The organism is Streptomyces sp. LBL (assembly GCF_029893585.1).
GTDB lineage: Bacteria > Actinomycetota > Actinomycetes > Streptomycetales > Streptomycetaceae > Streptomyces.
Window position 1 is genome coordinate 1 of sequence record NZ_JARXYX010000024.1, and the last position, 57671, is coordinate 57671.

General features: G+C 70.5%; 40 protein-coding genes, 3 tRNA genes and 3 pseudogenes (1 of these 46 running past the window's edge). 27 read left to right on the forward strand and 19 right to left on the reverse strand.

All coding sequences use genetic code 11. The features are described from left to right. The first annotated feature begins 523 nt into the window (after window positions 1-523). Window positions 524-2086: a site-specific integrase gene (locus M2271_RS26810; RefSeq protein ID WP_280889898.1), complete on the forward strand. Its 1563-nt coding sequence runs from the start codon at window positions 524-526 to the stop codon at window positions 2084-2086. Between the two features lie 121 nt (window positions 2087-2207). Here the strand turns inward: M2271_RS26810 and M2271_RS26815 are convergent. The 3 genes from M2271_RS26815 to M2271_RS26825 all read right to left on the reverse strand — a co-directional run bounded on the left by M2271_RS26815 (window position 2208) and on the right by M2271_RS26825 (window position 2614). Further along, window positions 2208-2284: transfer RNA gene (locus M2271_RS26815), tRNA-Ile, on the reverse strand. A 178-nt stretch (window positions 2285-2462) separates the two neighbouring features. Next, window positions 2463-2535 (reverse strand) — tRNA-Asn (locus M2271_RS26820). A 6-nt stretch (window positions 2536-2541) separates the two neighbouring features. Next, window positions 2542-2614 (reverse strand) — tRNA-Asn (locus M2271_RS26825). 157 nt (window positions 2615-2771) lie between these two features. On the opposite strand from M2271_RS26825, the gene M2271_RS26830 reads away from it, so the two are divergent. The 5 genes from M2271_RS26830 to M2271_RS26850 all read left to right on the forward strand — a co-directional run bounded on the left by M2271_RS26830 (window position 2772) and on the right by M2271_RS26850 (window position 9935). Beyond that, window positions 2772-3077, forward strand: coding sequence for a YtxH domain-containing protein (locus M2271_RS26830; protein ID WP_280889899.1), 306 nt, complete (start codon window positions 2772-2774; stop codon window positions 3075-3077). A 173-nt stretch (window positions 3078-3250) separates the two neighbouring features. After that, the gene (locus tag M2271_RS26835) at window positions 3251-4705 is read left to right on the forward strand and encodes an FGGY family carbohydrate kinase (protein WP_280889900.1); all 1455 of its coding nucleotides are present in this window, start codon (window positions 3251-3253) and stop codon (window positions 4703-4705) included. A 358-nt stretch (window positions 4706-5063) separates the two neighbouring features. Beyond that, window positions 5064-6797 carry an ABC transporter ATP-binding protein gene (locus tag M2271_RS26840; RefSeq protein ID WP_280889901.1) on the forward strand — a complete coding sequence of 578 codons (1734 nt, stop codon included), beginning with the start codon at window positions 5064-5066 and terminating at the stop codon, window positions 6795-6797. Further along, window positions 6797-8725: an ABC transporter ATP-binding protein gene (locus M2271_RS26845; protein WP_280889902.1), complete on the forward strand. Its 1929-nt coding sequence runs from the start codon at window positions 6797-6799 to the stop codon at window positions 8723-8725. Before M2271_RS26840 ends, M2271_RS26845 begins: the two co-directional genes overlap by 1 nt. A 379-nt stretch (window positions 8726-9104) precedes the next feature. After that, window positions 9105-9935, forward strand: a complete 831-nt coding sequence (locus tag M2271_RS26850) for an IS5 family transposase (RefSeq protein WP_280889903.1) — start codon at window positions 9105-9107, stop codon at window positions 9933-9935. A gap of 789 nt (window positions 9936-10724) precedes the next feature. Here the strand turns inward: M2271_RS26850 and M2271_RS26855 are convergent. Then, the gene (locus tag M2271_RS26855) at window positions 10725-11174 is read right to left on the reverse strand and encodes a spore-associated protein (RefSeq protein WP_280889904.1); all 450 of its coding nucleotides are present in this window, start codon (window positions 11172-11174) and stop codon (window positions 10725-10727) included. Window positions 11175-11329: 155 nt separating this feature from the next. Beyond that, window positions 11330-11500 (reverse strand): hypothetical protein, encoded by a 171-nt coding sequence (locus M2271_RS26860; protein ID WP_280889905.1) that lies wholly within the window; start codon window positions 11498-11500, stop codon window positions 11330-11332. 501 nt (window positions 11501-12001) lie between these two features. Between M2271_RS26860 and M2271_RS26865 the strand changes: the two genes are divergently transcribed. From M2271_RS26865 to M2271_RS26880, 4 genes and pseudogenes are all read left to right on the forward strand, one after another. Further along, entirely contained in the window at window positions 12002-12112 is a 111-nt protein-coding gene (locus M2271_RS26865; protein WP_280889906.1) for an H-X9-DG-CTERM domain-containing protein, read from the forward strand. Beyond that, entirely contained in the window at window positions 12109-12567 is a 459-nt protein-coding gene (locus M2271_RS26870; RefSeq protein ID WP_280889907.1) for a hypothetical protein, read from the forward strand. The genes M2271_RS26865 and M2271_RS26870 overlap by 4 nt, the downstream gene beginning before the upstream one ends. A 170-nt stretch (window positions 12568-12737) precedes the next feature. Continuing rightward, window positions 12738-13265: a hypothetical protein gene (locus tag M2271_RS26875; RefSeq protein WP_280889908.1), complete on the forward strand. Its 528-nt coding sequence runs from the start codon at window positions 12738-12740 to the stop codon at window positions 13263-13265. 307 nt (window positions 13266-13572) lie between these two features. Beyond that, window positions 13573-13785, forward strand: a pseudogene (locus M2271_RS26880) (relaxase domain-containing protein); the annotation flags it as partial. 83 nt (window positions 13786-13868) lie between these two features. Here M2271_RS26880 and M2271_RS26885 read toward each other — a convergent pair. The 5 genes from M2271_RS26885 to M2271_RS26905 form a co-directional block, all read right to left on the reverse strand. Beyond that, a complete protein-coding gene (locus M2271_RS26885; protein WP_280889909.1) occupies window positions 13869-15194 on the reverse strand; it encodes an RNA polymerase sigma factor in 1326 nt (441 codons plus the stop codon). 102 nt (window positions 15195-15296) lie between these two features. After that, complete coding sequence (gene dnaG, locus M2271_RS26890) at window positions 15297-17201, reverse strand: DNA primase (RefSeq protein WP_280889910.1); 1905 nt, start codon at window positions 17199-17201, stop codon at window positions 15297-15299. A gap of 148 nt (window positions 17202-17349) precedes the next feature. After that, complete coding sequence (locus M2271_RS26895; RefSeq protein WP_280889911.1) at window positions 17350-18615, reverse strand: FAD-dependent oxidoreductase; 1266 nt, start codon at window positions 18613-18615, stop codon at window positions 17350-17352. Between the two features lie 136 nt (window positions 18616-18751). Next, window positions 18752-20131: a deoxyguanosinetriphosphate triphosphohydrolase gene (locus M2271_RS26900; RefSeq protein ID WP_280889912.1), complete on the reverse strand. Its 1380-nt coding sequence runs from the start codon at window positions 20129-20131 to the stop codon at window positions 18752-18754. 195 nt (window positions 20132-20326) lie between these two features. Next, a complete protein-coding gene (locus tag M2271_RS26905) occupies window positions 20327-21133 on the reverse strand; it encodes a sirohydrochlorin chelatase (RefSeq protein WP_280890009.1) in 807 nt (268 codons plus the stop codon). A gap of 419 nt (window positions 21134-21552) precedes the next feature. Between M2271_RS26905 and M2271_RS26910 the strand changes: the two genes are divergently transcribed. Both M2271_RS26910 and M2271_RS26915 read left to right on the forward strand, forming a co-directional pair. Next, window positions 21553-22239, forward strand: coding sequence for an ElyC/SanA/YdcF family protein (locus M2271_RS26910; protein WP_280889913.1), 687 nt, complete (start codon window positions 21553-21555; stop codon window positions 22237-22239). 107 nt (window positions 22240-22346) lie between these two features. Next, complete coding sequence (locus M2271_RS26915; RefSeq protein WP_280889914.1) at window positions 22347-24488, forward strand: molybdopterin oxidoreductase family protein; 2142 nt, start codon at window positions 22347-22349, stop codon at window positions 24486-24488. Window positions 24489-24581: 93 nt separating this feature from the next. On the opposite strand, the gene M2271_RS26920 is transcribed toward M2271_RS26915, so the two are convergent. Next, window positions 24582-25019, reverse strand: a complete 438-nt coding sequence (locus M2271_RS26920; protein ID WP_280889915.1) for a gamma-glutamylcyclotransferase — start codon at window positions 25017-25019, stop codon at window positions 24582-24584. A 129-nt stretch (window positions 25020-25148) separates the two neighbouring features. Between M2271_RS26920 and M2271_RS26925 the strand changes: the two genes are divergently transcribed. The 3 genes from M2271_RS26925 (at window position 25149) to M2271_RS26935 (ending at window position 28643) form a co-directional block, all read left to right on the forward strand. Continuing rightward, a complete protein-coding gene (locus tag M2271_RS26925; RefSeq protein WP_280889916.1) occupies window positions 25149-26801 on the forward strand; it encodes a M4 family metallopeptidase in 1653 nt (550 codons plus the stop codon). A gap of 374 nt (window positions 26802-27175) precedes the next feature. Then, on the forward strand, window positions 27176-27697 hold the full coding sequence (locus M2271_RS26930; protein WP_280889917.1) for a hypothetical protein: 522 nt from the start codon (window positions 27176-27178) through the stop codon (window positions 27695-27697). A 184-nt stretch (window positions 27698-27881) separates the two neighbouring features. After that, window positions 27882-28643, forward strand: coding sequence for a class F sortase (locus M2271_RS26935; RefSeq protein ID WP_280889918.1), 762 nt, complete (start codon window positions 27882-27884; stop codon window positions 28641-28643). On the opposite strand, the gene M2271_RS26940 is transcribed toward M2271_RS26935, so the two are convergent. After that, the gene (locus tag M2271_RS26940; protein ID WP_280889919.1) at window positions 28581-28970 is read right to left on the reverse strand and encodes a helix-turn-helix domain-containing protein; all 390 of its coding nucleotides are present in this window, start codon (window positions 28968-28970) and stop codon (window positions 28581-28583) included. The genes M2271_RS26935 and M2271_RS26940 overlap by 63 nt on opposite strands. A 97-nt stretch (window positions 28971-29067) precedes the next feature. On the opposite strand from M2271_RS26940, the gene M2271_RS26945 reads away from it, so the two are divergent. From M2271_RS26945 to M2271_RS26965, 5 genes and pseudogenes are all read left to right on the forward strand, one after another. After that, window positions 29068-29979 (forward strand): NAD(P)-binding domain-containing protein, encoded by a 912-nt coding sequence (locus M2271_RS26945; protein ID WP_280889920.1) that lies wholly within the window; start codon window positions 29068-29070, stop codon window positions 29977-29979. Window positions 29980-30222: 243 nt separating this feature from the next. Beyond that, the gene (locus M2271_RS26950) at window positions 30223-31464 is read left to right on the forward strand and encodes an FAD-dependent oxidoreductase (protein ID WP_280889921.1); all 1242 of its coding nucleotides are present in this window, start codon (window positions 30223-30225) and stop codon (window positions 31462-31464) included. After that, window positions 31464-34091, forward strand: a complete 2628-nt coding sequence (gene nirB / locus M2271_RS26955; protein WP_280889922.1) for a nitrite reductase large subunit NirB — start codon at window positions 31464-31466, stop codon at window positions 34089-34091. Before M2271_RS26950 ends, nirB begins: the two co-directional genes overlap by 1 nt. Further along, window positions 34088-34447 carry a nitrite reductase small subunit NirD gene (gene nirD / locus M2271_RS26960; RefSeq protein ID WP_280889923.1) on the forward strand — a complete coding sequence of 120 codons (360 nt, stop codon included), beginning with the start codon at window positions 34088-34090 and terminating at the stop codon, window positions 34445-34447. The genes nirB and nirD overlap by 4 nt, the downstream gene beginning before the upstream one ends. Then, a pseudogene (locus M2271_RS26965) lies at window positions 34447-34743 on the forward strand (SDR family oxidoreductase); the annotation flags it as partial. The gene nirD and the pseudogene M2271_RS26965, both read left to right, overlap by 1 nt. A gap of 40 nt (window positions 34744-34783) precedes the next feature. Here the strand turns inward: M2271_RS26965 and M2271_RS26970 are convergent. Genes M2271_RS26970 through M2271_RS26980 form a run of 3 tightly spaced genes read right to left on the reverse strand, consistent with a single transcriptional unit; the run spans window position 34784 to window position 38535 of the window. After that, window positions 34784-35710, reverse strand: coding sequence for an oxidoreductase (locus M2271_RS26970; protein ID WP_280889924.1), 927 nt, complete (start codon window positions 35708-35710; stop codon window positions 34784-34786). Window positions 35711-35740: 30 nt separating this feature from the next. Further along, window positions 35741-37870, reverse strand: coding sequence for a SulP family inorganic anion transporter (locus tag M2271_RS26975; RefSeq protein ID WP_280889925.1), 2130 nt, complete (start codon window positions 37868-37870; stop codon window positions 35741-35743). Continuing rightward, window positions 37867-38535 (reverse strand): carbonic anhydrase, encoded by a 669-nt coding sequence (locus tag M2271_RS26980; RefSeq protein ID WP_280890010.1) that lies wholly within the window; start codon window positions 38533-38535, stop codon window positions 37867-37869. Before M2271_RS26980 ends, M2271_RS26975 begins: the two co-directional genes overlap by 4 nt. A gap of 266 nt (window positions 38536-38801) precedes the next feature. Between M2271_RS26980 and M2271_RS26985 the strand changes: the two genes are divergently transcribed. Together M2271_RS26985 and M2271_RS26990 are read left to right on the forward strand one after the other, a co-directional pair. Next, window positions 38802-39680, forward strand: coding sequence for a response regulator transcription factor (locus M2271_RS26985; protein ID WP_280889926.1), 879 nt, complete (start codon window positions 38802-38804; stop codon window positions 39678-39680). Continuing rightward, window positions 39677-41182: a HAMP domain-containing sensor histidine kinase gene (locus M2271_RS26990; protein ID WP_280889927.1), complete on the forward strand. Its 1506-nt coding sequence runs from the start codon at window positions 39677-39679 to the stop codon at window positions 41180-41182. Before M2271_RS26985 ends, M2271_RS26990 begins: the two co-directional genes overlap by 4 nt. 558 nt (window positions 41183-41740) lie before the next feature. Here the strand turns inward: M2271_RS26990 and ppdK are convergent. Together ppdK and M2271_RS27000 are read right to left on the reverse strand one after the other, a co-directional pair. Further along, on the reverse strand, window positions 41741-44434 hold the full coding sequence (gene ppdK, locus M2271_RS26995; protein ID WP_280890011.1) for a pyruvate, phosphate dikinase: 2694 nt from the start codon (window positions 44432-44434) through the stop codon (window positions 41741-41743). Window positions 44435-45004: 570 nt separating this feature from the next. Continuing rightward, complete coding sequence (locus M2271_RS27000) at window positions 45005-46423, reverse strand: glycosyl hydrolase family 28-related protein (protein WP_280889928.1); 1419 nt, start codon at window positions 46421-46423, stop codon at window positions 45005-45007. 531 nt (window positions 46424-46954) lie between these two features. On the opposite strand from M2271_RS27000, the gene M2271_RS27005 reads away from it, so the two are divergent. Further along, window positions 46955-48409 (forward strand): glycosyltransferase family 2 protein, encoded by a 1455-nt coding sequence (locus M2271_RS27005; protein WP_280889929.1) that lies wholly within the window; start codon window positions 46955-46957, stop codon window positions 48407-48409. 169 nt (window positions 48410-48578) lie between these two features. On the opposite strand, the gene M2271_RS27010 is transcribed toward M2271_RS27005, so the two are convergent. Next, window positions 48579-49781 (reverse strand): ROK family protein, encoded by a 1203-nt coding sequence (locus tag M2271_RS27010; protein WP_280890012.1) that lies wholly within the window; start codon window positions 49779-49781, stop codon window positions 48579-48581. A gap of 298 nt (window positions 49782-50079) precedes the next feature. Here M2271_RS27010 and M2271_RS27015 point away from each other — a divergent pair. From M2271_RS27015 to M2271_RS27025, 3 genes and pseudogenes are all read left to right on the forward strand, one after another. After that, window positions 50080-51420 (forward strand): annotated as a pseudogene (locus M2271_RS27015) (hypothetical protein); the annotation flags it as partial. A 189-nt stretch (window positions 51421-51609) separates the two neighbouring features. Beyond that, on the forward strand, window positions 51610-53547 hold the full coding sequence (locus M2271_RS27020) for a glycogen debranching N-terminal domain-containing protein (RefSeq protein ID WP_280889930.1): 1938 nt from the start codon (window positions 51610-51612) through the stop codon (window positions 53545-53547). Window positions 53548-54217: 670 nt separating this feature from the next. Then, the gene (locus M2271_RS27025; RefSeq protein ID WP_280890014.1) at window positions 54218-55885 is read left to right on the forward strand and encodes a CDP-alcohol phosphatidyltransferase; all 1668 of its coding nucleotides are present in this window, start codon (window positions 54218-54220) and stop codon (window positions 55883-55885) included. Window positions 55886-55968: 83 nt separating this feature from the next. Here the strand turns inward: M2271_RS27025 and dusB are convergent, their stop codons facing one another. Continuing rightward, on the reverse strand, window positions 55969-57123 hold the full coding sequence (dusB, locus tag M2271_RS27030; RefSeq protein WP_280889931.1) for a tRNA dihydrouridine synthase DusB: 1155 nt from the start codon (window positions 57121-57123) through the stop codon (window positions 55969-55971). 97 nt (window positions 57124-57220) lie between these two features. Between dusB and M2271_RS27035 the strand changes: the two genes are divergently transcribed. Next, window positions 57221-57671, forward strand: the 5' portion of a protein-coding gene (locus M2271_RS27035) for an MFS transporter (protein WP_280889932.1). It continues 995 nt past the right edge of the window; the window shows 451 of its 1446 coding nt (coding positions 1-451); it begins with the start codon at window positions 57221-57223; its stop codon lies off the right edge, out of view.

Consider the following 57671-nt stretch of genomic DNA (forward strand, 5'->3'; position numbering starts at 1 on the left):
TCTGCCACCGACACACCCTGACAGCCACACGCTGCCCGGTACAGCACCCGGACGGCGCGTCACGACAGGGCGAACGTTGCCTGATGCGGCACTAGCTGTGGTCCAGGAAGATCGGCGGCCTAAGGGCTACACAGATCACTGCGCTGGTGGCGCCACCCCAAGCACGCGCCAAAGCGCAGCGGTAGGGACTCTCACCGTGCTGCCCAGAGGGAGCGTCTGCACGGGGAAAGACCCCATCTTGATCAAGTTGTAAGCCTTGTGCGTGCCGATCCCAAGCGCCCGCGCAGCCGTCGTGACGTTCACTGTCGGCGGCAGCGCAAGTAGTTCTTCCAGGGTCATCTGGCCCACCCCGGAGTCCGTAGCTACAGAAGCGTCCTTCGTTGTCATTTCCGTTGTCGCGTTCTCCCCCGCGCCAACGTCTCATAAGGATACGCCAACACTGGAGTGTTGGGGCAGGATGGACATCGATTCGACAAGGACCGGCACAGAAGATGCACAAACGAAGGCCACGAAGGGGATAAACATGTTCGACCCCAAGTACTACCGGCGCTGCGCCTGCAAGGCACCGGCCGTCGACGCCGACGGGGCGCCGATACTCGACAACAACGGCTCGCCGAAGCTCCGCATGCTTGAGTCGAGTTGTCCGAAACTGTCACAGAAGGGGCACGGCTCCTGGTACTTCTACTTTGAGCTCGAAGCAGGCGAGGGCGGCAAGCGTCGGCGCCTACGGCGAGGCGGGTTCGCGACGAAGGACGAAGCGAAGGCCAAAGCAGGCGAGGCCTACCGCGACGCCATCGGCGGCACCGACGTACTCAGCAACGCCACGGTCGGTGAGGACCTGCGGTACTGGCTCAAGCGGAAGAAGAGCTTGGCACGCACCACCCGCCACGGCTACGAAGAGCACATCGACCTCTACCTCGAACCGCACCTCGGCCACATCAAGCGGCGCGACCTCAAGCTGCGCCACGTCGAGGCCATGTACGACGCCATCGAGCGTGAGAACGCCGAGCGGCTGCTCCACCACGTCAAGGTCGTCGAGTTACAGGAGGCCCGCGACGCCGCCTACACGGCCTGGGTGCGAGCGGCAGGCAAGAAGGAAGAGCGCCGCGCCACACGCCGGGCCTACCTTGACGCCAACGCCGCGCTGCGCGAGGGCCGCAAAGGCAAGCGCCAGATCACCAGCGCCGCGACGATGCACCGCATCAACGCCACCCTCAGCTCGTTCCTGGGAAGCGGCATCAAGCGGGGTGAGTACTCAACCAACTGGTCTCAACTCGTTGAGCTTCCGGCTGTCAAGCGGCCCAAGCCGCTCGTGTGGACTCCGGAACGGGTCGAGGAGTGGAAGCGGACGAGTGAGAAGCCTGGGCCCGTCATGGTCTGGACCCCAGAGCAAACGGGCCAGTTCCTCGACTTCGTGAGCGACGACCGGCTGTACGCCCTCTGGCACACCTTCATCTTCCTCGGCCAGCGGCGCGGTGAGCTGTGCGCACTGCCCTGGCCAGAAGTCAGCCTCACGGCCCTGTGGATGCGGATCTCCGCACAGATAGTCGAGGTCGCCTACCGGCTGTACGGCGAGCCCCCGAAGTCCGACAGCATCCGCACGATCTCCATGAGCTCCGAGTCAGCCACCGTTCTGCGGGCTTGGAAGATCAAGCAGGACCAGGAGCGCGGCAAGTGGTCCGGCGAGGAGGCCTGGGTGGAGACGAACCGCGTCTTCACGAAGGAGAACGGGGAGCCGTACCACCCGGACTGGATCAGCCGGAGGTTCAAACGCCTGGTGGAGCTGTCCGGACTCCCACCCGTCCGCCTCCATGATCTCCGCCACATCTCCGCCACGCTGTCGCTGCTCGCGAAGAACGACATCAAGGTGGTGCAGGAGCGGCTTGGGCACAGCTCACGCCAAATCACCTCGGACACGTACACCAGCGTGCTGCCTCAGATGATGACGGCCGAGGCGGAGTCGACGATCTCGATGGTGCCTCGCTCGGGCCAGGAGCGCCCTGCGAAGCCCGGGAAGAAGGCCTCGGGAGCGGAGCCGGAGGGCGATGAGGATGGTCCGGATGAGGGATTGTCTCCCGCTGCCTGACCTGCGTCCCCAATGTGTCCCCATGATCATGAAAACATGATCGGGACGGACCGCCAAGGTCCCCAAGTCACCCGGCCCTCCAGCAAAGTTGCTGGTCAAACGGTTCTGCCCGCGCAGCGAGTGGTGGGGCGGGTGGGACTCGAACCCACGGCCGGCGGATTATGAGTCCGCTGCTCTAACCGGCTGAGCTACCGCCCCATAGCGGCGTGTCGCGTACATGTGTGCGCGCCGTCTGCCGCAGCATAGCCGGTCATACGATCTCCCGCCTCGGATGGTCGACTTCGCACGACGTGCACGACGGTGAGGACTGCGTCCCGTCCCGCCCGGTTCCCCCGGACATGAAAAAGGACCCCGACGGGGGTCCTCGTTCAGCATGCTCTCCCGACTGGACTCGAACCAGTAACCTGCCGGTTAACAGCCGGCTGCTCTGCCAATTGAGCTACGGAAGACCGAAGCTCCCCCGACTGGACTCGAACCAGTAACCTGCCGGTTAACAGCCGGCTGCTCTGCCAATTGAGCTACAGGGGAATGCCTCGTTTGCATCGATCGTACCTACCTGGGTATTCGCCAGGGGGCGGACGCTCGCTGCGACACATACATTAGCGCAAGCAGGGGGGTGCTCCGCCAATCGGTTCCCTCCCGGCACCGATGCAGCGCAAGGACCTACGCAGGAAGGGTGGCCGCCATGCGTTACCGGCTCACGTTCGTTGTCGGGCTCGCTCTGGGTTACGTGCTGGGCACGAAGGCCGGCCGCGAGCGCTACGAGCAGTTGAAGAACTCCGCACGCCAGGTCGCACACAACCCCGCAGTCCGCAACACCGCCGAGACGGCCGCCCAGCAGGGCCGCCAGTTCGCGGGCAAGGCGTACCACGCGGTCAGTGACAAGGTCGGTGACCGCGTCCCCGACTCGGTCGCCCAACGAGTCCGCTCCCTCCGCGACCACAACGTGAACGGCGCGGGCGGCGACGACTGGGGCACGAGCAACACGTAGGAGTACCTGTCGACGCCGGGGACGGCGTGCTGCTCAGGCGGGCGGGGCCGTGACGGATGCGGCTCCGCCTCGTCGGCGCGACCAGCCACAACGCACCTGCGCCCCAAGGTCCACACACACCCCCACGTCGCCCACGGCCCGAGCAAGGGTGGCGATACGGCAGAATTTCGGCCATGGGGATAGTCGCCGGGCTGGACAGTTCGCCCGATTTCACTCGTATCGTCGTTTGCGACACGGACACGGGGGCCGTGCTCAGGCAGGGATACGCACCGCATCCGGTGGAGAACACCGACGGCGGTGCGCGGCCTGCCGATGTCGATCCGCAGGCCTGGCTGCTGTCCCTCGGTGAGGCCGCCGGCGGCGGGCTCCTCGAGGGCGTGCAGGCCATCGGGGTGTCCGCGCAGCAGAACGCGGTGGTGCCGCTCGACTCACAGGGCAACACCGTGCGTCCGGCGATGGTCGGCGGGGACAAGCGGGCGCAGGTCGCGGCGGCCGATCTGGTCGACGCGCTCGGCGGACGTGAGGCCTGGGCGCAGGCGGTGGGCTGTGTGCCGCAGGCCGCGCAGCCGGTGACGAAGCTGCGCTGGCTCGCGAAGACCGAACCCGAGGCCGCCCAGCGCACCGCCGTGCTGCTGCAGGCCCATGACTGGCTGGTCTGGCAGCTGCTGGGCCGGCCGGTGCGCAGGACCACCGACCGGGGCGGTGCCTCCGGGACCGGGTACTGGTCGGCGGCCACCGGCGGCTACCGGCCCGACCTGCTGGAGCTGGCGCTCGGTCACCAGGCGATGCTGCCCGAGGTGATCGGTCCCGCAGAAGCGGCGGGAACGACACCGGAGGGGCTGCTGATCTCCGCGGGGACCGGCGAGACGATGGCCGCGGCCTTCGGGCTGGGGCTCGGGCTCGGGGACGCCGTGGTGTCGCTCGGCGCGTCCGGGTCGGTGATGGCGGTGCATCCCGAGGCGCTGGTCGACAACACCGGGATGATCACGTCTTTGGCCGACGCGACCGGTATGCATCTGCCCGTCGTCACCACGCTGAACGCCGTACGAACACTGCGCGGCGCCGCCGAGATGCTCGGACTGCCCGACCTGGAGAGCCTGTCCGACCTGGCGATGAAGTCGACGCCGGGGGCCCACGGGCTCGTACTCCTGCCCTATCTGGAGGGTGAGCGGACGCCGAGTCTCCCGCATGCCGCCGGGACGCTGTCCGGCCTGCGGCGGGAGTCGATGAAGGGGGAGCATCTGGCGCGGGCCGCCTTCGAGGGAATGCTGTGCGGGCTCGCGGACGCGCTCGACGTGCTGCGCGGCCGGGGTGTGGACGTGCGGCGGATCTTCCTGCTCGGGCAGGCCGCCGAGCTGCCCGCTGTCCAGGCCGCGGCGCCCGCGTTGTTCGGGGTACAGGTCGTCGTACCGCAGCCCTCGGACTACGCGGCGATCGGTGCCGCCCGGCAGGCTGCCTGGGCGCTCGGAGTGTCGCAGGGCACGCTCGACCCACGCACCCCGCCGGCCTGGCAGGGCGCGGCCGCGCAGGTGCTGGATCCCGGCGAGGAGCTGGCGGTGGGACAGGCGGTACGGCAGCAGTTCGTGGCGGTGCGGGAGCAGACGCATCCGGGGACGTTCCGGGCGTAGGGGTGGGGTTGTGGGGTTGTGGGGTAGTGCCAGTGGCGCCACTGGCCTACCCCACTGGCCCAAGGACGGGCGGGGCATTGGGGACTTGCGGGCATCGCGGGCATCGCGGGGTCGCAGGCCGCACGGGAGCCGCGGCATCGCGGGCACCCCGAGGTCGCGGGCGCCCCGGGAGCCGCGGGCATCGCGGGCACCCCGGCGTCGCGGAAGGTAAGGGTCCGGTAGGAGCCGTGCCCGTAAGGTCGTACGAGGCACCGCTGTCGGCTTAATCGGTTGAGGTAACACCGGTGGAGTGTTCGACGATAGGGGCCAGGGGCAACCGACCAACCCCGCCCCCACCGCCGACTCCGAGAGACCAAGCGTGCTCATACGACTTCTGCGGACCTATCTCAGGCCCTACAGGAAACCCATCGCCCTGCTGGTGCTGCTGCAGCTTCTGCAGACCTGCGCCACCCTCTACCTGCCCACTCTCAACGCGGACATCATCGACAACGGTGTCGTGAAGGGGGACACCGGCTACATCCTCAGCTTCGGCGCCCTGATGATCGGCATCTCGCTGGTGCAGGTCGTGTGCAACATCGGTGCCGTGTACTACGGCGCCCGGACCGCCTCGGCGCTCGGCCGGGACGTACGGGGCGCCGTGTTCGACCGGGTGCAGTCCTTCTCGGCCCGCGAGGTCGGCCAGTTCGGAGCGCCCTCGCTGATCACCCGTACGACCAATGACGTGCAGCAGGTCCAGATGCTGGCCCTGATGACGTTCACCCTGATGGTGTCGGCGCCCATCATGTGTGTGGGCGGTATCGTGCTGGCGCTCGGGCTGGACGTGCCGCTGTCCGGGGTGCTGGTCGCCGTCGTACCGGTGATGGGCATCTGTGTGACATTGATCATTCGCCGGCTGCGTCCGCTGTTCCGTTCCATGCAGGTGCGGCTGGACACGGTGAACCGGGTGCTGCGCGAGCAGATCACCGGCAACCGGGTCATCCGGGCGTTCGTGCGCGACGAGTACGAGCAGCAGCGCTTCCGGAAGGCCAACGCCGACCTGACCGCCATGTCCGTCGGCACCGGCAACCTGCTGGCGCTGATGTTCCCCATGGTGATGACGGTGGTGAACCTGTCGTCGATCGCCGTGGTGTGGTTCGGCGCGCACCGGATCGACAGCGGGCAGATGCAGATCGGCGACCTGACCGCGTTCCTCGCCTATCTGATGCAGATCGTGATGTCCGTGATGATGGCCACCTTCATGTTCATGATGGTGCCGCGCGCGGAGGTCTGCGCCGAGCGCATCGAGGAGGTGCTGGACACCTCGTCGAGCGTGGTACCGCCGAAGGACCCGGTTCGGGAACTGCGCCGGCACGGTCATCTGGAGATCCGCGGTGCCGGGTTCCGGTACCCGGGCGCCGAGGAGCCGGTGCTGAAGTCGATCGACCTGGTCGCCCTGCCCGGTGAGACGACCGCCGTGATCGGTTCGACCGGCAGCGGCAAGTCCACGCTGCTGGGGCTGGTGCCCAGACTGGTCGACGCGACCGACGGGGAGGTGCTCGTCGACGGGGTGTCAGTGGCGACCATCGAGCCCCGACTGCTGGCGAGGACGGTCGGGATGGTGCCGCAGAAGCCGTATCTGTTCGCGGGCACGGTCGCCACCAACCTGCGCTACGGCAACCCGGACGCGACGGACGAGGAGCTCTGGGACGCGCTGGAGGTGGCGCAGGCCAAGGGCTTCGTGGAGGGGCTGGAGGGCGGGCTCGACGCGCCGATCGCGCAGGGCGGGACCAATGTCTCCGGCGGACAGCGGCAGCGGCTCGCCATCGCCCGCACCCTGGTGCAGCGGCCGGAGATCTACCTCTTCGACGACTCCTTCTCCGCGCTCGACTACGCCACCGACGCGGCCCTGCGGGCGGCGCTCGCCCTGGAGACCGCCGAGGCGACGGTGGTGATCGTCGCCCAGCGGGTGTCGACCATCCGGGACGCCGACCGGATCGTCGTCCTCGACGAGGGCCGGGTCGTCGGCACCGGCACCCACCACGACCTGATGGCGGACAACGAGACCTACCGGGAGATCGTGCTCTCCCAACTCACGGAAGCGGAGGCTGCCTGATGGCAGGGCCGGCGGGGCGGATGATGGCCGGGACGGGTCCCGACCAGCGTTCGATGGACTTCAAGGGGTCGGGGAAACGACTCATCGGTCAGTTCAGGCCTGAGCGGCTGACCATCTACGCGCTGCTGTTCTGCGTGGTCGTCAGCGTCGGGCTGTCGGTGGTGGGGCCGAAGATCCTCGGCAGGGCCACCGACCTGGTCTTCTCGGGGATCATCGGACGGCAGATGCCGGCCGGGGCCACCAAGGAGGAGGTCCTGCGGTCCATGCGGGAGCGGGGCGAGGGCTCCGTCGCCGACATGCTCCGCAGTACGGACTTCACCCCCGGCAAGGGCATCGACTTCGGTGCCGTCGGCAAGGTGCTGCTGGTGGCGGTGGTCGTGTTCATGATCGCCGGTCTGCTGATGGCGGTGGCCACCCGGCTGGTGAACCGGGCGGTCAACCGGACCATGTTCCGGATGCGCGAGGACGTGCAGACGAAGCTGTCCCGGCTGCCGCTGTCGTACTTCGACAAGCGGCAGCGCGGCGAGGTGCTCAGCCGGGCCACCAACGACATCGACAACATCGGGCAGACGCTCCAGCAGTCGATGGGCCAGCTGATCAACTCGGTGCTGACCATCATCGGCGTGCTGGTGATGATGTTCTGGGTGTCGTGGATTCTGGCGCTGGTCGCCCTCGTCACCGTGCCACTGTCGTTCGTCGTCGCCACCCGGGTCGGCAAGCGCTCGCAGCCGCATTTCGTGCAGCAGTGGCGCACCACCGGCAAACTCAACGCGCACGTCGAGGAGATGTACACCGGGCACGCCCTGGTGAAGGTGTTCGGGCGGCAGGACGAGTCGGCCGAGCGGTTCGCCGAGCAGAACGACGCGCTGTACGAGGCCGGGTTCAAGGCGCAGTTCAACAGCGGGGTCATGCAGCCGCTGATGATGTTCGTGTCCAACCTGAACTACGTGCTGGTCGCAGTCGTCGGCGGACTGCGGGTGGCTTCGGGCTCCCTGTCCATCGGCGATGTGCAGGCCTTCATCCAGTACTCGCGGCAGTTCTCGATGCCGCTGACCCAGGTCGCGTCGATGGCGAACCTGGTGCAGTCGGGCGTCGCCTCGGCCGAGCGGATCTTCGAACTCCTGGACGCGGAGGAGCAGGAGGCGGATCCGGTGCCGGGCGTACGGCCGGAGGAACTGCGTGGGCGGGTGGCGCTGGAGCACGTGCAGTTCCGCTACGAGCCCGACAAGCCGCTCATCGAGGATCTGTCGCTGAAGGTGGAGCCCGGGCACACGGTCGCGATCGTCGGCCCGACGGGAGCGGGCAAGACCACCCTGGTCAACCTGCTCATGCGGTTCTACGACGTCTCCGGCGGGCGCATCACCCTCGACGGCGTCGACATCGCGCGGATGTCCCGGGACGAACTGCGGGCCGGGATCGGCATGGTCCTCCAGGACACCTGGCTGTTCGGCGGCACGATCGCGGAGAACATCGCGTACGGCGCCGCACGGGACGTCACCCGCGGGGAGATCGAGGAGGCGGCGCGGGCGGCCCACGCGGACCGGTTCGTCCGGACGCTGCCCGACGGCTACGACACCGTGATCGACGACGAGGGCAGCGGGGTCAGCGCCGGTGAGAAGCAGCTCATCACCATCGCGCGGGCCTTCCTGTCCGACCCGGTGATCCTGGTGCTCGACGAGGCGACGAGTTCCGTCGACACCCGCACCGAGGTGCTGATCCAGAAGGCGATGGCGAAACTCGCGCACGGGCGGACGTCGTTCGTGATCGCGCACCGGCTGTCGACGATCCGGGACGCGGACACGATCCTGGTGATGGAGAACGGGGCGATCGTCGAGCAGGGCACGCACACCGATCTGCTGGCGGCCGACGGGGCATACGCACGGTTGTACAAGGCGCAGTTCGCTCAGGCGGTGGCGGAGGTGGACTGAGCCGTCGCGCGGGCCGTCACGCGGGCCGTCGCGCGGGCGCCTGGGCAGGGACTGGGGCTGTGCCCGAGGCTGGGGCTGGGGCTGGGGCTGGGGCTGGGCCCCAGACCCGGTGAGTGCGTTGTGGCAAACCGGATCTTGTTCGAGCGGCAGCGGGTGATCATCTGGACAGAGGTACGGGGGAGGCCACGGGCATGAAAGAACGGGCCCCTTGGTAGTGACGCGGTTACGACACCCAGCACGACCAAGGAAGCCCGTTGCCCGATCAGTTGAGCATTACCACCGTGCCTGCGTCCACGCGGTCACCCCTGGGTGTGACTGCTACGTGCACCGGTTCGGTTCGCTCGCTCCGGGACGGCGGGCAGGCTGCTATCCGAGTGACATGACGGATGCGGAGTGGGCCGAGGTCCGCGCCGCGATGCCGGTGCCGGCCTGGCTCCTCAAGCGGGGTGGGCGTCCGGAGGCGTTTTGCCACCGCGAGATGCTTGACGCGGTGCGCTACCTGGTCGACAACGGCGTGAAGTGGACGGCTCTGCCGGTCGATTTCCCGTACTGGCGGGCGGTCTACGACTTCTTCCGCCGCTGGCGGGCCTACGACTATGCGCGTGAACTGTACGAACGCCTGCGACGTTCGGCGAGGGAGCGCGCAGGCCGCAACGCCGAGCCCAGTGGCGGGATCATCGACAGTCAGTCGGTGGACGCCTCCGAGACCGTCGGCGAGGACAGTCGCGGATACGACGGCGGCAAGTCACGTGACGGGCGCAAGCGTCACATCCTGACCGACACCGAGGGCCTGCTCCTGGAGGTGACCGTGACCACGGCCGATGTGCACGACTCCAAGGCCGCCCCCGCGCTGCTGGAGACGTTCATGCAGCAGCCGGGCCGGCTGCTGCAACTGGTGTGGGTCGACAACGCCTACCAGGGTCCGGCGCTGGCGAAGGCGTTCGCCCGTCACGGAGTCCGGATCGAGGTAGTGCGTCGATCCGATGGGCAACGCGGATTTGTCGTACTGGCCCGCAGGTGGGTCGTGGAGCGAACGCTGAGCTGGCTCTCCCGCTCACGCCGCCTCAACCGCGACCACGAACGCCGCCCCGATCACCACGCCCAGATGGTGTGGTGGGCAGCCACGATCAGGCTGTCGCGCCAGTTGGCCGGCGATGCCCCGCGCTGGCCGGAGAAGCGTCCCGGCCGACGGCCCCGGGCTCAGGCATGAACCGTCCGTTCTTCTCCCGCAGCAGCCAGCCCCCTTCTCCAGCGCGTAGGCACGGTGCCGGATCTTCTCCACCTCGTTCTTGATCTCCGCTTCCCGGCCCACCGCCCGCGTCAGCTCCACTCCGTTCACCGGCCCCGAAGCGGCCACCACCGCGGCGAACACCTCCCGATAGAGGCCGCTGAGCACCTCCTCGCCCATGCCCGACCACCACACCAGCGGCCGCTCACCATGCCCCGCGCCCGGGCCGCCCGATCCCACGGCGGCAGCCATCTCACCACCGGACGGCACGGAAACCGGCGTATTCACCGGGCTCTCCTCGGCCAGCACCGACACGAGCTCCTCACACCCCACCCGGGCCCGCTCGACCCGCTCCCGCGCGGCATCCACCTCCGCCTGAGCCTGCTCCAGGACCTCCGTCCAGGACCTCCGTCCAGAACTCCAGATCCTGCCTCGCCCGCGCCTCACGCCGTTCCATCAACCCCAGCACCGACGGCATCGCACCCTCCTCGATCCACAACAAGCCGTCCGCTGCCTGCCCCTACCTCAGGGCGATCATGCCCCGCACACGAAGAAGCCCCTGCTCATCGAACAGGGACTCCCTTTGCCGCAACGCACTTCAGATCTTGACCAACACATAGGGCCCCCGCCGTCACGACGAGATCCCGCGCCACCTGCCGCTCAGGGACGCCTTCCCCCGTGACCGGTAGCGGCAAGGTCCGCATGCGAGGAACTGAGGGAGGCGGCGCGGAAACTCACGGCCATGTGACCAATCGGGTCAGATGAGCCTGGTCAGCGGATTTCCGTGACCCGGTGCTCCTTCAGGGTGGCGCAGTTGGAGTTTTCGACCGACACGTACACGTTGTCGATGCTGCCGCCCCAGCTCACACAGTGGCCCTTGCCGTAGATGTAGATCGGCCCCGCGTACGAGGTGTAGTTCCCGGAGTCTTCGGCCGAGTCGCCGGTGTCGGGGACATAGACGTACGCGGCCATGAGCTTGGCCGTGCCGGGGTTGGCGCGGATGGTCGCGACGCAGTTCTTGCCGTTGGAGGAGTTGTACGTCAGGTAGACGGTGCCCAGCGAGCCGACAGGTGCCGAGTTCACGGTCTTGTAGGCGCTGCCGCAGACGCCCTGCGGTGTGACGTTGGGTGCGGCGGAGGCGGTCGTGGCCAACGCGGTCGTGGCACCCACCGCCAGAGCAGCTAACGCTCCAACGGTCGCGGCATTACGTGTAAATCTCATATTTCCCCCTTGTGCCTTTGAGAGTGGTTACTCCCAGTTGATGAGACCTTCGATCGTCACGGATGGTTGCACCGGGTGCACGCTGAGATCTCGAACGGCCGAATCCGGACCATTGCGTCCATCGCGGGAGCCCGTGTCGATCAGGCGCGCGGCGATCAGGATGGGGCCGTCAGGCGGAGGGTGAGCGAAGGCAGTAGGACGTCCCCGGGCCAGAGATCCTGCTCGGCCACACGGCTGATGACCATGCCGACCTCGGCCAGGGCGGCGGCATGCTCCGCCGGTCCGTAGACGATGAACTCATCAGCTGCGGTATCGAAGGCGGGCACGCGGGTCCGTCTGAGGCTGAGGTCATCGCACTGGTCACTCACGCACACCGCCTCCACCGACAGGGGTGCCTTGAGGCGGCCGTCAGCGTTCCGACGGATACGTGCGCCCGCCGGGCAGGTGGGGGTGTGGCCGACCGTGCGGGGGAAGCGGGGTACCGGAAGAGTGACCGGCCACCCGCTGCAGGGGGTGAAGTGCAGTGAGGAAGGGTGCGACAAGCCGCCTGTTCCGCGCAAGGACCGCCTCACCGAACCTCTCCCGGCCGCCACATAGCCCGGTGGCGAGAGCGGCTCAGGGATCCTGCCATGCCGGACCCCCTGGAATGGAAGGCTCGAACGGCAGCCCGCAGGGGGAGCGCCAACCCGAAGGAAGGCGTGTCGCCGTGTGCGGGATCAAGGCCGTTCTGCGCGAATCTGTCCCACGCCCGGCTGAGATGCGGCAACGTCATCCCTGTACACCCGCACCGGGCGTACAAGTAGGAAACGGACGGCTGGAGGGGCGTCATGAGCGAGCGGGAGACATGGACGACGGAAGAGTTCGGCTCATCTCACACCGGGTCGGTCGGTGTGCTCCTGGCCGACGGCAGCGTTCGCCTGAGATCTTCATCCCCATGATGAGCTCAAGCGGCGGGCACAAGGTGTCGCAGTGGAGCATCTACGACGGCGGCCTGGGACACGGGCCGCGCGCGGCCGCACTGCGCGCGGTGTGCTCCTGCGGCTGGACCGGGCCGGAGCAGCAACTCGACTGGGATGAGATCGGAGACGGGCAATTGGCTGAGGCGGCCCGGGCGACGGCGGACACGTGCCCCCTGGATTGGGACGCACACACGGAGGACGTGGAGCGTTCCGCGATCCCTCTGCCGGAGACGGTGGGTGCCCTGCTGGAACAGTTGCGTGCAGAGCTCGAGAAGCTGGAGAGGACCTCACCGCTGGCGGCTCTGCGTGCCGCCCGCCGGCTGGAGGTGACGGCGGTTGAGGTCGGGTACTGGGCGGCCCACAATGGCCGACGGGACGCGACGGTCGAACAGGTCGCTGCCGCCCTGGGTACCTACGGTGGCGAGTCGGCATGACACGAACGCCGCCTCGCCGCTGTCGCAGCGCCCACGCCGCCCGCGACCCAGTCCGGCCAAGGCTCAAGCTGGTGGCTTGAGCTTCGGGGCCCCTCTCGCCGGGCATTGAACCGTCCAGGGCTTCAAGAACCGGGGGAAGTGTTGTGCGTGAACGGGACAAGGCGTTGGCCATGGGGAAAGACGCCGACTACGGCAGCTACGTGAGGTTCGCGTGCCCTGCCTATTCGCACGCCTGGGGCTTCTTCGGGCTCCTTGGCGTATTCCAGGGGTGGGGCACCACGGTCGATCTCGTGCACATCTTCAAGGGGGAGGGTGGCTGGTTGCACGGCTGGTTCGCCCCGCTCAGCGGACTCTGGACCGTGTTCCTGATCGGCTGCTGTTTCGTGTCCCGGTACGAGCGGCGCACGGGCGGCCCCACCCCCCGGCTGTACTGCTTCCAGCTCGGAGTCGTGGTGGCCACCGGCGACGTCCTGCGGGCCTATCGCTGGACCGAGCTCACCATTCACCGCAAGAAATGGCGGAGCGGGAGCGGGGAGAGTGCCGACTGGGGAACTCGCATAACCGTGATGGCGCGGGACGGCAGTGTGGTTGTCGTGTTCCCAGGGAACGAGCCTGACGGCGCCGGTTGCTTGGAGATGGAGAAGCTCCACGAGGCGGCGGTGCGCGGACCCGGGGAACCCAGGCCCGCGACGTCGTGATGGGGGAGCCGCGCCGGTCATGTCATCAACTGTCCGTCGCCTTCACTCCGCCCACGAACGCCGACCATTAATGTCGCGCGCGACAACGAGCGGCACTTTTGCCGAGGCCGTCTGCATCCCGGGTTCGGCTGGCAGGACGGCCCGCCTGACGGGCGCCACGGTAAAGACTTGGTGATGTCCTCCCGCCCGACGGGAAGGACCCCAGATCGCGCTTTTTCGCAGGTCACCGTCGGGCTTCCATGGGGCGATGATCAGCATGTCGGAGGTTCGCCCGGGTAACGGGTGGCGCTATCTCTTCCGCGGCGTGATGGTCGGCGACGGCCACCGCCCTGCGGGCAAGCCGCTGCGCGCTGCCCAGGACGAAGCGGGTGTCCCGCCCGGCGTCTGGAAGGGCCGGGGCTTGGCCGCGGTCGGCCTCACCGCCGGGGATGTGGTGACCGAGCGGCAGGCCGAACTGCTCCTGGGGGAAGGCCGGCACCCGGACGCAGACCGGATCGAGCGTGAGCGCCTGGCGGAGGGTAAGTGCTGCGGCTGTGCCCCGGACCGGGTGGGTGGGTGCGCGTACCCCGTGCTTGCCCGGTGCTGCAGCGGCACCCTGTCTGTTCAGTCCAGGTAACCCCTGAGCTGGTCCGCGCAGGTGTGGTCACGGAGTTTGTTCAGGGTCTTCGACTCGATCTGGCGGATCCGTTCCCTCGTCACGCCGAAGATGCGGCCTATCTCCTCCAGGGTGCGCGGGCGGCCGTCCGCCAGTCCGTAGCGGAGTTGGACGACCTTGCGCTCGCGCTCGCCGAGGGTGGAGAGGACCGCCTCCAGGTGTTCCCTGAGCAGCATGAACGCGGCCGACTCGACGGGGCTGGCCGCGTCGCCGTCCTCGATGAGGTCGCCGAAGGCGACGTCGTCCTCCTCCCCCACGGGCGCGTGCAGGGAGACGGGTTCCTGGGCCAGGCGCAGGACCTCGCTGACGCGCTCCGGCGTCAGGTCCAGGTACGCGGCGACGTCTTCCGGCGTCGGTTCGTAGCCCCGCTCCTGCAACATCCGGCGCTGGACGCGGACCACCCGGTTGATCAGCTCGACCACATGGACCGGGACGCGGATGGTGCGGGCCTGGTCGGCGAGGGCGCGGGACATGGCCTGACGGATCCACCAGGTGGCGTACGTCGAGAACTTGTAGCCGCGGGCGTAGTCGAACTTCTCCACCGCCCGGATCAGGCCCAGGTTGCCCTCCTGGACCAGGTCGAGCATGGTCAGGCCGCGGCCGACGTACCGTTTGGCCACGGACACGACCAGCCGCAGGTTCGCCTCGATGAGGCGGCGCTTGGCCATCCGGCCCCTGACGACCAGCTTGTCCAGGTCGAGGGCGATCTGGCTGTCCAGGTCGGGGGCGGTGCTGAGCTTCTCCTCGGCGAACAGGCCGGCCTCGACCCGGCGGGCGAGGTCGACCTCCTCGGCCGCGGTGAGCAGCGGGATGCGGCCGATCTCTCGCAGGTACTGGCGGAACAGGTCCGAGGAAGGTCCGCTGGTGTCGGCCTTGGCACGGGCCGGTTCGGGGGGCTCGGGGGGCTCGGGGGACTCGACGGGCTCCGACTCCGGGGCGTCGGCGGTCTCGACCGCGTCCGTGGGCGGTTCCTCGAACTCGGACCGGGCCTCCGGCTCCGCCTCGGGGTGGTGCACGGCACGATTCTGCGGCGGGACCGCCGCGAGTACGTCGGTCTCCGTATCCGGTTCCGTGTCGTCCGTACCGATGTCGGTCAGGGTCTGGGTCTGCACGGGGGCGACCTCCAGGATGATCGCTGCTGAGGTGTGCGGCAGCGGTACTTCGGGGGCGGAGTCGGCGGCCTCGCCGCTGTCCGTCCCGTACGCGATGAGCGGAACCGCGGGGGTGTGGAATCCGTTGAGGACGGATCGGCCGCGCTCCGAGGACTCAGGCACCGCAACCCAGTGTGGAGTACGACGCATCGCCGCCACGAGGGGCGTGCGGTGACTTTTTGAGGCCGACCCGTGACCGCGCGGTTACCCGTCGCGACGATCGGCTCAGAGCGCGGCGGCTCCGTGCTCGCGTAGTGCCTGGTCGTACTGCTGGAGTACCCACAATTCGTTCTGTACCGCAGCCGACTGGGCCGGGTCTCGGTGCGTGTCGAGGCGGGTCAGGCTGGACTGGATGTCCCGGATGCGGCGCTCGACCGCGCGGCGGCGGACCGTGACGAGCTGGTCGCCCGCATAGTTCTCGTCGACCGTCTTGCGCATGATCGCCTCGACCGCGAGCTCCGTGACCATCGCGCGGACGGTGTTGTCGGGGGCCACGTCGCGGACCCGGATCAGGTATTCCTGGGAGTCCCCGACGCCGAACTCCGCGCCGCCCGCGTCCATGATCGCCTGGCGTACGGCCGCGTAGGGCGCGGCGGTGAACTCGTCGAGGCCGTACGCGTCGAACGCCGGGGAGACCAGCTCGGGCCGCTGGAGGGCGAGCTTGAGGAGTTCACGCTCGGTGGCGTAGACCGGGTTGCGGAGGTTGAGCGCCGGGCCGGACGGGAGGGCGCGCGGGACGGCGTCGTACTGCCGCTGCCCGTTGGTCGCCGTCGGCGCCGGGCCCTTGCCGCCGCGGTCGCGGGCCCAGCGGGCCAGTTGGGCCACCCGCTTGACCACGAACTGGGTGTCGAGGATGCCGAGCATGCCGGCGAGCTGCACGGCGACCTCGTGCTGGGCGCCGGTGTTCTTGATGCGGGCGACGATCGGGGCGGCCTCGTCCAGGGCGGCGGCGCGGCCGGCGGGGGTGTCCAGGTCGTAGCGGAGGACGATCTGGCGCAGGGCGAACTCGAAGAGCGGGGTGCGGGGTTCGACCAGGTCGGCGACCGCGTCGTCGCCCTTGGCGAGGCGGAGGTCGCAGGGGTCCATGTTGTCGGGGGCGATGGCGATGTACGTCTCGGCGGCGAACTTCTGGTCGTCCTCGAAGGCGCGCAGGGCCGCCTTCTGGCCGGCCGCGTCACCGTCGAAGGTGAAGATCACGCGGGCCGAGCCGTTGTCCATGAGGAGACGGCGGAGGATCTTGATGTGGTCGCTGCCGAAGGCCGTACCGCAGGTCGCGATGGCCGTCGTCACGCCGGCCAGGTGGCAGGCCATGACGTCGGTGTAGCCCTCGACCACGACCGCGCGGCTGGACTTGGCGATGTCCTTCTTCGCCAGGTCGATGCCGTAGAGGACCTGGGACTTCCGGTAGATCGCGGTGTCGGGCGTGTTGAGGTATTTGGGGCCGTTGTCCGACTCGTAGAGCTTGCGGGCGCCGAAGCCGACGACCTCGCCGCCGATGTCGCGGATCGGCCACATCAAACGGCCGCGGAAGCGGTCGATGGGGCCGCGGCGGCCCTCCTGGGAGAGGCCGGAGAGGAGGATCTCCTTGTCGCTGAAGCCCTTGCCGCGGAGATGGCGGGTGAGGTGGTCCCAGCCCTGGGGGCTGTAACCGACGGAGAAGTGTTCGGCGGCGGCCTGGTCGAAGCCGCGCTCGGCGAGGAACGTGCGGCCGGCGTCGGCCTCCGGGCTGGTGGCCAGCTGCTCCATGTACCACTGCGCGGCGGTCTTGTGGGCCTCGACCAGACGGATCCGCTCACCGCGCTGGTGGGAGGGGTTGTACCCGCCCTCCTCGTACCGCAGGGTGATGCCGGCCTGGGCGGCGAGGCGCTCGACCGACTCGGAGAAGGAGAGGTGGTCGACCTTCATCACGAACGTGATGGTGTCGCCGCCCTCCTGGCAGCCGAAGCAGTGGAAGAGCCCCTTGCTCGGGCTGACCTGGAAGGACGGCGACTTCTCGTCGTGGAACGGGCACAGCCCCTTGAGGTTGCCGCCGCCCGCGTTGCGCAGCTGGAGGTACTCGGACACCACGGCGTCGATCGGGACCGCGTCCCGTACCGCCTTCACGTCCTCGTCGTTGATCCGTCCTGCCACGCGGTGATTCTACGGGGCGGAACTGACACTCACGGGCGAGGTGACCGGCCCGGGCCGAGGGTCCGGCCCGCCGCGCAGCGGCCTGGGGTACAGCGCCCCCGGGAATTGCGGCACGGGTGCGGTGTGACAGTCGATCACCGTCGTCGGGTCACGGGGCGAGGCCGCCGAGCGGGACACGCGGATTCGCGAGTGCCTCGGTGTCCACTTGCGCCTTGGTGCGAATCAGCTGCTGGATGGGCTCTGTGACGTCCCACACGTTCACGTTCATCCCGGCCAGCACCCGGTTCTCCTTCACCCAGAACGCGATGAACTCACGCTTTCCCGCGTCTCCGCGGATCACCACTTCGTCGTACGTCCCCGGGGGCGCCCAGCCGGAGTACTCCATGCCCATGTCGTACTGGTCGGAGAAGAAATAGGGCACGCGGTCGTAGGCGAGGTCCCGGCCGAGCATCGCGCGGGCCGCCGCGGGGCCGCCGTTGAGGGCGTTCGCCCAGTGTTCGACGCGCAGCCGGCTGTCGAAGATGGAGTGGTGGAAGGAGGCCACGTCACCGGCCGCGAAGATGTCGGGGTCGGAGGTGCGCAGCCGGGCGTCGACCGCGATGCCGCCGCCGTGGGCGCGGTCGGCCAGCTCCAGACCCGCCGCCTCCGCGAGAGCCGTCCGCGGGGCCGCGCCGACCGCCGCGAGGACGTCGTGCGCGGGGTGCTCCTCGCCGTCGTCGGTGCGGGCCGCGAGGACCATGCCGTCCTGGCCGACGATCTCGGTCAGCCGCGCGCCGAAGTGGAAACGGACACCGTGCTCGCGGTGCAGCTCGGCGAAGAGCTGGCCGAGCTCCGGGCCGAGGATCGCGTGCAGCGGGGTCGGCTCGGGCTCGACGACGGTGACCTCGGCGCCGTACTCACGGGCCGCCGCCGCGACCTCCAGGCCGATCCAGCCGGCGCCCGCGATCACGAGGTGGCCGTTGTCCCTGCCCAGGGCGGCGAGGACGCCTTTGAGGCGTTCGGCGTGGGCGAGGCGGCGCAGATGGTGGACGCCCGCGAGGTCCGTGCCCGGGATGTCGAGGCGGCGGGGCTCGGCGCCCGTCGCGAGGAGCAGCTTGTCGTAGCGGACCAGGGTGCCGTCCTCGCCGAAGCGGACCGTCTTCGCCGTACGGTCGACGGCGTCGACGGTCTGGCCGAGGTGCAGCTCGATGTCGTTGCGGGCGTACCAGGCGGGTTCGTGCACGAAGACGCTGTCGCGTTCGTCCTTGCCGAGCAGGTAGCCCTTGGACAGCGGCGGGCGCTCGTACGGGTGGTCGCGTTCGTCGCAGATCAGTATCACGCGGCCGGTGAAGCCCTCCGCTCGGAGCGTCTCGGCCGCCTTCGCGCCGGCGAGACCGCCTCCGACGATGACGAATGTCTGATCCGCGTCGACCACGTGATGCCTCCTCGTATACGTACCGCCACATGCGAGCGTCCCGCACCGGAGCGTGATGCGGGAAGAGGGAGGGATCCGGCCAGGCTGCGGAATGTCACATTTAGGCCCGTTTCAGATCACTCCCGCCGCATCAGCATCACAGATGCCCGCCCAGACGGGCGTGAAGCGAACGGGCCGACGCGTCGGTGAGTGAGGCGATCTGATCGACGATCACCCGCTTGCGGGCGCGGTCATCGGGCGCCGCCTCGAACAGCGCGCGGAACTGCGGGTCGAGGCCGTCGGGGGCGCGGGCGGTGAGCGCCTGGGCCAGTTCGGCCACCACGATCCGCTGGTCGGCCCGCAGCCGCTCCTGCTCGGCGCGCTGCATGACGTACCGGTCGGCGACCGCCTTGAGGACCGCGCACTCCAGCCGGGTCTCGTGCGGTACGACGAGTTCGGCGCCGTACCTCGTCAGCCTCCCGTTCTCTCCCTCCGTACCTGAACGGCCAGTACCTGAGCGGCCAGGGCGGTAGCCCCACTCCGCGCGGGTGGCGGCCTCGGCGGCGAGGCAGAAGCGGCCGATGAGCTGGCTGGTGGTGTCCTTGAGGCGGGCCTGCGCGACGGCCGAGCCGTCGTAGCCGCGTGGCCACCAAGGGTGGTCCTGCAGCCGGTCGAGGGCGGCGGAGAGCTCCGCCGGGTCGGTGTCCTCGGGGACATAGCGGCCCCGGGCGACCGCGAAGACCGCCTGGCGTTCCGGTTCGGCGCGCAGGCTGCGGGGGTCGATGTGGCCGGCGTGCAGGCCGTCCTCGACGTCGTGCACGGAGTACGCCACGTCGTCGGACCAGTCCATGACCTGGGCCTCGAAGGTGGTCCGGGTGCCGGGGGCGTCCTTGCGGACCCAGTCGAAGACGGGGCGGTCGTCCTCGTAGACGCCGAACTTCGGGGACCCCGGGTCGGTGGGGTGCGCTCCTCGGGGCCAGGGGTACTTGGTGGCCGCGTCGAGGGTCGCCCGGGTGAGGTTGAGGCCGACGGAGCCTTCGTCGGTGAAGCGTTTGGGTTCGATGCGGGTGAGGAGTCTGAGGGACTGGGCGTTTCCCTCGAAGCCTCCGCAGTCCTCGGCGAACTCGTTGAGGGCCTGTTCACCGTTGTGGCCGAAAGGGGGGTGGCCGAGGTCGTGGGCGAGGCAGGCGGCCTCCACCAGGTCGGGGTCGCAGCCGAGGGCCGCGCCGAGTTCCCGGCCGACCTGGGCACACTCCAGGGAGTGGGTGAGGCGGGTGCGGGGGCTGGCGTCCCAGGCCTGGCCCATCGTGCCGGGCGTCACCACCTGGGTCTTGCCGGCGAGTCTTCTGAGCGCGGAGGAGTGCAGGATGCGGGCTCGGTCGCGTTGGAAGGCGGTGCGGCCGGGGCGCTTGTCCGGCTCCAGAACCCAGCGGTCGACCGACGCCTGTTCGTAGCCGGGGGGTGGGGTGTGGGGTGGAGCGGGCGGTGGGGTGGGAGGTGGGGTGTGGTTCTTGTGTGCGGGGTCGGTGCCTTCCATGCCTCGACAGTATGCGGAGGCGGTGACAATCGAGGGTGCGTACGGGTCCGTTACAGGCCCGCGTGCCTGGGCGGGTGTGCTGCGTGGGCGGGTGGCCTCCTGGGGCGGGTCTGAATCGGTTGGCCCCGTGGGGCGGTTGGCCCCGTGGGGCGGGTCTGAATCGGTTGACCCTCTGGGTCGGGTCGCCCCCTGGTTTCAGGCCGAGGCCAGCAGCGGTTCTGTCGTGGCCGGGGTTGCCAGGGACTGGTCGTAGCGGTGCAGGATCAGGCGGGCCATCGCGGGGTGGGTGCCGAGGGGGGCCGAGGCGGTCCAGGGTGCCTTTTCCGCGCACTGGGTGGCGAACAGGCCCGGGGCCGTGAAGTAGGAGGCCACGGCCACCCGGTGGCGGCCTCGGGCGGCCAGGGCGCGGACGGCCGTCTCGATGGTGGGCGTGGCCGCCGAGGCGTAGGCCGGGAGCACCGGGACGCCCAGGCGTTCCGACAGGAGGCGGGCCGTACGGCCGGTGTCCGCCGCCGCCTCCGGGTCGCGGGAGCCGGCCGCCGCGAGGACGACCGCGCTGACGCGACGGGTGGCCTCGTCCATGCGGTTGCGCCAGCCGGCCTCCACGAGGCGGCCGTGGAGGGCCTCCACGAGGAGCGGGTGCGGACCGAGGGGGGCGGCCACGCGGGTGCGCGCCCGGGCGGCGGCCGCCATCTCGGGGATGTCCCGCTTGACGTGGTAGCCACGGCTGAGGAGCAGCGGTACGAGGACGGCGTCACCGGTGCCGAGGGAGGCGAGCGTGTCGGGGAGCAGGGGCGCGTTCAGCTCGATGTGGCCGAGGTGCACCGGTAGACCGGGGCGCAGCTCACGGACCCGCTCGACGAGCGTGTGAACCGTGCTCAGCGTGCGCGGGTCGCGGCTGCCGTGCGCCACGAGGACGAGCGCGGGCGGCTCGGAGCGCCGCCTGCCGTCGAGCGAGACGAGGCTGAGCTGGGTGGCGAGTTGGCTGGTGATCCGGTTCATGAGGTGCGCCGAACTCTCTAGGTGGGCCGCCCCCGGGAGGGGCAGGAGGCCGGTGGGTCCGATGGGGGCGACCGGGCCTACGGGGGCGGTGGATCCTACGGGGTCGGTGGGGTCGACGGCGCCGGTGGGGTCGCTGGATCCGACGGGTCCGACGGGTCCGAGAGTGGTGGACTCGTCCCGAAGAGCTTCCGACTTGCGCGTCGCCGTCATGAACCCATGGTGACGCCGGGAGGTTGCCTCCCCGTTGCACGGGAATGACGGGTGTTTTCCGAGGGTTCACGGTGTGGTGCAGGGGGTGTGTGAGCTGCTGAGCTGCTGTGGCCTCGGGATCAGTGAGGCTGGTCACGTGGGGGCGGCGAACCGAGGGGGCGTACCGGACGTCTCTGACTGTCGGAGAGCCGACCGGGAAGGACCGTCCGATGCGACTGCCGAAGCTGCGCAGACCCCGTCTGCCGCGCACCCGGACCGGGCAGCGGCGACTGGTGCAGACGGTGATGGCGGGGTGTGTGCTGGCGCTGCTGCCGGCGACCTGGCTGTACGTGTCGACGGACGACCGGCTGCGCACCACGGCGGACGCGCCCCGCACCGAGGTGGCCGTCGTCTTCGGGGCCGGTCTGTGGGACGGCGAGCCCTCTCCTTATCTCGCCCACCGGCTGGACGCGGCGGCGGCGCTGTACCGGGAAGGCCGCGTCGAGGTCGTCCTGGTCACCGGCGACAACAGCCGCGAGGACTATGACGAGCCCGACGCGATGCGTACCTATCTGAAGCGGCACGGTGTGCCGGACGGGCGGATCGTCAGCGACTACGCGGGCTTCGACACCTGGGACTCCTGCGTCCGCGCGAAGAAGATCTTCGGCGTCGACGAGGCCGTGCTGATCAGCCAGGACTTCCACATCCGGCGGGCGGTCGCCCTGTGCCGGGCGGCGGGCGTGACGTCGTACGGCGTCGGGGTCGCCGCCGCGCACGACGTGACCTGGTACTACGGGGGCACCCGGGAGCTCCTCGCGGCGGGGAAGGCGGCCCTGGACGCGGTGTTCGAGCCGGATCCGCGGTTCCTGGGGCCGAAGGAGACCGGGGTGAGCGAGGCGTTGGCCGGTGCCCGGTGAGATGCCGGGCGCCTCACGGCGGCGGGCCGGCCCTGGGGAGGTGGCCGTCCCGGCCGCGTAACAAGGAACCGTCCTGGGCGTAACACGCCAGAAGCACGCTGAGTGGCATGCAGAACTCCGTGACGCCCACGCCCACGCACTGCCCGTACTGCGCCCTGCAGTGCGGAATGAACCTGACGCCCGCCGCGGACGGGACCGTCGAGGTGAGCGAGCGTACGGACTTCCCGGTGAACCGGGGGGCTCTGTGCGGCAAGGGCCGCAGCGCGCCGGCGGTGCTTCGGTCGAGCGTTCGCCTGACCTCCCCGTTGGTGCGCTCCGGGGGCACGCTCGTGCCCGCGTCCTGGGACGAGGCACTGGACCGGATCACCGAGGGGCTGTCCCGCACGCGCACGGAACATGGCCCGGACGCGTGCGGGGTGTTCGGCGGGGGCGGGCTGACGAACGAGAAGGCGTACACGCTCGGCAAGTTCGCCCGGGTCGTGCTCGGCACCTCGCAGATCGACTACAACGGGCGTTTCTGCATGTCGTCGGCGGCAGCCGCGGGGATGAAGGCGTTCGGTCTCGACCGTGGGCTGCCGTTCCCGCTGGCGGACATCCCGAAGTCGGGCTGTGTGATCCTCGTCGGCTCCAACCTGGCGGAGACCATGCCGCCGTCGCTGCGCTTCTTCAACGAACTGCGCGAGAACGGCGGCACGTTGATCGTCGTCGACCCGCGCCGTACGAAGACCGCCGAGCACGCCGACCTGCACCTGGCGCCTCGCCCCGGGACGGATCTTGCCCTGGCGCTCGGGTTGTTGCACCTGATCGTCGCCGAGGGGCGGGTCGACGAGGCGTACGTCGCCGAGCGCACCGTCGGCTGGGCGGACGCGCGGGCGGTGGCGATGGCGCACTGGCCGGAGTACGTGGAACGGATCACGGGGGTGTCCGTTCCCGACCTCCGGGAGGCCGTACGGCTGTTCTGCGAGCCGGAGCACGCGATGGTGCTCACCGCGCGCGGGCCCGAGCAGCAGTCCAAGGGCACCGACACCGTGGGCGCGTGGATCAACCTGTGCCTGGCGACCGGCCGCGCGGGACGCCCGCTGTCCGGGTACGGCTGTCTGACCGGGCAGGGAAACGGACAGGGCGGGCGCGAACACGGCCAGAAGGCCGACCAGTTGCCCGGTTACCGCAAGCTGGACGATCCGGCGGCGCGGCGGCATGTGGCCGAGGTGTGGGGCATCGACCCCGACACGCTGCCCGGACCGGGGCGCAGTGCGTACGAGCTGCTGGACGCGCTGGGTACGGACATCAGGTCGCTGCTGCTGATGGGGTCCAACCCGGTGGTGTCGGCGCCGCGCGCGGCCCACATCGAGGAACGGATCAAGTCGCTGGACTTCCTTGCCGTTTGTGACGTCGTCCTGTCGGAGACGGCGGCGCTCGCGGATGTGGTGCTCCCGGTGACGCAGTGGGCGGAGGAGTCGGGCACCACGACCAACCTGGAGGGGCGGGTGCTACTGCGCCGGCAGGCGATCACCGCGCCCGAGGGCGTCCGCGGCGACCTGGAGGTCCTGCACGATCTGGCCGACCGCCTCGGCGTGGAGAAGGGCTTCCCCACCGACCCGGAGGAGGTCTTCGAGGAACTGCGCCGGGCCAGCGCGGGCGGCCTCGCGGACTACTCCGGCATCACGTACCGCCGCCTGGCGGAGGAGAACGGGGTGTTCTGGCCCTGCCCGGCGGCGGAGGCGTCGGAAGACGCGGCAGGCACGGAAACCGCCGAGGCCACGCCCCTCGACCTCCCTGGTGTCCACCCCGGTACCCCCCGTCTCTTCCTCGACCGTTTCGCCACCGACGACGGGCGGGCGCGGTTCGTGGCCGCGGCGCATCGGCCGATCGCCGAGGAACCCGACGAGGAGTACCCGGTGTTGCTGACGACCGGGCGGGTCGTGGCGCAGTACCAGTCCGGTGCGCAGACCCGCCGGGTCGACGAGCTGAACGCCGCCGCGCCCGGGCCGTTCGTCGAGCTGCACCCGCGGCTCGCCGAGCGGCTCGGGGCGGCCGAGGGCGACCCGGTGGCCGTGGTGTCCCGGCGCGGCCGAGCCGTGGCGCCGGCCCGGATCACGACCGCGATCCGCCCGGACACCGTCTTCATGCCCTTCCACTGGCCCGGCGAGGGCCGCGCCAACACCCTCACCAACCCTGCACTCGACCCCACCTCACGGATGCCGGAGTTCAAGGCGTGCGCGGTGCGGCTGGAGACGGTGAAGCCGTAGCGGACGAGGACGGGCTCGGGCTCACCGCGGACGAGGGCAGGCGCGGGCTCACCCCGGACGGGGACGGGGATGAGGACAGGGACCGGCACCAGCTCACCTGAGGAGCCAGTCGCCGCCCTCGATCGGCTTGCCCCGCGTCCGCAGCCAGGCGGTGACCGCGGGGGCGGCGACGTAGACCCAGGCGCGTACGGCGCTGCCGTCGGCGACGCGGACGACCCGGCGTTCGACGCGCTCGTACAGGTTGCGCGGGGAGCCGGGCACGTACTCCTCCAGCCGGTCGAGGTCGGCCAGTAACTCCCCGTACCTCTCCGGCAGGGCGGTGACGATTTCGCCGCTCACCACTGCCCCGGGTTCCTCCACCGCGTAGGGATAGCCGGGCCCGTCGTACAGCGCCGCGCCCGTCAGCCGCGCCGGTTCCTCGGACCGGGTGCGGCCGCGCAGGAAGAGATCGTGGTTGATCTCGCCGGGGCGGAGCGTGCCGTAGACGAAGAAGGGGAGTTCTGCTGGTCGCGCGGGGTGTGCAGCGGTCACAGAACCAATTCTCTCCCCTCACATACCTTCGCGAATCCGCTATGGACATGACATGTCATGGACCTCTAAGACTTGATCAACGCAGCGTGCCACCCCCACGCGCCCATCGGCGCATTCACGAGGAGACCGATGAGTCGAATACGGCAGCACGTACGAGGTCCCCGTCGTCTCGCCACCGCCGGCGTGGCCGTCACCACCGCCACCCTGCTGGCCGCCGCGCTCTCCCCCGCCGCCGCCGACGCGGCCGGCCGGCCGACCCGGGCCACCGCGATCGAGAACGCGGCCTCGGTGCTCGTGGAGCGGGCCGCGGCCCTGGGGCTGACCGCCCCTCAGAGGACGAAGGTCCGTGACGTCGTCATCGACCAGGACGGCGCCCAGCACGTCCGCTACGACCGTACGTATCGCCAACTGCCCGTTCTCGGCGGCGACTTCGTGGTCCACCTGGCCCCCGACGGCAGCTACCGCAGCGCCGACCTCGCCACGAAGGGCGCGATCTCGCTCGCGAGCGTCACCCCGAAACTGTCCGCGCCGAAGGCCTCCGACCTCGCGGTGAACGCGCTGCGCGCCGCCCACCTCGGCGAGACCCTGCGCAGGATCACCGCCTCGTCGCAACTGGTCGTCGACACCCTGCACGGCACCCCGAAGCTGGCCTGGCAGACGAACGCCGTCGCGCAGGACTCCCTCGGCAACCCCACCGCGCGGACGATCCTCACGGATGCCCGCACCGGCACCCGGATCGACACCTGGAACACCATCGAGACGGCGTCGGGCGACGGCAAGTCCCTGTACGGCGGCACGGTTCCGCTGGAGACCACGCTGTCAGGATCGACGTACCAGCTGAAGGACGCCACGCGCGGGAACACGTACACCGGTGACGCGGCGAACCAGACCGACCTGTGCGTCCTGACGGTCTGCCTGAGCCGGGCCCCCTCGACGGCGCTCACCGACGCGGACAACCACTGGGGCACGGGCACGAGCGCCGACCGCGCCTCGGCCGCGGTGGACGCGCAGTACGGCACGGACGAGACCTGGGACTACTACAAGGACGTCCACGGCCGCAACGGCATCGCGGGCAACGGCAAGGGCTCGTACAACCGGGTGCACTACGGCAGCAGATACAACAACGCCTTCTGGGACGACAGTTGCTTCTGCATGACGTACGGCGACGGCGACGGGACGACCTTCGGGCCGCTGGTGTCGCTGGACGTGGCGGGCCACGAGATGACGCACGGCGTGACCTCGAAAACGGCGGCGCTGACGTACTCCGGTGAGTCCGGCGGCCTGAACGAGGCGACCTCCGACATCTTCGGCACGCTGGTGGAGTTCCACGCGGGCAACGCTCAGGACCCCGGCGACTATCTGATCGGCGAGAACGTCGTCCGCTCCGGTTTCGGCCGGGGCGCCCTGCGGTACCTGGACAAGCCGTCCAAGGACGGCAACTCGGCGGACTGCTGGAGCGGTTCGCTGGCCGACCTCGATGTCCACTACTCGTCGGGCGTCGCGAACCACTTCGCCTTCCTGCTGGCCGAGGGCAGCGGCGCGCGGACCGTCAACGGCGTGCATTACAACTCGCCCACCTGCGACGGCTCCACGGTCTCGGGCATCGGCCGGGACAAGCTGGGCGCCATCTGGTACCAGGCGCTCACGGTCTACATGACCTCGTCGACGAACTACGCGGGCGCCCGCACGGCGACCCTGAACGCGGCGAAGGACCTGTACGGGGCCGGGAGCACGGAGTACAACGCGGTGGCCGCGGCCTGGAGCGCGGTCAGCGTGGGCTGACGGGTCCGAGCGAGTGTCGGTGCCGCCCGCCGCCATCCCGGTGCTACGCCCCGGGGTGGCGGCGGCCCGTTCGGGCGACCCCCCACGCGTGGCCGTCCGGGCCGCGGAAGGTCGGTCCGCCGCCGGCCGCCGCGCGGCCGGCCCGTCACCCGTTCACCCCCGCGCCCTACGCCCTTCGGGGCCTCTTTCCGTACTCCGCCTCCAGACCCCGGTGACCTGGTGAAACACCGACGGATCAACCCTTGGCGACTTCTGCCTGACACCCATTCACCCCAATTCTGACGCTCCCTCAGGAAGCGCTCCGGGCGCGCTGCCACTTACCTCGGAAGGGCAGTCCCCACCGAAGACGCTCGAAGACGCCCGAGGGAGCACCGATGCGATGTACCGCCCGCCTGCTGACCGGTACCGCGCTCGCCGTGGCCGCCGCGGGTCTCGGCACCGCGCCCGCGTACGGCGGCGACACCACCGGCCTGAAGGTGTACCCGTCCTCGCTCGTGCCGGGCGGGGAGGCCACCGTGAACACCGCCGCCTGCGGGGACGACGGGTCGGCGGCGGGCGACGCGGGCGCGGTGGGGGCCGGTTCCTTCCCGCTGGCGCCCCGTTCGAACGAGAGCGAGGCGACCGGCCGGTTCCGGGTGCCGCCGAGCGCGCAGCCGGGGACGTACGAGATCACCGCGACCTGCGCCAGGAGCGGCCGGCGGGTGACCGGGGACCTGGTCGTCACGCTGACCTCCCCGCGCGAGCAGGTGTATCCCCGAGGGAGTGTGAAGACGGGGGTCGGTGGCGCTCTGGGCCCCGATCCCGTGCAGACCGCGGCCGGTGTGGCGGCTCTCGCCGTCGCCGCCGCGGGCGGTACCTGGCTCCTGCATCGCCGGGCGAGAGGCGACGGGATCTGACGGACACCCTCCGCTGTCCGTCCGCCGGTACCGCATGTCCCCTCCCCCTCCGGGTCCGACGCCCCTCGCGGCCCGGAGGGGGAAAGGGACCCCGGCTTTCGTGGAGAAGGGCCTTGCCTCGGAGAGGGGACCGGGTTCAGTGGGATGCAGAAATTCAGTGAACGCAGGGGAAAGGGGGTTCGCCGTGCCCGACTTCGGCAACACCGCGATAGCGGCCGTCACCGCGTTGGCCCTGTGCAGCGGTGCCTGGCTGCTGCGCAGCGGTGCCGAGACACACGCGCCGCCGCAGCCGTCCGCCGCGCAGGCGCACAGCGGCCGTGACGCCGGGCAGAGTGCAGGGCCGGAGCCAGGACAGGACACCGGGCTGGACGCTGGGCAGCCCACCGGACTGGACGCTGGGCAGCCCACCGGGCAGGGCACAGGACAGCCCACCGCCCAGGGCGCAGGACAGGACACCGCCCGTCCCGCCGCGTCGGTCGCGCCCGCGCTGCCGCCCTCCCCGCCCGACCGGATCCGCATCCCCTCCATCCAGGTGGACGCGCCCCTGACGGGCCTGGGGCTCACTCCCTCCGGCAGCCTCGACGTCCCGCCCGCCGCGAAGAAGAACCTCGCCGGCTGGTACGAGGCCGGCACCACGCCCGGTGAGACGGGCACCGCGATCGTCGCCGGGCACGTCGACAACGCCGATGGCCCCGCGGTGTTCTACGACCTGGGCGCGCTGAAGAAGGGCGCCGCTCTCCAGGTGGACCGGCGGGACGGCACGGTCGCCGTCTTCACCGTGGACGCCGTCGAGGTCTACGAGGCGACGAACTTCCCCGACCGGAAGGTCTACGGCGCGGCCCCGCGGCCCGAACTGCGGGTGATCACCTGCGGCGGCGGCTACTCACGGAGCACCGGATATCAGGGGAACGTCGTTGTCTTCGCGCACCTCACGGGCAGCCGCTGAGCCGTCCAGGACGTTCACCCGGCCCCACGCCCCCAGCGGCCCCAGCGCCTCGTTCAGCGAGACTCCCCGAGGCGTGAGCGAGTACTCCACCCGCGGCGGGACCTCGTCGTACGCCTCCCGGTGCACGATGCCGTCCGCCTCCAGCTCCCGCAGGTGGGCCGCGAGGACCTTCTCGGTCACCCCGGGCAGCTCTCTGCGCAGCTCGCCGAAGCGGCACGGCCTCACGTTCAGCGCCCACAGGATGAGCACCTTCCACTTACCGCCGATCACATCCATCGCCGCGTCGATCCCGCAGACGTACGCCCCCGGCCGCCGTACGGTCGTCATGCCGCCCCTCCCCTGCCTGGACCCTTTCCCCGCGGTAACCACCCACTCCGAAGTGCGTACTTGAGCGGGCCGTTCCCCTGCGACGAGCCTAATCGCCATGACTGACAACGCACGCGCCCCGCGCACACCTGCCCCTTCGGCTCCCCTCACTCCCCTCACCCTCCTCGGCACCGGCGCCATGGGCACCGCCCTCGCCCACGCCTGGCTCACCGCCGGCCACCCGGTGACCGTCTGGAACCGCACCCCGGCCCGCGCCGAGGCCCTGGCCGCCGAGGGCGCGACCGTCGCCCGGAGCGCCACCGCCGCGGTGGCCGCGAACCGGCTCGTCGTCGCCTGTCTCCTCGACGACGCCTCCGTCGGCGAGGCCCTCGACGCGGCCGACCTCACCGGCCGGGACCTGGTGGACCTGACCACCGGGACACCCGCCCAGGGACGGGACCGGGCCGCGTGGGCCGAGGCGCGCGGGGCCCGTTTCCTGGACGGCGGGATCATGGCCGTACCGCCGATGATCGGGGCCGCGGGCTCCGGGGCGTACGTCTTCTACAGCGGTTCCGCCGCGCTCTTCGAGGAGCACCGGGACACGCTCGCCGCCCCGGCCGGGGCCACGTACGTCGGCGCGGACCCGGGGTTCGCCGCGCTGCACGACGTGGCGCTGCTGAGCGCGATGAGCGGAATGTTCGCGGGCATCACGCACGCCTTCGCGCTGATCCGACGGGAGGACATCGCCCCGAAGGACTTCGCGCCGCTGCTCGTGTCGTGGCTCACCGCGATGGCGCCCATGGCGTACGGGGCCGCCGAGCGGCTGGACAGCGGTGACTACACCAACGGCGTCGTCTCCCACCTCGCCATGCAGGTCGCCGGCAACGCGACCCTGCTGCGCACGGCCGAGGAGCAGGGCGTCAGCGCCGAGCTGCTGACGCCGTACACGGCGCTGATGGAGCGGCGCCTGGCGGACGGGCACGGCGACGAGGACACCACAGGGCTGATCGACCTCCTGACCGGCCGTTAGGCCGGCCACTGCTCGCGGTGGCCACGAGTGCCCGGAAACCTTGAGCCCCCTCAGAGGTCCGGCATCAGAGGTACGGCATCAGAGGTCCGGGGCGGCGGAGACGAGAAATCCGCACCTCACAGCGCTCCCCCGCCGCCCTCCCCGAACCCTCACACCGACCACCCGCCCCCGCTGAGCGCAGCGTTCCTCGCGGGAAACAGACGTGATGCGGCCGGGTAACACCGGCAACGCACGCTCCTGGGCATGACCTCGAATACGCGTGTGGTGGTGATCGGCGCCGGCCTCGCGGGCGTCCGTCTCGCCCGGCGGCTCGGCGAGCTCGGCACGCCCGTGACGCTCGTCGGCGAGGAGGAGCACCACCCGTACAACAGGGTTCTCCTCGCCGAAGTGCTGGCCGGACGCTACAGCCCCGAGGTGATCGCCCTCCCGGCGCCCGCCGCGCTGACCCGCTCCCGGGTCACCGGCATCGACCGGGACGGCCGGACCGTCGAGTGCGCGGACGGTTCGAAGATCGCATACGACACGCTGGTCCTGGCCACCGGATCCAACCCCGTGCTCCCGCCGCTGCGCGGCCTGTTCACCCCCGACCACGTGCTGCCCGAGGGTGTCCACGCCTTCCGCACGATGGACGACTGCCTGGGCCTGTCCAAGGCGGTCCGGCCGGGCGTGAAGGCGGTCGTCATCGGCGGCGGGCTCCTCGGGGTCTCGGCGGCCCGGGCGCTCGCCCTGCGCGGCGCCCAGGTCATGCTGGCCCAGCAGTCCGAGCGGCTGATGGAGCGCCAGCTCGATCCGGCCGCCTCCCAGCTGGTCCGCCGGCATCTGAAGGACCTCGGCGTGGAGATCCACACCGAGTGCCGGGTGCGGGACGTGCGGTGCGTGGGCGGCGCGGTCCGCTCGGTCGAGATGGCCGACGGCTACGCCCTCGACGCCGACCTGGTGGTCCTGGCCTGCGGGGTCCACCCGCGCGTGGGTCTCGCCCAGGTCGCGGGGCTGGAGGTCCGTAAGGGGATCGTCGTGGACGACGAACTCCGTACGTCCGACCCGCACATCCGGGCCGTCGGCGACTGCGTCCAGCACGACGGCACGGTGTACGGACTGGCGGCCCCGGCACTCGAACAGGCGGACGTCCTGGCCGAGTTGCTGTCCGGTCGGGCCGACGCCCGGTACACCGGCACCCGTTCTCTGACCCGGCTCACCCTCACCGGGCAGGCCGCCCCCCACGGACCCGCCCCCCACGGACCGTTCGACCTCGCCGCGTTCGGCGAGACGGAAGCCCTTCCCGGCGACGACGTGGTCCAGCTCGCTGACGCCACCCGAGGCACCTACCGCAAGGTCGTCGTCCGCGACGACCGCCTGGTCGGCGGGGTCCTCGTCGGCGAACTCGGCACTGTCGGAGCGCTCGCGCGCGCCTGGGAGGGAGCAGAGCCGCTCCCCTCCGCCGGCCGCCCCCTGCTCCACCTGCTCACCAACGATGGAGGCTCCTGATGTCCACGACCGCACTTGTGGGGAACGGCCCCCGCCCCACGATCGTGCTCGTCGGCCACGGCATGGTCGGCCAGCGCTTCCTCGAAGCGCTCGCCGAGCGCGGCCTGACCGCCACGCACCGCGTGGTCGTGCTGTGCGAGGAGCCGCGTCCCGCGTACGACCGCGTGCACCTGACCTCGTACTTCTCGGGCACGACGCCCGAGGAACTCTCCATGACGGACCTGGAGTTCATCAAGGACCACGGCATCGAGCTGTACGTCGGTGACCCGGCGGAGACGATCGACCGCGAGGCGCGCCGGGTCACCGCCCGCTCGGGCCTGGTCGTCGACTACGACGTCCTGGTGCTCGCCACCGGCTCGTACCCCTTCGTCCCGCCCGTCCCGAACAAGGACGCCGAGGGCTGCTTCGTCTACCGCACGATCGAGGACCTCCTCGCGATCGAGGAGTACGCCAGGACGCGGACGACGGGTGCGGTGGTCGGCGGCGGTCTGCTCGGACTGGAGGCGGCCGGTGCACTGAAGGGCCTCGGACTCACCTCGCACATCGTGGAGTTCGCGCCCCGTCTGATGCCGGTCCAGGTCGACGAGGGCGGCGGCGCCGCGCTGCTGCGGACCATCGAGGACATGGGCCTGTCCGTCCACACGGGCGTGGGCACGCAGGAGATCGTGGTCGACGAGTCCGGCGCGGTCACCGGCATGAAGCTGTCCGACGGCTCCGAACTCGCCACCGACCTGGTGGTGTTCTCCGCCGGTGTCCGCCCCCGCGACCAGCTGGCCCGCGAGAGCGGCCTCACGGTCGGCGAGCGCGGCGGCATCGCGGTCGACGAACAGTGCCGGACCGTCTCCGACCCGTATGTCTTCGCGATCGGTGAGTGCGCGCTGGCCTCCGACGGCCGGGTGTACGGCCTGGTGGCCCCCGGTTACGAGCAGGCCGAGACGGTCGCCGCGACGATCGCGCAGGACGAGGCGGAGTTCACCGGCGCGGACCTGTCCACCAAGCTGAAGCTGCTCGGCGTGGACGTGGCGTCCTTCGGCGACGCGCACGGCACGGCCGAGGACTGCCTGGACGTCGTCTACTCCGACTCCCGCTCGGGCCTGTACAAGAAGCTGGTCATCGGCCGGGACGGCACGCTGCTCGGCGGCATCCTGGTCGGCGACGCGGAGGCGTACGGCACCCTGCGCGCGTTCACCGGCTCGGTCCCGCCCGTCTCCCCCGAGGCGCTGGTGCTGCCCGCAGGCGTCGGCGCCCCGACCCAGCTGGGCCCGTCCGCGCTGCCGGACGAGGCGATCATCTGCTCCTGCAACAACGTCACCAAGGGCACGATCCGCGGCGCGGTCACCGAGCACAGCTGCACCACCGTGCCCGAGGTGAAGAAGTGCACCAAGGCCGGTACGACCTGCGGCAGTTGCGTCAAGGTGCTCGGCCAGCTGGTCAACGCCGAACTGGAGGCCGGCGGCGTCGAGGTCGACAAGGGGCTGTGCGGCTGCTTCTCGCAGACCCGCGAGGAGCTGTACGAGATCGTCCTCGCCCTGCGCCTCAACACCTACCAGGACCTGCTGGACCGCTACGGCCGGGACGACGCCCGGGGCGGCGACGGCTGCGACGTCTGCAAGCCGGCGGTCGGCTCGATCATCGCCTCCCTCGCCCCGACCATCGGCGCGAGCGGCTACGTCCTCGACGGCGAGCAGGCGGCGCTCCAGGAGACCAACGACCACTTCCTGGCCAACCTCCAGAAGAACGGCTCGTACTCGGTCGTCCCCCGTATCCCCGGCGGTGAGATCACCCCCGAGGGCCTCATCGTGATCGGCGAGATCGCCCGCGACTTCGGCCTCTACACGAAGATCACCGGCGGCCAGCGGATCGACATGTTCGGCGCCCGTGTCGAACAACTCCCGCTGATCTGGACCCGGTTGGTGGACGCCGGCTTCGAGTCCGGGCACGCCTACGGCAAGTCCCTGCGCACGGTGAAGTCCTGCGTCGGCCAGACCTGGTGCCGCTACGGCGTCCAGGACTCCGTCCGCATGGCGATCGACCTGGAGCTGCGCTACCGGGGCCTCAGGTCCCCGCACAAGCTCAAGTCGGCGGTCTCGGGCTGCGCCCGGGAGTGTGCCGAGGCCCAGTCGAAGGACTTCGGCGTCATCGCCACCGCGGGCGGCTGGAACCTGTACGTCGGCGGCAACGGCGGCGCCACCCCGCGCCACGCGGACCTGCTCGCCCAGGACCTGTCGGACGCCGAACTGATCCGCCTGATCGACCGGTTCCTGATGTTCTACATCCGCACGGCCGACCGCCTGGAGCGCACCTCGACCTGGCTGGAGCGGATCCCCGGCGGCCTCGACCACGTGCGGGACGTGGTCGTGGAGGACTCCCTCGGCATCTGCGAGGAGCTGGAGTCCCTGATGACGGACCACGTCTCGCACTACGCGGACGAGTGGGCGACGACCATCAACGACCCCGAGAAGCTGTCGCGGTTCGTCTCCTTCGTGAACGCCCCCGACACCCCCGACCCGGTCGTCGGCTTCATCCCGGAGCGCGACCAGATCAAGCCCGACCTGCCGCTGCTGTCCATCGGCATGCGCCCCACCGGAAACCCGGCTGACGTCCTGGAAGGAAGCGCCCAGCGATGACCCTGGCACCCGAGACGACCGACCTGAAGATCCAACTCCAGCTGAACGAGGCCGAGGACGCCTGGTTCACCGTCTGCGACCTGAGCACGCTGCTCCCGGGCCGCGGGGTGGCGGCACTGCTGCCCGACGGCCACCAGGTCGCCCTCTTCCGCGACCGCGTCGGCACGCTGTACGCCATCGACAACCGCGACCCCTTCAGCGGCGCGGCGGTCCTCTCCCGCGGCCTGACCGGCACCCACCAGGGCCGGCCGTTCGTCGCCTCGCCCCTGCTGAAGCAGCGCTTCGACCTGCAGACCGGGGTGTGCCTGGACGACGACGCGGTGCGGGTGGCGACGTACGAGGTGCGTGTCTCGTAGCCGTAGCGGCAGCCGTACTCACCCGGGGCGCCGCCCTCGACCACCTCCGCGACGGCGTCCGGATCAACGCGGTCGGCCCCGGTGCCGTGGCCACCCCGATGTCCCTGCGCCCCGGCGAGACGGACGCCGACCGTGCCGAGCGCGCCCGGGACCCGCTCCCCCTCGGCCGCGTCCCGGCCACCGAGGAGATCGCCGCCGCGGTCCTCCACTCGGCCTCGGACGCGGCCGCCTCGGTGGTGGGCACGGACCTGGTGGTGGGCACGGACCTGGTGGTGAACAGCGGGGCGTCGGCCTGAGAGACAGACTGGGAGACGGACTGGGAGACGGACTGGCGGATCAGATCTTCAGGGCGTCGTACGTCACTCCCGTGAGCTGCTCGGAAGCACCCCAAAGCCGTTCTCCCGCCGTGTCGTTGAGGGTCCACGGGGCCCGCCAGGACCGTCCCGGTGCCCCGCGCCACATCGCGAGGGACGGTCCGGTGAACGAGTCGGGGCGTACGTCGGGCGCGGTCGCCGCGTAGAGCGTGGGGAGCGCGCCGGCCTCGGCGGACTGGGCGAAGTACCGGTTGCCGATCTGCATGAACCGTTCGCTGGCCTTGCGACCGGACATCCGGGGGCCCGCGGCCTGGAGGTTGGTGGCCGCGTACCCGGGGTGGGCCGCCGCCGCGACCACGTCCGAGCCGTGTGCCGCCAGCCGGCGCGCCAGCTCGTGCGTGAAGAGGAGGTTGGCGGCCTTGGAGCGGGCGTAGGCGGTCCAACGGCGGTACCGGCGCTCGCTGTTGAGGTCGTTGATGTCGATGTTGGACAGCGCGTGCGCCGTACTGGAGACGGTCACCACACGCGCACCCGGCGTGTCGAGCAGCGTGGGCAGCAGCCGTCCGGTGAGCGCGAAGTGGCCCAGGTGGTTCACGCCGAACTGCGTTTCGAACCCGTCGGCCGTCGTCCCGTAGGGCAGCGCCATCACGCCCGCGTTGTTGACGAGCAGGTCGAGCCGGTCGTACGAGAAGGCTTCCGCGAACTGCCGTACGGAGGCCAGATCCGCCAGGTCCAGACGGATGACCTCCGCCTCCGCGCCCGGGACCTCGGCGGCCAGCCGGCCGACCGCCTCGGCGCCCCGGGCCTCGCTGCGGCACGCGAGCACCACCCGGGCGCCCCGGCGGGCCAGCTCCCGGGCGGTGACGTAGCCGATGCCGCTGTTGGCACCGGTGACGACGGCGACACGGCCGCTCTGGTCCGGGACGTCCTTCTCGCTCCAGCCGGACATGGCCGACCTCCCTTGAGTGACGGGTGGCCTTCAGCGTACGAGCGGGGGGCGCTCGGCGTAATCGGCGTGATCGTCGTAATCGTTCGGAAGGGGGCGGGTGTCCAGGTAGAACCATTCGGCGTCAGGGCCGGGGGCCGGGGTGGAGGGCGGGACGGAGGCCGGCGCGGAGGCCCTGGTGGGCGCCGGTGCGGGTGTCTGCTCCGCCGTGGCGGCCGGTGTGGCCGGGCCCGGCATCAGCAGTTCCACCCTGAGCCCCTTCCCCCGCTGCTGGGTCGTGAACTCCTCGATCTGGTTGCGGCAGGCGTGGTCCAGGTGGGTGACGCCGGTCAGGTCGAGGCGGATCCTCGGCTTGCCGGCGGCGGCCGCGGCCTCCAGGGCCTCGATGACGTTCGGCAGCCGCAGGAAGGTCGCGTTGCCGGCCATGACGACCTTGGCGGTGTCGTCCTCGACGTGCTGCCGGATCACGGTCTGCGACATCCTGAGCGCGGCCAGCACGATCCCGGCGGCGAGCCCGATCAGTACGCCTTCGAGCAGCGCGGTCGCCACGATGACCAGCGTGGTGAGGGTCATCACCGCGAACTCGCCCCGGTCCTGGCGCCACATCTTCGGGAACTCCGCCGGCCCGAACAGCTTCCAACCGCTGTGCACCAGAACGCCGGCGAGCACCGAGATCGGGATCAGCGCGAGCACCTGCGGCAGCAGCATCGCGAAGGCGAGCAGCCACAGCCCGTGCAGCGTCCGGGAGAGCCGGGTCTTCGCGCCGGCCTGGACGTTGGCCGAGCTGCGGGCGACGACGGCCGTGATGGGCAGCGCGCCGAGGATGCCGGCGATGGTGTTCCCGGCGCCCTGGGCGATGAGTTCGGTGTTGTAGCGGGTGCGCGGACCGCTGTGCATCCGGTCCACCGCGGCGGCCGTGAACAGGCTCTCCGCGGAGGCGATGACGGTGAAGGTGAGAATGGAGGTGATGATCGCCGCGTCGGCGAGCCCCGCGAACTGCTCCCCGCCCGGCACGCTCACCGCGGCGAGCAGGTCACCGACCTGGAGCGTCTTCACGTCCACGCCGGGCAGCGCGGCGACCGCGATGCCGATCCCCACGGCGACCAGTGCGGCCGGGATCTTCTTGACCGGCCCCGGCACGTTCTTCCAGGCGAAGCTCAGTACGACGGTGACGACACCGAGCACCGTGGCGATCATCGCCTGCCGGTCGGTGAGGATGCCGGCGACCAGCCCGGGGATGCCTGCCATGTTCTCGATCGGGACGCCGGGTGCCTTGGAGTCGGCCATCGGATAGACCTGGCTGAACATCAACGGCAGTCCGATGCCGGCCAGCATGCCCTGCACCACGGCGAGGGAGATCGCCTGGAACATCCGGCCGAGCCTGACCACCCCGAGGACGATCTGCAGGATCCCGGAGCCCAGCACGATCACCCCGAGCATCGCCAGGCCGTGTTCGGCGACGGTCTCCGCGACCAGCGCGGCGAGTCCGGCCGCGGGCCCGCTGACCTGCAGCGTGCTCCCCCGTACCGCCCCGACCACCAGCCCGCCGATCACCCCGGAGATGATCCCGAGCTCGGCCGGCACCCCGGACGCGACGGCCACGCCGATGCACAGCGGCAGCGCGACGAGGAAGACGACGAGGGAGGCGGTGATCTCGGTCCCGAGGTCGGCCCTGGGACCTTTCCCGGGGCGGGTGGGCGGCGCCGCGTCATTCGCTGCGTCATTCGGCGCGCCCTTCGCCGCGCCCTTCGGCGGAGCCGGTCGCCGGGTGCGCGGGGTGGCGTGCGGGGCCGTCCCGGTGGCGGGGCCTGGGGCGGTGCGCCTCCCGCCCGGCGCTCCGGCCTGCCAGGCGGCGGACGGCTCGTCCTGCCAGCCGGTGTGCATCCCGGCGGACGGCTCGTCCTGCCAGCCGGCACGCGCCGCTGCCTGCGGCTCGTCCTGCCAGCCGGTGTGCATCCCGGCGGACGGCTCGTCCTCCCAGCCGGAGTGCGCCGCTGCCCGTGGCCCGTCCTCCCAGCCGGTGTGCATCCCGGCGGACGGCTCGTCCTGCCAGGCGGCGTGCGCTGCCGGCTGCGGCCCGGTCGGCGAGCCGCCGCGGACCGCGCCCCATTCCCCGCCCTCTTCTCCGCCCCGCGTCCGGCCCCGCGCATGCGCGCCGCTCATCCGGCGTGCACCCGGAAGCGGCCGTCGTCGTCGAGTTCGTACACCTGGCCGGTGTCGACCTCGTAGTACCAGCCGTGCAGCCGCAGCCGGCCCTCCTCCAGCCCCTGCCGCACACTCGGGTAACTGCGCACCGCGGCCAGCTGGTTGACGACGTTGCGCTGCACCACGTCCGCCAGGGACGGTTCGTAGGAGCGGTCGGAGCCGTCGGAGCCGTCGGCACTGTCGGAGTCGTGGGCGGCGCCGGAACTGTCGGAGGTGCCGGTGAGCACCGCGGCCAGTTCCGGGCGGGCCAGGGCGAGCCACGCGTCGACGCCCGGCAGGCGGGTCAGGTCGTCGCCGGACCTCAGCGCGCTCATCGCCCCGCAGTGTGAGTGACCGCACACCACCACGTCCTGAACCTCGAGCACCTCCAGTGCGTACTCCAGGGTGGCTGCTTCACCGGACGCCCCGTGTTGCCCGTAGGCCGGCACGATATTGCCCGCGTTCCGGAGCTCGAATATCTCGCCGGGCCGGGCGTCGGTAATGAGTGCGGGTATGACCCGCGAGTCCGAGCAGGTAATGAAGAGCGCCTCGGGGGATTGCCCGTCGGCCAGTTTCCGGTATTCCCCGCGCTCACCTTCGACCCGCTGCGTGAACGTGCGGGCACGATCCAGCAATGCCTTCAACTCTGCCTCCTCGACAGGGAGTTCGTCCTGGTCATCGCAGCGTAGAGGGGGCCGCACCAGAGGAAGGTTAAGCGAACACCAGAGCCCGGCCAGGAATGGAACATTCTTTGTCGAGAGGCGCGCAGGTAGGGTTGTCTTGTACCGTGTCCACTCCAGGAAGCGGAACGCGAATTCGGGCTGCTTGGAATCATCCTGGACTCTGCCCGCATTCATAGCGATTCACGATCCAGGGTTCACGGTGCACAGTTCACGGAGAGACGGGACACATGGGCCTACGAGTGCTGCTCATCGAGGACGACGAGACGATCGCCGAACCGCTCACCGAGGCTCTCGGCCACTTCGGGCTGACGGTCGATCACGTGGCGACCGGCACCGACGGCTTGAGAGGCCCGTACGGCAATGTCGTCCTGCTCGACCTGGGGTTGCCGGACATGGACGGCATCGACGTCTGCCGGGGCATCCGCCAGGTCTCCGACGTACCCATCCTCATCCTCAGTGCGCGCGGCGAGGAGACCGACCGCGTGCTGGGCCTGGAGCTGGGCGCCGACGACTATCTGGCGAAACCTTTCAGCGTACGGGAGCTGGTGGCGCGGATACGGGCGGTGACGCGACGGACCCAGCGGGCGCAGGCGATACCGGAGCCCACGGCGACGGCAGCGACCGAGTCAGGGCCGGCCTACGACAGGGCACCCATGGCGCACGCGGCGATGGCCTCGTCGTACACCGGCTCATCGCACCCTGGCTCGTCACACGCCGGCTCGTCGTACGCCGCCGCGTCGTACGCCGCCGCGTCCCCGCCGCCCACGGCCTCCTCGTACGCGACCGCGCCCGAACCGTCGTACGAGCCCGGCCCGTTGGTCGTCGACCGCCGGACCCGGCAGGTCTGGGTCGGTGAGACGACCGTCCCTCTCACCCCCAAGGAGTTCGATCTGCTCGCGCTGCTCACCGAGGACCCGGGCGCGGTCTGCTCACGGCAGCAGATCCTGGACCGGGTGTGGGACCCGCACTACGAGGGTCCGACCAAGACTCTGGACGTCCATGTCGCCTCACTGCGGCGGAAGTTGGGACACCCAGCCTGGATCCAGACCCTGCGCGGGGTCGGCTTCCGGCTGGCGGTACACACCGGTCCGGTCGGTCGGCCATGACCCGACGACTGCTGCTCAGCTATCTCAGCCTGGCCGCGCTGGTCCTGCTCTGTCTGGAGATCCCGCTGGGCTACCTGTACTCGCGGGGCGAGCGGGAGCGGGTGATCACCGTGGCGGAGGACGAGGCCGAGTCGGTCTCGGCGTACGCGTCCCTGTCCCTCGCCGCCGGCCGGGCCGAGCGGGACCTGCCCGGCCGGGTGGCCCACTGTGCCGCCCGGATCGGCGGACAGGTGGTGGTCGTCGACAGTGTGGGTGCGCCGATCGCCACCTCGCATCAGCTGACCCCGGACGCGTCCCGGGCGCTGGCCTCCCGCCCGGGCATCGTGGCGGCGCTGCGCGGCACGTCCACGGTGGACGTCCGCACGTCCACCATCGGCGGCGTCCAGTACCTGTCTGTCGCCGTACCCGTCGGGCACGGCACCCGGCCGGAGGGCGCCGTGTGGCTGACCCTGCCGACCCACGTGGTGCATGAACGCGTCCACCACATCTGGCTGTTGCTTGCCCTCGGCGGTCTCGCCGTCCTCACCGCGGTCACCTTCGCCGCGTTCGCGATCGCCCGCTGGACCGGTCGCCCCATCCGTGAACTGGAGCGCGCCACCAACGAGTTGGCGTCCGACAGCCGGGCGGCTCCGATCGCCGTCACGGTGACCAAGGGCCCGCCGGAAGTCCGCAGTCTGGCCGCCGCGTTCAACCGTACGGCGGCCCGGCTCGCCCATCTCCTCGACTCCCAGCACGCGTTCGCGGGCGAGGCCTCGCACCAGCTCAAGACCCCGCTGGCGGCACTGCGGCTGCGCCTGGAGAACCTGGAACCGAACGTCTCGGCCCGCGGCCGCTCCAGCCTCACCGCCGCCGTCACCGAGACGGACCGGCTCGCCCGCATGGTCGAGGGGCTGCTGGCGATGGCCCGGCTGGAGGAGCACGCGGCGATCCCCGGTCCGGTCGACGTGGGCGCGGTCTGCGCGGAACGCCACCACACCTGGACGCCGCTCTTCGCCCAGCAGGGCGTCTCCCTGGTGCTGTTCGCGGGCGGCGAGGGTTCGGTGCTCGCACTGCCGGGGGCCATCGAGCAGATCCTCGACAACCTGCTCTCCAACGCGTTGCGCGCCTCCCCGCCCGCCACCACGGTGACCATCGAACTGCGTCCGCACACCCCGTCCCGCCGCACGCTGCGCGACGCCCGCGCCCGCCCCTCCTGGGTCGACCTGCACGTCACCGACGAGGGCCCGGGCATGACGGCGGACCAGCGCGCCCGCGCCTTCGACCGCTTCTGGCGTGCCCCCGGCGCCCCCAAGGGCGGCACGGGTCTCGGCCTCGCGCTGGTCCAACGCCTCGCCCACGCGAGCGGCGGCGAGGCGAGCGTGCGCGCCGCCGGCACGGGCGGCCTGGACGCGGTGATCCGTCTGCCGTCCGCGCTCCCCGCGCCGGGCTCCCACACCCTGGGCAGACCGGGCCCGCGCCGCCGCGAGGTACCGACGCGCATCGGGGCGGGGATCCGTCCGTGACCGCCGGCCAGGGCCCCGGCCGGCAGGACCGCCGGCCCCGTGTGGACCGTTGCGACCACTGCATGGCGGCTGACCACGTGGCTCGCACGCCCGTACGACCACCGGATGCGCGCTAGCCGTATGGACCGCACGCCCATACGACCACCGGCTGACGACCACCGGCTGACGACCACCAGCTGGCGACCACCAGCTGACGGCTGACGGCTGGCCATGTGGACCGTACGCCCATTTCATGACGCATCCATGACATATCAACCCCGTGCGCCTAATGTTTGCGCAGTTCAGAGCACTTTTGACACCATCGGGTACGGCATGCAGGAGAGGGCGGTACCCCCGCAACAGGGTGCCGCCCTCTCCTCGTGCTCCGGAACCGCCGCCCATCGGTGAGGGTCGGTCGGGGACAGTCGGCGGTTCCGGCGTTCAGTGGGCCGAGGCCCGACGGCTGGTCGGGCCTCGGCCCTACCCGGGGTTCGGTGCCTACCGGGGGCAGGTACCAGAGGTCCGCGCCTACCAGAGGTCCGCGCCCACCAGGGGTCCGCGCCCACGGGGCACCCGCACCTACCGGTGATCGCTCCCGTTCGACGACGAAGCCGCTCGCCCCGCCTCCAACCGCGCCACCGGGATCCGGAACGGTGAGCAGGAGACGTAGTCCAGTCCCACCTCGTGGAAGAAGTGGACGGACTCCGGGTCGCCGCCGTGTTCGCCGCAGACGCCGAGCTTCAGGTCGGGGCGGGTCGCGCGGCCGGCCTCGACCGCCAGCTTCACCAGGGCGCCTACCCCGTCCCGGTCGATGGTCTCGAACGGGGAGACGCCGAAGATGCCCTTCTCCAGGTACGCCGTGAAGAAGGAGGCCTCCACGTCGTCCCGGCTGAAGCCCCACACCGTCTGGGTCAGGTCGTTCGTGCCGAAGGAGAAGAACTCGGCCGCCTCCGCGATCTGACCGGCGGTCAGCGCGGCCCGCGGGAGTTCGATCATCGTGCCGATGGCCAGCTTCAGGTGCGTGCCCGTCGCCGCCTCGACCTCCGCGACGACCTGGTCCGCCTCCTCGCGGACGATCTCCAGCTCCTGGACCGTGCCCACCAGCGGGATCATGATCTCGGCGCGCGGGTCGCCCTTCGCCGCCTTGCGTTCCGCCGCCGCCTCCGCGATGGCGCGGACCTGCATGGTGAACAGGCCGGGGATGACCAGGCCGAGGCGCACGCCCCGCAGGCCCAGCATCGGGTTCTGCTCGTGCAGGCGGTGGACGGCCTGGAGCAGGCGCAGTTCGTTCTCGTGCGGCTCCTGGCGGGACTCCGCCAGGGCGACGCGGACCGACAGTTCCGTGATGTCGGGGAGGAACTCGTGCAGCGGCGGGTCCAGGAGACGCACCGTCACCGGGAGGCCGTCCATCGCGGAGAACAGCTCCACGAAGTCCTGCTTCTGGAGGGGGAGCAGCGCCTTGAGGGACTCCTCGCGCTCCACCTCCGTGTCGGCCAGGATGAGACGCTCGACCAGTTCGCGCCGGTCGCCCAGGAACATGTGCTCCGTACGGCACAGGCCGATGCCCTGGGCGCCGAAGCGCCGTGCCCGCAGTGCGTCCTCGGCGTTGTCCGCGTTGGCGCGCACCCGCAGGCGCCGCTTGCGGTCGGCGAACGCCATGATCCGGTGCACGGCCTCGACGAGTTCGTCGGCGTCGTTGGCGCCCGCGTGCATCCGGCCCTCGAAGTACTCGACGACCGGGGACGGGACCACCGGGACCTCGCCCAGGTAGACCTTGCCCGACGACCCGTCGATGGAGATGAGGTCGCCCTCCTCCACCACGTGTCCGCCCGGCACCGTCATCCGACGGCGTTTGGTGTCGACCTCGAGCTCCTCCGCGCCGCACACGCACGTCTTGCCCATGCCGCGCGCGACCACGGCCGCGTGGGAGGTCTTGCCGCCGCGCGAGGTCAGGATGCCCTCCGCCGCGATCATGCCGTCCAGGTCGTCGGGGTTGGTCTCGCGGCGGACCAGGATGACCTTCTCGCCGGAACGGGACCACTTCACTGCGGTGTACGAGTCGAAGACCGCCTTGCCGACCGCCGCACCCGGCGACGCCGCGATGCCCCGGCCGACCTGCTGGACCTTCGCTTCCTCGTCGAAGCGGGGGAACATCAGCTGGCCGAGCTGGGCGCCCGTCACGCGCTGGAGTGCCTCCGCCTCGTCGATGAGGCCCTGGTCGACGAGCTGGGTGGCGATACGGAAGGCCGCGCCCGCCGTGCGCTTGCCGACGCGGGTCTGGAGCATCCACAGCTGACCGCGCTCGATGGTGAACTCGATGTCGCAGAGGTCCTTGTAGTGGTTCTCCAGGGTCTCCATGATCTGCATCAGCTGGTCGTACGACTTCTTGTCGATCGTCTCCAGCTCCGCCAGCGGGACCGTGTTGCGGATGCCGGCCACCACGTCCTCGCCCTGGGCGTTCTGCAGGTAGTCGCCGTACACGCCCTGGTGTCCGGAGGCCGGGTCGCGGGTGAACGCCACCCCCGTGCCCGAGTCGGGGCCGAGGTTGCCGAAGACCATCGAGCAGACGTTGACGGCCGTGCCCAGGTCGCCCGGGATGCGCTCCTGGCGGCGGTAGAGCTTGGCGCGGTCGGTGTTCCAGGAGTCGAAGACCGCCTTGATCGCGAGGTCCATCTGCTCGCGGGGGCCCTGCGGGAAGTCCCGGCCGGCCTGGGTCTTGACGATCTTCTTGAACTTGGCGACCAGCTTCTTGAGGTCCGCGGCCTCCAGCTCGGTGTCGACCGTGACCTTCTTGGCCGCCTTCGCCGCCTCCAGCGCGTCCTCGAAGAGGTCGCCCTCGACGCCGAGGACCGTCTTGCCGAACATCTGGATGAGGCGGCGGTAGGAGTCCCAGGCGAAGCGCTCGTCCCCGGCCTGCCGGGCCAGGCCCTGCACCGACTTGTCGGAGAGGCCGATGTTGAGGACCGTGTCCATCATTCCGGGCATCGAGAACTTCGCGCCCGAGCGGACCGACACCAGCAGCGGGTCGTCGGCCTGGCCCAGCTTCTTGCCCATGCGCTGCTCCAGCGCGTCGAGGTGCGCACTCACCTCGTCACGCAGTGCCGCCGGCTCCTCGCCGCTGTCCAGGTAGACCTGGCAGGCCTCGGTGGTGATGGTGAAACCCGGGGGGACCGGAAGGCCGAGGTTGGTCATCTCGGCGAGGTTGGCACCCTTGCCGCCGAGGAGGTCTTTGAGGTCCTTGTTGCCCTCGGTGAAGTCGTAAACGAACTTCACGCCCTCAACGCTCTTGCCGTGCTCAGCTGCCTGAGGATCTTTGTTTTCCGACACGGGTCTCGACTCCTTGAGGCCGCGGTGGCTGCCCTGATGGCGAGGAACATACCCAGATCGAAGGCACATGGGTACATCCACTTGCGCGTCATGTGCCTGTAACCACTCGTCCGCCAGCGGATCGAAAGTCAAAGCTTGGCAAGCGGAGACAGGCCGATGTTTTCACTTCCTGAACGCACCACCACCCACAGACCCCGGATTTCGCTCTTATGAGCAGCTCTCGGCACGTCTGATTTCGATCGATGAACGATCAAGTGGTGGCACTCAGTGCCACCCCTTGGAGAAGTGCAGTCGCTCATGATCCGCTCGTCTGAGCGCGACCCTTATCAAGGGTGGCGAGAATCACGCTGCCACAGGCGCGGGGATTTCACCATGCGGACGGGAATCCGGACCCGTATCCGGCCGGAAACACGGCCGACACGGCTGCAACGGTGACACGGCTGACACGCGGGGCGGGGCAAGACCTCGCAGCGGAACGACCGCTGTCCAGGATCAGGGGTTTCAGGTCTCCGGCGGTCAGTAGCCTTTGACGAAGTTGATCACGTACCACTTGGTGGTGGTGGCGTTGTAGATCGCGGTGAGGAAGTCGCGCTTGTTCGGCGTCGTGGTGAGTGTGGTCGAGGAGATGGTGGTGCCCAGGGCGAACGCGGAGCTGAGGATGAGGGCGCGGCTGCCGGTTGCGTCCTGGATGAGTTCCCAAGTGATGCGTTGTCCGTCGGTGGGGTTGGTGGGGGTGCCCAGGGTTCGGTTGCCTTTGAGGGTGACGCGGAAGAGGTTTCCCAGTGCGGCGTTGGTGGCGATGGTGGCGGCGTCGGTGAGGGTGACGGGGGCGGGGTTGACCTTCGCGTCGACGTAGTCCTTGCGCGTCAGGTGTTCGGCCGAGGTCGGGGAGGCGGTGGTGGAGACGTTGCCTTCGTAGTAGGCGGAGTTCGAGCCGTAGACGAAGCCGCTGGCCACCGTGCCGCCGGCGGTGTCGTTGATGACGTTGGTGTAGCCGGCCAGCGACAGGGGTTTCACGTTGCTGACATCGCCGAGGGTGGCCGAGCACCCGGCGTCGACGGTGACCGAGTTGACCGCTGCGGTGGTGGGGGTGTTCTCGGCGAATCCGAGGATGCTGACGGCTCGTGCGGCGCCGGTGACCCAGATGCTGATGCTGGGGCTGTTGTAGGTGAAGGAGTTGTACAGGCCCACACCGATCGCGGCGTTGATCTTCCAGCTGTAGCCGTTGTATCCGGTGCCGCGGTTGACCGCGGATTCGGCGCCGCATCCAGTGAAGCTGATGCCCTGACTGCCGACGCCGGTCACCTCGTAGCCGATGCCGCAGTGGTCGGCGGCGCAGCCGACGAAGGAGCAGTAGGCCATGGTGTCGATGTGGAAGCCCGCGTTGGTGATGGTGTCGGCGTAGCAGGACGTGAACGAGCAGCTGGTCCCTGCGGCGCCTCCGGAGACCCCGTGGATGTTCCAGCCGTGGTTGCCGTTGTTGGCCGAGGTCACGCCTTCGAACGTGGAGACGATCGGGTTGGAGAGGTCGATTCCGCTGTCACCGAAGAACTTCACGGTCATCCGCGCGAACGCCAGTGAGACGGTCGCGGGGTTGGCGGATCGCGTGAGCACGATGCCCTTGCCGCTGCCGCTGCCCGGGCCTTGGAAGGTGAGATCCTGGATGGTCAGCCGGGTGATGTCCGAGCCGCTCAGCCCGTTGGCGGTGGTGCTGCTCTGTGAGATCACCGACGAGCCGTCACTGACGCCTTCCAGGATGAGGTTGGAGCGTGCCACCAGGACGGAGGAGATCTTGTAGGTGCCTGCGGGGAAGACGACCGTTCCGCCGGAGGAGGGCACCGCGTTGATCGCGGTTTGGATCGCGGTGGTGTCGTCGGTGACGCCGTTGCCGGTGGCTCCGTAGTCCAGGACGTTGAACCAGTAGCTGGTGGCCATGATGATCTCCGTTCAGGTTCGCATCGAGTCGATAAGTCGACTCAAAACTGAGGTCTTATGAGGAGTTCGGCCGCGGCGAAGCGGCACCGTCAATGGACATGGAGCCGGTTCGAGCCGGTCAGGATCGGGGGTGGCCGCATTCGGTCAACGCGCCTCGATGAGGAGGCGACTCGCCGTCATCACTTAACGTAACTGTACGAAAGCACCGCGTAAAGGGTTTTGCTGCGTCAATCTTCACCCGTGGTGATGACGCCACGTCAACCGCGCGCGCCGCGACGGCGTCCGCCGAGAAGAGTGGTCGCCGACCGTGACCGCTCTCGGCAGAGCGGGTTCGTCTCTTCGGCGCGCCAGAGCTACGGGGCTGCCGAGTACTCCGACAGACCCCCACCGCAGCCTCCGATCGGGGACGGCTGCTGCTCTGTTCGGGCCAGGCACCCCCCGTGCCGGGGCGACCCCGCGCCAGAATCCTGTAGGTGAGACCTCAAGGCGCCGGCCCGCCGATTGGCGCCATGGGATGTGGAGGAGTCGCTGGTGAGCCGGTTCGGACCGACGCGGGGACAGACGCGCAAGCAGGCGCGCGGGCCTGCCTTCGTGCGCCAGCCCAGGAACCTCACCCGGGAGGGTCGCACCAAGCCCGGGCACATCCCGGACCTGCGCCACGCGGGACCGGGACGCATCGTCGTGCTGGTACCGGCCCACAATGAGGAAGCGCTCATCGCCGAGACCCTGGAGTCCCTGGCGGCTCAGACCAGGCCCCCGGACGAGGTCATCGTGGTCGCCGACCGCTGCACCGACCGGACCGCTCGGATCAGCACCGCTCACGGCGCCAAGGCCGTCGAAACGGTCGGCAACACCCAGGACAAGGCGGGCGCACTCAACCAGGTCCTGGCCCGGCTGCTGCCGCAGCTGCGCGACCACGACGCCGTCATGGTCATGGACTCCGACACCTCGCTGTCTCCCCAGTTCATCGCCGAGGCAGCCCGGCGCCTGCGCCACCAGGAACCCGACCAGTCACCCATCGGCGGCGTCGGCGCCATCTTCTTCGGCCACCCCCTGCACGGCCTGGTCTGCCACCTCCAGAACAACGAGTACGTGCGCTACGCCCGTGAACTCCACCGCCGCCACGGCCGCGCCGACGTCCTGACCGGCACCGCCTCCCTCTTCCCCGTCCACGCCCTGCGCCACGTCCACGAAGCCCGCGCCCACGGCTCACTGCCCCGAGGCCGGGACGTCTACGACGTGGAGTCACTGACCGAGGACAACGAACTCACCCTCGCACTCAAACACCTCGGCTACCGCTGCGTGTCACCGTGCGCCTGCATCGTGGGCACCGAACTCATGCCCACCTGGTCCCGGCTGTACTACCAGCGGCTGCGCTGGCAACGCGGCGCCCTGGACAACCTCAAGGCCTACGGCACCACCCGGGCCACCCTGCCCTATGTCTGCCGGCAACTGCTCACCTACCTCAGCGTGGCCTTCGTCCCCTTCTTCCTCACCGTCCTGGTCTACTACACCGCCGCCAAGGGCTTCCCCGGCTGGCCGTGGTTCTGGCTCGCGATCACCTCCATCGCCGCCTTCGAACGCGTCTGGGCCGCCAAACGCGGCGGATGGAAGGCCCTGCTCCTGGCCGTCATGATCGTGCCCGAGCTCCTCTTCGACCAGTTCCTCAACGTGATCTACACCAAAGCACTCATCGACCTCCTGACCGGCGCCGGCGCCACCTGGGAACGCACGCACAGCAGGACCCGCCGCCTGCGCGAAGCGATCACCACAGCGGCGGGCTTCACCCTCCTGCTCGCCGCTGTCGTAGGCCTGGCCCTCGCCTGCATCGCCCTCGGCATCGCCTGGACCCTCATCGCGCTCTTCGTCCTGTGCGGCGTCGCCGCAGCCGTCATCCGCCTCAGCCGCCTCCACCCCCTCGGGCTGCTCCTGTCCCTACCCAGCGGCGAACAGCCGCACGGCGACATCCCACCCTGGCGTCAGTGAGAAGGCATCAGCTCACGGGCGTAGGCGCGTGCACGGAGTCCCTCAGGCAGACCTTGCAGCCTCTGCCGCCCGGAGGGCAGCCAGATGGACCACGCCACTGTGGCCCAAGGAGATCCGGCCGAGCGTCCCCCACCGGGGCGCGGCACGGCATCGCCAACCGCACCGCACCTCACACACCCAGCGCCGCCAGTCGCTCCTCCACCCGCCCGGGCGCGTACAGGTGCTCCACGACCATCGCCCCGCCCCCGACCAGCCCGGCCCGGTCGCCCAGCCGCGAGATGACCACCTCCAGGTGGGCCGTGGAGCGGGGCAGCGCCCGCTGGTACAGCAGTTCCCGTACGCCGGTGAGGAACGGGGTGCCGGCCAGGTCCCCCGCGATCATCAGAACGCCGGGGTTGAGCAGCGTCACGACCGTCGCCAGGACGTCCCCGATCTGCCGCCCCGCCTCCCGGGCGAGCGCCGCCGCCTCCGGGTGGCCGGCCGCCAGGAGGTCCCGTACGTCCGAGCCCGACGCCGCCGGTACCCCCGTCTCCGCCAGTCGCCGGGCCACGGCACCGCCGCTCGCGACGGCGGCCAGACAGCCGTAGGAACCGCACCGGCACAGCGCCTCGGCGCCCGCCGGGACCCGGATGTGGCCGAGGTCGCCCGCGCCGCCGTCGATGCCCCGGTAGACCGAGCCGTCGACGACTACCCCGGCGCCGATCCCGGTCGAGACCTTGACCAGCACGAACGCCGAGCAGTCGGGGCACGTCGTGCGCTGTTCGCCGTACGCCATGAGGTTGGCGTCGTTGTCGACCAGCACCGGCACCGGGCCCGCCCCGGTGTGCTCGGTGAAGGCTCTGGCCAGGCGGCTCGTTATGTCGTAGCCGTCCCAGCCGGGCATGATCGGCGGCTGGACGACCCGGCCGGTCTTGCTGTCGACGGGCCCCGGCACCGCGAGGCCGATGCCGCAGACCTCGTCCGCACGGTGGCCCGCCTTCTCCAGGAGCTCGGCGAACCAGCGGCCGAGTTCGCCGAGTACGGCGTCGGGGCCGTCCCCGATGACCAGGGTCCCGGCGTGCTCGGCCAGGATCTCGCCGGTCAGGGAGAGCACCGCGGCGCGCGCGTGCCGGGTGTCGAGGTCGGCGGCGAGGACGACGGCGTGGGCGTCGTCGAACTCGAGCGTGATGGACGGACGCCCGCCTAGGGGCGAGTCGACCGGGCCGCCGGCGCCCTCACGCAGCCAGCCCGCGCGGAAGAGACGGTCGAGGCGTTGCCCCACGGTGGCGCGCGAAAGGCCGGTGGCCTGCTGGAGCGCACCCCGGGTCGTGGCGCGACCGCTGCGCACCAGTTCGAGCAGGTCCCCGGCGCCTACCTGACCTCGCCCGGCCACGTGCACCATGCGCGCACCCCCTTGTGTTTCTCAAGCTTGCATTACATATTGAGTTTTGCGTGTTAAATAGACGTAACCTTACGGCAGCCTTTGCCGAACCGGTCGACCGTACGTCTTCGGGGAGTCCTCAGTGGATCGCGCAGTGCAGCTCATCGCCCGCAACACAGGACACTTGGATCCGGTACGCACCATTTCCTCACCCCCCGTTTCCGGCCATGGTGAGGCAACGGCATCCGGGACCGCGCCGAGGAGCGTTGTATACGGTCTCACCGCGCCGACACATTCACCGCCCACGGCACCTTCCCTGCACGCCAGGGCCGCCCGTGTGCTGGACGGCAACTGGACCGGCACCTCCACGGTGCCGTCCCACGGTCTGTATCCGCACCAGTGGTCCTGGGACTCCGCGTTCATCGCGATCGGCCTACGGCACATCTCGCCGTTACGAGCACAGACGGAGCTGGAGACACTGCTCGACGCCCAGTGGGGCGACGGCCGGATCCCGCACATCGTCTTCAACCCCTCCGTACCGCTCGACGCGTACTTCCCGAGCCCCGACTTCTGGCGCTCCTCGACCGCGGGGCGCGCTGCGGGCGCCCCGCGCACCGCACAGACCTCCGGCATCGTGCAGCCACCGGTGCACGCACTGGCGGCCTGGCTGGTGCACCGCGCCGACCCGGGGCTGTCCCGGGCGCGCGGCTTCCTCGCCCGGGTGTATCCCCGGCTCGCTGCCTGGCACCGGTATCTGCTGCACCGGCGCGACCTGGGCGGGGGCTCCCTCGCGTCCGTCGTGCACCCCTGGGAACAGGGTATGGACAACAGCCCCTGCTGGGACGCCCCGCTCGCCCGGATCACGCCCGCCCCGGCCCGTTCCTTCCGACGCGCGGACCTCGACCACGGGGCGGCGGAGGACCGGCCGACGGACCTGGACTACGGGCGGTATGTGCGACTGGCGACGGACTACCGGGATCAGGACTACGTCGACGGGGTGAGCGAGTTCGCGGTGGAGGATCCCTCCTTCAACGCCCTGCTCATCGCCTCCGAGCACGCGCTCGCCCGGATCGCCGAGGAACTGGGCGCGACGGGTACGGCCCGGCGCACGCGTGCGGAACGCCTGACGGCGGCACTCGTGGACCGGCTGTGGGACCCGGTGGCGGGCCTGTTCCGGTGCCGGGATGTGCGGGGCGGGGAGCTGATCCCCGAGCGGAGCGTGTCCGGGCTGGTCCCGCTACTGCTGCCGGACCTGCCGCAGGAGGTCACCGCCGGGCTGCTGCGCACCCTGGGCGGCGCGCACTTCGGCCTCGGTGACACCACCCGCCTGGTCCCGAGCTACGACCTGCTCGGCGAGGCCTTCGACCCGCACCGGTACTGGCGCGGGCCGGCCTGGTTCAACACGAGCTGGCTGGTGGAGCGCGGGTTGCGCACCCACGGCGAGCGGGACCGCGCCGACGCGCTGCGGACGGCGGCCCTGGACCTCGCCGGCGCCACCGACTTCGCGGAGTACGTCGACCCGTACACCGGTGAGGCATGTGGGACGACCGGCTTCAGCTGGACCGCCGCGCTCACCCTCGACCTGCTGCACACAGGCCCCGGGGACGACGTGTCCCCGGCGGCCCTCCGCACGTTCGGCATGCATGAGTGACATGACTGACGCGAGTGGTGTGAGTGGTGTGAGTGCTGTGGATGGCGTGAGCGACGCGGGCGACCTAGGGGATGTGGGCGACGTAGGGGATGTGAGCGACGTAGGCGATTCAGGCGCCGCGGGTGACAACAGAGTCGTGGGTGACAACGAAGTCAAGGGTGACAACGGAGTCAAGGGAGGCGACCGGGGATGACGGACCGGCAACATCTGCTCGTGCACGGCGGGACGTTCGCCGCTGTCGGCGATGGAGGGGACATCAGCGGCGTCCGGGGCGGCAGCTCCCCGGACGGCTTGTTCGTGAGCGACGCCCGGCACCTCAGCCGGTGGCAGCTGACCGTCGACGGCGCGGTGCCCGAGGCGCTGTCGCCGGTCGCCGACGGGGACACCGCGCGCTGTGTACTGGTACCGCGCGGCGGACGTCAGGAGCCGCCCGCGTACACGCTCTTCCGCGAACAGGCCGTCTCGGACGGCGCGTTCGTCGAGTCGTTGCGGGTGGCCGGCAACCGGCCGGTGCCGACGACGGTCCGCCTCGCGGTCACCGCGGACGCCGACTTCACCGACCAGTTCGAACTGCGCTCCGACCACCGCACGTACACCAAGATCGGCGCCACTCGCTCCCGTCAAGTCCTCGACAACGGCGTGGAGTTCACCTACCAGCGCGGCGAGTGGCGGTCCTGTACGACGGTGACGGCCGAGCCCGTCCCGGACGGCGTCGAGGAAACCGGCACCGGGGCCCGTCGCCTGGTCTGGACGTTCGAGCTGGAGCCGCACGGTTCGGCGGAGCTGACGCTGCGGGTGACGGCCCGCCCGCACGGCGACCGGCGGGCCCTGCGCGTCCCGCGCTCCCCGGCGGCGCTGAACGAGCAACTCCTCGCTCTGGAGGGCGAGTTCGTGGAGGACGTCGCCTTCCCGACCGGGTGGCCGGAGCTGGCCGCGGCCTGTGCGCGCGGTCTCGCCGACCTCGCCTCGCTCCAGGTCCCGGCGACCGGCCCGGACGGCGAGGAACTGCGTGTCCCGGCGGCGGGAGCCCCCTGGTACCTGACCCTGCTGGGCCGGGACGCCCTGCTGACCTCGCTGTTCGCGTTGCCCTACCGCCCGCAGCTGGCCGCCTCCACCCTGGCCGCGCTCGCCGCCGCCCAGGCGACGGAGAGCGACCCGGAGTCGGTCGCCCAGCCCGGCAAGATCGTGCACGAGGTGCGCCACGGTGAACTGGCGCACTTCGGTCAGGTGCCGTTCGGCCGGTACTACGGCTCGGTGGACGCGACCCCGCTGTTCCTCGTCCTGCTCGGCGCGTACGTCGAACACACCGGGGACACCGGTCCGGCCCGCCGCCTGGAACCCCACGCCCGCGCGGCGATCGGCTGGATGCTGGACCACGGGGGCCTCACCTCCCGCGGCTATCTGGTCTACCGCGCCGACCAGGGCGGCCTCGCCAACCAGAACTGGAAGGACTCCCCCGGCGCCATCTGCTCGGCCGACGGCACCCGCGCGAGTGGCCCGGTGATGGCGGCGGGAGCCCAGGGATACGCGTACGACGCGCTGCTCCGCACGGCGTGGCTGGCGCGCACGGTGTGGGAGGACGCGACGTACGCGGCGCTCCTCGAACAGGCGGCCGGTGATCTGCGCGACCGCTTCCAGCGGGACTTCTGGATGCCGGACCGCTCCTTCCCCGCGCTGGCCCTGGACGGCGAGGGCCGCCAGGTGAACGCGCTCGCCTCGGACGCCGGCCATCTGCTCTGGTCGGGTCTGCTGGACAAGGAGTACGGCGAGGAGGTGGGCCGGCGGCTGCTGGCGCCGGACTTCTTCTCGGGCTGGGGCGTGCGCACCCTCGCCTCGGGGCAACCGGCGTACCACCCGCTCTCCTACCACCGCGGTTCCGTCTGGCCGCACGACAACGCGCTGATCAGCCTGGGGCTCGCCCGCTACGGCCTGCACGACGAGGCCCGCACGGTCGCCCACGCCCTGGTCGACGCGGCGACGGCGACCGGCCACCGCCTCCCGGAGGTCCTCGCGGGCTACGGCCGCGACACCCACGCGGAGCCGGTCCCCTACCCGCACGCGTGCGTACGGGAGTCCCGCTCGGCGGCGGCACCGCTGGCGCTGCTCACGGCGGTCGGGGGCGCCTGACTGACCGGTTGGGCAGTGATTTGCCCGGTGTTTGCCGAGCAGTGGGCAAAAGGGCTGAACAGCGGACGGAGCCGAACCGTACGGGAATGCGGTGGATACCGACCCCAAGGGGGCCGGGTCCGCCGCTCCACCGGGCTTCGTACGGAAGGACCTTCGGGTGCCTGTCTTCACGCGCTTTCGCCAGCCGCCGGACTCGGGCGACAACAATGCCTCCGTCCCTCCGGCGAGCGAAGCGGCACCGGCCGAGGCCGCGACGGACACGGCCGTCACCGACACGGCGGTAACCGACACGGCCGTCACCGACACGGCCGTCACCGACCCTGCCGCCACCGACAAGACGGCGCCCGGTGAAGCAGTAACCGACAAGCGCTCGCCCGACGAGGCGACGTCGGACGAGGCGCCGTCGGACGACACAGCGTCGGACGAGACCGCACCCGACGAGACCGCATCGGACGAGACCGCGCCCGACGAGACCGCACCGGACGCGGCCACTCAGGACAAGACCGCACCCGACCAGGCCACGCCCGACGAGGCTTCGCCCGACGCCCCCCCGCCCCCTCCCGCCGGTGACGCCCCCGCCGCTGACGCCTCCGCCGGCGCCAAGACCCGCCTCAGAGCCTCGTCGCCGTCCGCCGCCGCGTCCGGGGCGCCCGCGCCGCAGACGTCCCGCCTGGCCCACTGGCGTTCCTGGCGCACCCGTCACTCCACCGCCGCCCGCACCCTCTACTGGACGACCTCCGTGCTCGCCGCCGTCCTGGTGTACGGGGCGTTGCTGATGCCGAACAGGATCGCCGCGCTGGAACCCAACCGGTTCACGCGGCTGCCGGCGGAGGCGATCCTCGGGGCGGCCCTGGTGCTCGCGCTGCCGCGGCGGCCGCGGATGGTCCTGGCGGCGCTCTGCGGGGCGCTCCTCGGTGGGCTGACGATCGTGAACTTCCTCGACATGGGGTTCCAGGAGTACCTCGGCCGGGGCTTCAACCTGATCCTGGACTGGGTCCTGCTGGACGACGCGCAGGCGTACATCCAGGACTCGATGGGCCGGACGACCGCCATCGCCGCCGCCGTCGGCGCGGTCGTCCTCGTCGTCCTGCTGCTGGTGCTCATGGCGCTGGCGACGGTCCGGCTGAGCAACCTGCTCGTGCGCGACACCCGGACGGCCACCCGGGCCACCCTGGTCGCCGGCACCGTCTGGATCACCTGCGCCACCCTGGGCCTCCAGTTCAACGGCGTGCCGATCGCCTCCGACCGGTCCGCCGGCACCCTGAAGGTGCAGGCGGGGCGGGTCGTTGACACCGTGCGGGACGAGGCGGCGTTCCAGAAGGAGGCCAAGGCCGACCAGTTCGGCAACACGCCCGCCGACCAGTTGGTGCCGGACCTGCGCGGCAAGGACATGATCTTCACCTTCATCGAGAGCTACGGCCGCAGCGCGATCGAGGACCCGGGCATCGCACCCGGCGTCGACAGGACGCTGGAGGCCGGAACCGCGGCGCTGGACAAGGCCGGTTTCCACGCCAAAAGCGGCTGGCTGACCTCGGCGACCTACGGCGGCAGCAGTTGGCTCGGCCACTCCACCTCCCTGTCCGGCCTGTGGATCGACAACCAGCAGCGCTACCGGACCGTGATGTCCAGCGACCATCTCAGCCTCACCAAGGCGTTCAAGAAGACCGGTGCCTGGGACACCGTCGGGGTGATGCCCGGTGTGCAGAAGGGGTGGCCGGAGCAGAGTTTCTACGGCCTCGACAAGGTCTACAACGCCTTCCAGATGGGCTACAAGGGCCCGAAGTTCAGCTGGTCGACCATGCCGGACCAGTACGCGCTGGAGGCGTTCCAGAAGCTGGAGCACAGCAAGAAACGCGACAAGCCGCTGATGTCGGAGATCATCCTGACCTCCAGCCACCAGCCCTGGTCGCCCATCCCGAAGATGGTCGGCTGGGACGAGCTCGGCGACGGCTCGGTGTTCGGGCCGATCCAGCGGGCCGGCACCAAACCGTCGGACATCCTCACCGACTCCACCCGCTCCAAGCAGGAGTACGGCAAGTCGATCCAGTACTCCGTGACCAGCCTCACCCAGTGGCTGGAGCGCTACGGCACCGACGACACCGTCCTCGTCTTCCTCGGCGACCACCAGCCGATCGCCCGGGTCAGCGGCAACCACGCCAGCCGTGACGTGCCCGTCTCGATCGTCGCGAGGGACCCGAAGGTCCTCGACAAGGTCGCCGGGTGGAACTGGACGGAGGGGCTGAAGCCCGCCAAGAACGCGCCGGTGTGGAAGATGAGTGCGTTCCGCGACCGCTTCCTGACGGCGTACGGCTCGACACCCCACCCGTCCAAGGACTGACCATCCCCCTCATGGGCGGTTAAGCCCCCGGGGTGTCCAGTCAGCCCCCCGGAAGGTGCCCCGTCAGCCGTCGGGGGTTCCCGTCAGCCCCCGGAAGTGTCCAGCTCCGCGTCCTCGCTGATCCCCGCGCAGTCGTACGGGTCCTTCAGCCAGCCGTCCGGCAGCACCACCCGGTTGTTGCCGGACGTACGGCCGCGGGGCCCGTCGGCGCCGGACGGCCAGGGCTGGTGGAGGTCCAACTCGTCCAGCCCGGACCGCAGTTCCTGCAGCGAGGAGGTGATCGCGAGCCGCTTGCGCATCTCCGAGCCGACCGCGAAGCCCTTCAGGTACCAGGCCACGTGCTTACGGAAGTCGATGACCCCGCGGGCCTCGTCGCCCATCCACTCGCCGAGCAGGGTGGCGTGCCGGACCATGACGTCGGCGACCTCGCGGAGGGAGGGCCGCGCGATGGCCTCCGTACGCCCCTCGAAGGCCGCGACCAGGTCCGCGAACAGCCACGGCCGCCCCAGGCATCCGCGCCCCACGACCACGCCGTCGCAGCCGGTCTCCCGCACCATGCGCAGCGCGTCCTCGGCCGACCAGATGTCGCCGTTGCCGAGCACGGGGATCTCCGGTACGTGCTCCTTCAGCCGGGCGATGGCCTCCCAGTCGGCGGTGCCGCCGTAGTGCTGGGCGGCGGTGCGGCCGTGCAGCGCGATGGCCGTCACGCCCTCCTCGACGGCGATGCGGCCGGCGTCGAGGTAGGTCATGTGGTCGTCGTCGATGCCCTTGCGCATCTTCATGGTGACGGGCAGGTCACCGGCGCCGCTGACGGCCTCGCGCAGGATCGCCCGCAGCAGGTTGCGCTTGTACGGCAGCGCGGAGCCGCCGCCCTTCCTGGTCACCTTCGGGACCGGGCAGCCGAAGTTCAGGTCGATGTGGTCGGCGAGGTGCTCTTCCGCGATCATCCGGACGGCCTTGCCGACGGTCGCCGGGTCCACGCCGTACAGCTGGATCGAGCGCGGCTTCTCGGTCGCGTCGAAGCGGATCAGCTGCATGGTCTTCTCGTTGCGTTCGACCAGCGCCCGGGTCGTGATCATCTCGCTGACGAACAGGCCTTTGCCACCGCTGAACTCACGACACAAGGTGCGGAAGGGCGCGTTGGTGATCCCGGCCATGGGGGCGAGGACGACCGGCGGCTGCACGGTGTGCGGGCCGATCTGCAGGGGCGTGCTGGTCGTGGGCGCGATCGTGGGCATTGCCCCATTGTCACGCACGCCGAGGGGTGGCCGGGCAATGACCCATACGGCGGTCATTAGTTAGACACACTATTGAAGTCGACGTAGGCTGGTGCGCATGCCCGAGCTCAGCCCCCGTCGCCGCATGCTGGTGCTCGCGATCTGCTGTATGAGCCTGCTGATCGTGAGCCTCGACAACACCATCCTGAATGTCGCCCTGCCCTCCATGCAGAAGGAGCTGGGCGCGAGCACGGCCGGACTGCAGTGGACGATCGACGCCTACACCCTGGTCCTCGCCGCGTTGCTGATGCTCGCCGGTTCCACCGCCGACCGGCTCGGCCGCAAGCGGGTGTTTGTGGCGGGGCTGGTCGTCTTCACCCTCGGTTCGGTGCTGTGCTCCCTCGCGCCGAACCTGGAGGCGCTGGTCGCCTTCCGGATGGTCCAGGCGGTGGGCGGTTCGATGCTGAACCCGGTCGCCATGTCGATCATCACCAACACCTTCACCGTCCCCCGCGAGCGGGCACGGGCGATCGGCGCCTGGGGCGCGGTGGTCGGCATCTCCATGGCCG

Excerpts from the sequence above, each read along its gene's own strand:
- M2271_RS26810 (WP_280889898.1), top strand. The coding sequence starts at position 524 with ATGTTCGACCCCAAGTACTACCGGCGCTGCGCCTGCAAGGCACCGGCC.
- M2271_RS26830 (WP_280889899.1), top strand. The coding sequence starts at position 2,772 with ATGCGTTACCGGCTCACGTTCGTTGTCGGGCTCGCTCTGGGTTACGTG.
- M2271_RS26835 (WP_280889900.1), top strand. The coding sequence starts at position 3,251 with ATGGGGATAGTCGCCGGGCTGGACAGTTCGCCCGATTTCACTCGTATC.
- M2271_RS26845 (WP_280889902.1), top strand. The coding sequence starts at position 6,797 with ATGGCAGGGCCGGCGGGGCGGATGATGGCCGGGACGGGTCCCGACCAG.
- M2271_RS26850 (WP_280889903.1), top strand. The coding sequence starts at position 9,105 with ATGACGGATGCGGAGTGGGCCGAGGTCCGCGCCGCGATGCCGGTGCCG.
- M2271_RS26855 (WP_280889904.1), bottom strand. The coding sequence starts at position 11,174 with ATGAGATTTACACGTAATGCCGCGACCGTTGGAGCGTTAGCTGCTCTG.
- M2271_RS26865 (WP_280889906.1), top strand. The coding sequence starts at position 12,002 with ATGAGCGAGCGGGAGACATGGACGACGGAAGAGTTCGGCTCATCTCAC.
- M2271_RS26870 (WP_280889907.1), top strand. The coding sequence starts at position 12,109 with ATGATGAGCTCAAGCGGCGGGCACAAGGTGTCGCAGTGGAGCATCTAC.
- M2271_RS26875 (WP_280889908.1), top strand. The coding sequence starts at position 12,738 with ATGGGGAAAGACGCCGACTACGGCAGCTACGTGAGGTTCGCGTGCCCT.
- M2271_RS26900 (WP_280889912.1), bottom strand. The coding sequence starts at position 20,131 with ATGGAAGGCACCGACCCCGCACACAAGAACCACACCCCACCTCCCACC.
- M2271_RS26905 (WP_280890009.1), bottom strand. The coding sequence starts at position 21,133 with ATGAACCGGATCACCAGCCAACTCGCCACCCAGCTCAGCCTCGTCTCG.
- M2271_RS26910 (WP_280889913.1), top strand. The coding sequence starts at position 21,553 with ATGCGACTGCCGAAGCTGCGCAGACCCCGTCTGCCGCGCACCCGGACC.
- M2271_RS26915 (WP_280889914.1), top strand. The coding sequence starts at position 22,347 with ATGCAGAACTCCGTGACGCCCACGCCCACGCACTGCCCGTACTGCGCC.
- M2271_RS26925 (WP_280889916.1), top strand. The coding sequence starts at position 25,149 with ATGAGTCGAATACGGCAGCACGTACGAGGTCCCCGTCGTCTCGCCACC.
- M2271_RS26930 (WP_280889917.1), top strand. The coding sequence starts at position 27,176 with ATGCGATGTACCGCCCGCCTGCTGACCGGTACCGCGCTCGCCGTGGCC.
- M2271_RS26940 (WP_280889919.1), bottom strand. The coding sequence starts at position 28,970 with ATGACGACCGTACGGCGGCCGGGGGCGTACGTCTGCGGGATCGACGCG.
- M2271_RS26945 (WP_280889920.1), top strand. The coding sequence starts at position 29,068 with ATGACTGACAACGCACGCGCCCCGCGCACACCTGCCCCTTCGGCTCCC.
- M2271_RS26950 (WP_280889921.1), top strand. The coding sequence starts at position 30,223 with ATGACCTCGAATACGCGTGTGGTGGTGATCGGCGCCGGCCTCGCGGGC.
- nirB (WP_280889922.1), top strand. The coding sequence starts at position 31,464 with ATGTCCACGACCGCACTTGTGGGGAACGGCCCCCGCCCCACGATCGTG.
- nirD (WP_280889923.1), top strand. The coding sequence starts at position 34,088 with ATGACCCTGGCACCCGAGACGACCGACCTGAAGATCCAACTCCAGCTG.
- M2271_RS26970 (WP_280889924.1), bottom strand. The coding sequence starts at position 35,710 with ATGTCCGGCTGGAGCGAGAAGGACGTCCCGGACCAGAGCGGCCGTGTC.
- M2271_RS26975 (WP_280889925.1), bottom strand. The coding sequence starts at position 37,870 with ATGAGCGGCGCGCATGCGCGGGGCCGGACGCGGGGCGGAGAAGAGGGC.
- M2271_RS26985 (WP_280889926.1), top strand. The coding sequence starts at position 38,802 with ATGGGCCTACGAGTGCTGCTCATCGAGGACGACGAGACGATCGCCGAA.
- M2271_RS26990 (WP_280889927.1), top strand. The coding sequence starts at position 39,677 with ATGACCCGACGACTGCTGCTCAGCTATCTCAGCCTGGCCGCGCTGGTC.
- M2271_RS27000 (WP_280889928.1), bottom strand. The coding sequence starts at position 46,423 with ATGGCCACCAGCTACTGGTTCAACGTCCTGGACTACGGAGCCACCGGC.
- M2271_RS27020 (WP_280889930.1), top strand. The coding sequence starts at position 51,610 with ATGACGGACCGGCAACATCTGCTCGTGCACGGCGGGACGTTCGCCGCT.
- dusB (WP_280889931.1), bottom strand. The coding sequence starts at position 57,123 with ATGCCCACGATCGCGCCCACGACCAGCACGCCCCTGCAGATCGGCCCG.